Origin of the sequence: Mesorhizobium sp. M4B.F.Ca.ET.203.01.1.1, assembly GCF_004791025.1 — a bacterium.
Classification (GTDB): Bacteria; Pseudomonadota; Alphaproteobacteria; order Rhizobiales; family Rhizobiaceae; genus Mesorhizobium; species Mesorhizobium abyssinicae.
On the sequence record NZ_SRUO01000011.1, the window covers coordinates 165,424 to 206,463 of the forward strand.

Below are 41,040 nucleotides of genomic sequence, written 5' to 3' on the forward strand. Positions count from 1 at the left end.
GCCGCCTGCCGCAAGCAGCGCCGGGCACAGGAAAAACAGCACGATCCGTCCGAACATTAGCAACACCCCAATATACGGTTTATAACGCGGCAGCGCCGCAGCCGACAACCTGCGCGATGCGGCCAGGCCGCGACAGTTCGCCCCCGGTCGCGGTTTGTTAAGGTTAGCGGATCGTTAATGCTTCTGAGGCACAGTCCGCCGACGAACCGCGACGGGGGTTCGGCTGGGGGTGGCATCAGCATGGCGGACGTGGACGGGACGGGGAACGGCGGCAAACGCGACCCCCTCGAAGCAGCGGTTGCGCGCGGCGACGATGCGCTCGCCGAAGACGGCGTACAGCATCTTGCCGATCTCGAGCGCACGATGGACGCCATGCATATGGGTGTCGTGCTCCTGGATGCCCAGCTCGACACGCTGATCATCAACAAGGCCTATCGCGACCTCTCCAGAATTCCCGACGGGGCAGTGAGCGTCGGCGCTCCGTTCAGCCGCCTGATGGAACTCAATCGCCGCAACGGCATCTATGGCGATATCGGCGAAAAGGAATGGCAGCGCTACCTCGCCAGCCGCTTCGCGGAGATTCGCGGCGGCTCAGTCGCGCCGCGCGAGTTTGTCCACGCCAACGGCAGGACAATGATGTTCTCGGTCACCGCGCTGTCCGGGGGCAAGCGGTTGTTGACCTACTACGAGGTCACCGACGTCAAGCGCCGCGATGCCGAGGTCGAGAGCGCCAACGCCAGGACCGCGGAGACCTTCGCCAATCTTCGCGCCATGGTCGACCAAATGCCGATCGGCGTCCTTGTCCTCGACGCGGACATGCGCGCGCAGGTGATCAACCGCGCCTTCCACGAGTTCTGGAAAATCGAGCCCAGCCGCGCCGGGATCGGCAGCGGCTTCCGCGAGCTGATGGAAGCGAGCCGCGGGATCGACCCCTACGGAGCCGACGACGAGGCATGGCAGCGCCTCATGGCCGAGCGCGAGGCCGAAATCAGGGCTGGCGTTGCCGGATCGCGGCAGCTGCCACTCAATGACGGCCGCACGCTGATTGCCTCGCTGGCGCCACTTGCCGGCGGCAAGCGGCTGATCTCCTATGTCGACGTCACCGACATGAAGGATCGCGAGGCGGAGGCCGAGGACGCGCGCAAGAACCTCGCCACCGTGCTGGAATCGCTGCCGGCCGGCGTCATCATCTACGATCGTGACGACAGGTTCGTCTTCGCCAACCGAAAACTGCAGGAGACGCTTCCGGCGCTGAAGCCGGTGTGGCAGCCCGGCCGAAGCTTCCGCGAGGCGCTGGCGCTCGGCCATTCGGTCGGCTATTTCCGCCAGAGCGGCGATCCTGAGATCGACAGCCTCTACGAGCGCGATCGCGACGGGTGGTTCGACGCGATGCTCGCCCACTACCGGCTGCCGAACTCATCCTATGAGCGGCGCAATCCGGACGGCCGCTGGTACCAGGTCTACGACATGCGGACCGAGGACGGCACCTTCATCGGCGTGCGCGTCGACATTTCCGACATCAAGAGCCGCGAGAAGGCGCTGCATGACTCTATGCGGCAGATCGATCTGTTCCGGCACGTCATGGACGAGCTGCCGGTGGCTGCCTTCATCAAGGCCGAGGATCTCCGCATCGAATTCGTCAACAAGGCCTGGTGCGCCATCACCGGCCTCGCCAAGGAGGACGTCATCGGCCGCAGCGACCGCCAGCTGTTCGGCGCCGAGGATGCCGAAAGCTACAGCCATGACGACACCGAAGTGGTCGTCGCCGGCAAGGTCCTGGAGGTCGAGGAGCCCGTCACCCATCGCGACGGCACCGTGCGGCAGCTGATGACGCGCAAGAGCCGCCTGGTTGCGACGGACGGGTCGGTACATCTGGTCGGCTCCAGCACCGACATCACCGACGTCAAGGCGCGCGAGCGGGCGCTGGAAGAGAGCATGCGCGAGAACGAGGTGTTCCGCAGCCTCATCGACAACGTGCCAGTGTCGATCTACGCCAAGCGTTCGGACCTCAGGCAGTTCTACGTCAACAAGGGCTGGTGCGACCTCACCGGCTTCGCCAAGGAAGATGCGATCGGCAGGACCGACGTCGAAATCTTCGGGCCGGACGGCGAGGCCTTCGTCGCTGGCGATCTCGCCGTGCTGCGCACCGGCGAGACGCAGGAGATCGAGGAGAGCGTGACGCTGCCCGACGGCAGCGTGCGGCACCAGTTCGCGCGCAAGGGGGCGATGATTGCCTCCGACGGCTCGCTCTATCTGATCGGATCGACCACCGACATCACCGAGCTCAAGCAGCGCGAGGCCGAGCTCAGCGAAGCGCGGCAGCGCGCCGTGCTCGCCGACCGCGCCAAATCGGAATTCCTGGCCAATATGAGCCATGAGATCCGCACGCCGATGAACGGCGTGCTCGGCATGGCCGAATTGCTCGCCAAGTCCGACCTCGACCCCAAGCAGAAGACGTTCACCGACATCATCGTGAAGTCGGGCAACGCGCTTTTGACCATCATCAACGACATCCTCGACTTCTCCAAGATCGATGCCGGCCAGCTGGTGCTCGATCCGGCGCCCTTCAACCTTGCCGAGGCCATCGAGGATGTGGCAACTCTGGTGTCGACTCGCGCCAAGGAGAAGGATCTCGAGCTCATCGTGCGCGTGCAGCCTGGCCTCGACAGCCAGTTCGTCGGCGATGTCGGGCGCATCAGGCAGATCGTCACCAACCTGCTCGGCAATGCGGTGAAGTTCACCGACGAAGGCCATGTGCTGGTCGACGTCACCGGCGAGCGCGTGCCGACGGGAACGAAGCTCACCATCTCGGTGACCGACACCGGCATTGGCATTCCGGAAGACAAGCTGAAGGCCGTGTTCGAGAAGTTCAACCAGGTCGATACGTCGTCGACGCGGCGGCACGAGGGCACTGGGCTCGGTCTTGCCATCACCTCGCGGCTGGTCGAGCTGATGAGCGGCGAGATCGGGGTCGAGAGCGATGAGGGCAAGGGCTCGACCTTCTGGTTCACGGTGACGCTGCCGCGGGCCATGCAACAGAGTGGGCAGCGGATCATGCCGGTCGACGTCACCGGAGCCCGGGTGCTGATCGTCGACGACAATGCCGTCAACCGCTCGATCCTGAGCGAGCAGATGGCGTCGTGGACGTTCGATTCCTGCGCGGCCGAGAGCGGCGCCGAGGGGTTGAAGGTGCTGATCGCCGCCGCCGCCTATGGCGTGCCGGTCGATTGTGTCGTGCTCGACTACCAGATGCCGGGCATGAGCGGCGCCGAGATGGCGCGTATCGTGCGCAACACCGACGGCCTTGCGCACACGCCGATCATCATGCTGACGTCCGTCGACCAGTCGCTCGCCAACACCAGCTACCGCGACCTCGGCATCGATGCGCAACTGATCAAGCCGGCGCGCTCCTCGGTGCTGCTGGAGACGCTGGTCGCCACCATACAGCGTCACCGCCACAGCACGGCGGTCAGCCATCCGCCGCAGGCGGCGAGCAGCAGTGCGGGGATAGCGCAGCCGGCGCCGGCCAGGGCCGCCTCGGCGGTGTCGGAACGGGCCCTGCTGCAGCCGCCGCCGGCGCGTGCGCGCGCCCGGCCGACCGGTGGCGAACGCGGGCTCGATATCCTCGTGGCCGAGGACAATGAAGTGAACCAGATGGTGTTCACCCAGATCCTCGGCGAGACCGGCTACGGCTTCGAGATCGTCGGCAACGGCCGCAAGGCGCTCGACGCCTACGGTCGGCTCAAACCGCGCATGATCCTGATGGACGTGTCGATGCCGGAGATGAACGGACTGGAGGCGACGGCCGCCATCCGCCGGCTGGAGGAGGAGAGCGGCATGCATGTGCCGATCGTCGGCGTCACCGCGCATGCGCTGAAGGGCGATCGCGAGCGCTGCCTGGAGGCCGGCATGGACGACTATCTGCCCAAGCCCATCAGCCCCAGGGCCCTGCTCGAAAAGCTGGAGCGCTGGATCGGCGCCGACGGCCAGGCGCAAAGAAACGCCGGTTAAACCTGTCGAGGCCGCTGCTTCGGAGCGAGTGCCATCGCAGCGCCCGGTTTGCGAAGCACGGCGGAAAACCGGGGCTGCCGTGGGGATATGGTGCGATCGCACCATATCGAACCGGGCATCGAGCCGAAACAATGGCGGCATCGGATTCGCTCCCCCGGTTACGGGCGGGAGCAGCGACCGCCGGCTAGAAACAGCGTCGACTCTACCCCAACGGACCTGTTTTCGGCGATGGCTCGGCCATGATACGCTCTGGCCAGGGGCAACGCGCTCTCGTCCGGCTTTTCTTTTCTCGGCGGCCGAGGCTCGTGCCGCCGAGGGCAGGGCGGGCCTCCAGAATCGCGCAAGTCCCTGATTCCCACGGCAAACCGCCGTTGCCTCGCCGAGGGCTGGCTGCCAGCCGTTTCCGGCGAGCCGGTCAGGCGTTACCGGGCTGACACGAAACTGTCATGCGACTGTAATAATCGGAAGCTATTGGCCTCACCGGGCGCCGATGGACAGCGGTGCCAAGAGTCCATCTTTCGAAGAGACCATCTTCCGAACAGGAGCAGGCCACATGAACAAATTTCTCCTCACGGCGTCGGCCGCCGCGCTTGCGCTGGCCGCGTCGTCCGGCTTCGCCGCCGCGCGCGACCAGATCCAGGTTGCCGGGTCGTCGACCGTGCTTCCCTATGCCAAGATCGTTGCCGAGCAGTTCGGCGAGACCTTCACCAAGTTCAAGACCCCGGTGGTCGAGTCCGGCGGCAGCGGCGCCGGCATCAAGGAATTCTGCAAGGGCGTCGGCGAAGACACCATCGACATCGCCAACTCCTCGCGCCCGATCAAGAAGGACGAGATCAAGTCCTGCGCCGACGCCGGCGTGAAGGATATCCAGGAAGTCCGCATCGGCTATGACGGCATCGTCTTCGCCACCGACATCAAGGGCCCGGACTGGGCGCTGGTTCCCGCCGACATCTACAAGGCGCTGGCCGCCAAGCTCGTCGTCGACGGCAAGCTGGTCGACAATCCGAACACCAAGTGGAGCCAGGTCAACCCGAAGCTGCCCGACTGGGACATCGCCGCCTACATCCCGGGTGAGAAGCACGGCACGCGCGAAGTGTTCGAGACCAAGCTTCTCGACGCCGGCTGCGACAAGGCTGCCATCAAGGCCACCGGCATCAGCGACGACAAGGAAATCGGCAAGACCTGCATCGCCATCCGCAAGGACGGCAAGGCTGTCGACATCGACGGCGACTACACCGAGACGCTCGCCCGCATCGACTCCAACAAGACCGGCGTCGGCGTGTTCGGCCTCGCCTTCTACGAGAACAATGCCGACAAGCTGAAGGTCGCCAGCGTGGAAGACGTCGTGCCTTCGACCGAGACCATCGCCAGCGGCAAGTATCCGGTTTCGCGCCCGCTGTTCTTCTACGTCAAGAAGGCGCATCTCGGCGTCGTTCCGGGCCTGAAGGAATATGTCGAATTCTTCCTCGACGACCAGATGATCGGCCCGGAAAGCCCGCTCGCCGAATACGGCCTGGTTTCGGCTCCCGACGCCGAGCGTCAGTCGCAGCGCGACGCCTTCGCCGCCGGAAAGACCATGTAATCAAGCTTAGCACCGGGGCGCGGGGTTACCCGCGCCCCGGCCTCTTCGCCCGCCGCAGTGGCGGTGGCGACCGGAGCATGATCCCGAAGTGGGACCGGACAAGATCATGCTCGAACGGGATTTCCCTGGGGTGGGTTCATGTCGTCCATGCTCGTACTTGCCATAGTCGCCGCCATCGGCGTGGTCGCATTCTTCATTGGCCGCCAACGGGCCGTGGCGCAGGACAATGGTTCGGTGAAGCCGCATTCGCGCGCCCATTATCACGGCTGGTGGGCCTTCCTGCTCGCCGTCCTGCCGGCCCTCCTGCTGCTTGCCGTCTGGAACATCGGTTCCTCCGTCTATCTCGAGCGCCACATCCACGCCGCCTTGCCCGAGCGCACCGCCGACAGCGCGGTCGCCAGCGAGGCGCTCGATGTCAGCCTGGTGAAGAGCCTCGCCAGGGGGCTGCGCCAGCTCGATGCAAACACCCAGCTTCCCGCCAGTTTCGCCGAATTGCAGCCGCTGCTCGCCGCCAAGGGCGTGGCGCTGGCGACGGACACCCAGGACTACATGATCCCGATCGCCGTCGAGGCGAATGCGGTGCAGGACCGGCTCGGCCTGATCGGCGCCGTCGTCACGCTCGTGCTGTCGATCGCCGGCGCCTTTTACGCGCTCCGGCAAGTCGCGCCGCGAGCGCGCGCCAGGAACAATGTCGAGCGGCTGATGCTGTGGGGGCTGCTGGCGGCCTCGACCATCGCCATCCTGACCACGGTCGGCATCGTGCTTTCGATGCTGTTCCAGACCATCCAGTTCTTCGACAGCGTTTCGCCGGCGAGCTTCTTCTTCGGCACCGTCTGGGATCCGCGCTTCGCCGCGGCCGGCTCGGGCGGCAGCCAGGGCCAGTTCGGCCTGATCCCGCTCCTGTCCGGCACGCTCTACATCGCCTTCGTCGCCCTGCTGGTGGCGGTTCCGGTCGGTTTGATGTCGGCCGTCTACATGGCCGAATACGCCTCGCCCAAGGTGCGCTCGGTGGTGAAGCCCGCGCTCGAGCTGCTGGCCGGCATCCCGACCATCGTCTACGGCATTTTCGCCGTCGTCACGCTGGGGCCGTTCCTGCGCGATCTCTCGGCGGTGCTGACGGGCGGTTCGCCCTTCATCCAGGGCCAGAGCATCTTCACCGCCGGCCTGGTCATGGGCGTCATGCTGATCCCGGTCGTATCCTCCCTGTCGGACGACATCATCACCGCGGTGCCGCGCGCCATGCGCGATGGCTCGCTCGGCCTCGGCGCGACGCGCTCGGAGACGATCAAGCGGGTGATCCTGCCGGCCGCGCTGCCCGGTATCGTCGGCGCCATCCTGCTGACCGCCTCGCGCGCCATCGGCGAAACCATGATCGTGGTGCTCGCGGCCGGCGTCGCCGCCAATCTCACCGCCAATCCGTTCGAGGCGATGACCACCATCACCGTCAAGATCGTCAACCAGCTGACCGGCGACCTCGAATTCAATTCGCCGCAGACGCTGGTCGCCTTCGCGCTCGGCATCACCCTGTTCGCGCTGACGCTGGTGATGAACATCGTCGCCCTCTACATCGTGCGCAAATACCGGGAGCAGTACGAATGACCGATATCCCGCTGGATACGATGGTCCGGGCCGCGGCTCCCGCGCGCCGCGACATCGGCCTCAAGGCCCGCTACGCCGCCGAACGCCGGTTCCGCATCTATGGCGTGCTGGCGATCTCGGTCGGCCTCGCCTTCCTCGCCATCATGCTGATCACCATCGTCTCGAAGGGCTACACCGCCTTCTGGCAGACGACCGTGACGCTGCCGATCAATTTCGACGAGAAGATCATCGATCCTTCCAACAAGCGCGCCACCGATCCGGACGTGCTGATCAAGGCGAACTATCCCAAGCTGGCCGACAAGGCGCTGATGGCCAAGCTCGGCATCGATCCCTCCAACAAGCCGATGGCGCTGAAGCTGAAGGGCTTCCTGTCGGAGGGCGCGCGCGTGCAATTGCGCGACATCGTCGTCGCCGATCCGTCGGTCATCGGCACCACGCGCAACGTCGACATCCTCGCCGCGGCCAATCTCGATTCCGCCTTCAAGGGCCAGATCGACCTCAACGTCGAGGAAGCGCGCCGCAAGGTCTCTGACCAGCAGATCGCCTGGATGAACCAGCTCAAGGCCGACGGCACCATGGCCGAGCATTTCAACAAGGGCCTGTTCACCTATGGCGCCTCCAGCCGTCCGGAAACGTCGGGCATGGGCGTGGCCATCATCGGCTCCTTCTACATGATGGTGATCGTGCTGCTTCTGGCGCTGCCGATCGGCGTAGCCGCCTCCATCTATCTGGAGGAATTCGCCAAGAAGAACCGCTTCACTGACCTGATCGAAGTCAACATCAACAATCTGGCGGCGGTGCCGTCGATCGTCTTCGGCCTGCTCGGCCTTGCCGTGTTCATCAACTTCCTCGGCATGCCGCGCTCGGCCGCCTTTGTCGGCGGCCTGGTGCTGACGCTGATGACGCTGCCGACGATCATCATCGCCACCCGCGCGGCGCTTGCCGCCGTGCCGCCGTCGATCCGCTCGGCGGCGCTCGGTCTCGGCGCCTCCAAGATGCAGATGGTGTTCCAGCACATCCTGCCGCTTGCCGCCCCCGGCATCCTCACCGGCACCATCATCGGCCTGGCGCGCGCGCTCGGCGAGACCGCGCCGCTGCTCCTGATCGGCATGGTCGCCTTCGTCGCCGACTATCCGAAGACGCCATTCGATCCGGCGACAGCGCTGCCGGTGCAGATCTACATGTGGGCCAACGAGGCAGAGCGCGCCTTCGTCGAGCGCATGTCGGGCGCGATCATCATCCTGCTCGTCTTCCTCATGGCCATGAACATCACGGCGATCGTGCTCAGGCGCCGCTTCGAACGGCGCTGGTAAAAGAAGGCATCTGGTATGAACATCATGACCGAACAGTCTCTTGAAAACGCAGTGGGCGACAAAATGAACGCCAAGTCGAACGAAGTGATCAAGATGCGCGGCGACAAGGTCGGCGTGTTCTATGGCGAGAAGCAGGCGCTGTTCGACGTCAATCTCGACGTCCGCCTCAACCAGGTGACGGCGCTGATCGGTCCTTCGGGCTGCGGCAAGTCGACCTTCCTGCGCTGCCTCAACCGCATGAACGACACCATCGATTCGGCGCGGGTGACCGGCAAGATCACGCTGGACCAGGAGGACATCTACGACAAGAGCATCGACGTCGTCGAGCTCAGGGCCCGGGTCGGCATGGTGTTCCAGAAGCCGAACCCGTTCCCGAAGTCGATCTACGAGAATGTCGCCTACGGCCCGCGCATCCATGGGCTGGCCAAGCGCAAGGCCGACATGGACCAGATCGTCGAATCCAGCCTGAAGAAGGCGGCGATCTGGAACGAGGTGAAGGACCGCCTGCACGAGCCCGGCACCGGCCTGTCCGGCGGCCAGCAGCAGCGCCTGTGCATCGCCCGCGCCATCGCCGTCTCGCCGGAGGTGATCCTGATGGACGAGCCGTGTTCGGCGCTCGACCCGATCGCAACCGCCCGCGTCGAGGAGCTGATCGACGAGCTGCGCCAGAACTACACGATCGTCATCGTCACCCATTCGATGCAGCAGGCGGCGCGCGTGTCGCAGCGCACGGCGATGTTCCACCTCGGCTACCTGGTCGAGGAGGGCGCCACCGACAAGATGTTCACCAACCCCGACGACAAGCGCACCCAGGACTACATCACCGGCCGGTTCGGCTGATTTCCAAGCACGAGGACAGGATCATGGGTGAACATCATACGGTTGCGTCTTTCGACGAGGATCTCGGCGCCATCAGCAAGCTGATCTCCGACATGGGCGATCTCGCCCGCTCGATGGTCGCCGGCTCGACGCGGGCGCTGCTCAATTCCGACAACGCCCTGGCGCAGCGCGTGGTGTCCGACGACGCCATCATGGACGCGCGCCAGCGCGAACTCGACGACCGCGCCATCACACTGATCGCCAAGCGGCAGCCGATGGCCAACGATCTGCGCGCCGTGGTCGGCTCGATCCGCATGGCGGGCGACCTCGAACGCATCGGCGACCTCGCCAAGAACATCGCCAAGCGCGTCGGCACCGTCGGTCTCAGCGTCACGCCGCGCGACCTTTCGCATTCCATCGACGGCATGGCGCAGCTGGTGCTGATCCAGGTGCAGGGGGTCATCGAGGAATATGCCGCCGCTGATGCCGCGGCGCTTGCCAAGCTCCGCAACGACGACGAGCGCATCGACGTTAAATACACCTCGGTGTTCCGCGAACTTTTGACCTACATGATGGAAGATCCGCGCAACATCACCGCTTGCACGCATCTGTTGTTCTGCGCCAAGAATCTGGAGCGCATCGGCGACCATGTCACCAACATCGCCGAGAACGCCTACTACGTGCTGACCGGCCAGCAACTGCCCGCCAATCGTCCGAAGCTGGACGAGACGGCGATGTCGGCGCCGGCCTGAGAAGAAGGGTGACGGGCCGATGATCGCGCCACGCATCATGGTGGTGGAGGACGAGGAGCCGCTGGGGGTGCTGCTCCGCTACAATCTTGAATCGGAAGGCTACCAGGTCGAGGTGGTGACACGCGGCGACGAGGCCGAAATCCGGCTGCAGGAAAACGTGCCCGACCTCCTGGTGCTCGACTGGATGGTGCCGGCGGTTTCCGGCATCGAGCTCTGCCGGCGCCTCAGGATGCGGCCGGAGACCGAGCGGCTGCCGATCATCATGCTGACGGCGCGCGGCGAGGAAAGCGACCGGGTGCGCGGCCTCTCCACCGGCGCCGACGACTATCTGGTCAAGCCGTTCTCGACGCCGGAGTTCATGGCGCGCGTCAAGGCGCTGCTGCGCCGCGCCAAGCCGGAAGTCCTGTCCAGCATGCTGAAGGTCGGCGACATCGTGCTCGATCGCGAGTCGCACCGGGTGTACCGCAAGAAGAGCGAAATCCGGCTCGGACCGACCGAGTTCCGCCTGCTCGAATTCATGATGCGGCATCCCGGCCGGGTGTTCTCGCGCAGCCAGCTGCTCGACAATGTCTGGGGCGAGACGATCTACATCGACGAGCGCACGGTCGACGTGCATGTCGGCCGCCTGCGCAAGGCGGTCAACAATGGCCGCATGCCTGACGTCATCCGCACCATCCGGGGCGCGGGCTACGCGATCAGGGAAGATTGACGCTCAGGCCACGTTCTTCCCGGTGGCGCCGCCTTTCACCTGCACGCCCGGCGCGAAAATCTCCTGGTCGACGAAGGTCAGTGCGCGCATGGCGCAGCCTTCGCGGATGAGCGGCAATTCGTTCGGCTCGGTGTCGAAGGAGATCGACTTCGAATGCTGGCCGCCGGCGGTCTGGGCGATCGCCTCGCGCAGCGCCGGCTCGATCAGATCGAAGGCGGCGGCGCTGACGCCGACCATGGCGACGGGAGCTGGATCGATCAGCGCGAACAGGCTGCCGAGGCCGAAGCCGAGCGCCTCGCCGGCCTTGCGGTAGGCCTGGCGCTCCGGGCCGTCGCCGGCGCGCGCCCTGGCGGCGAGCGAGCGCATGTCGGCGTCGCTGACATCGACCGGCTCGGCGTCCTCGCCCATCTGCTTGGCATTGCGCCAGATCGCATAGTTGCCGGCATAGGCCTCGACGCAGCCGCGCCGGCCGCAGCGGCAGAGCGCGCCGCCCGGCCGGTGGATCATGTGGCCGAATTCGCCGCCGGAGGAATGGGTGCCGGTGAACAGCTCTCCCTTCAGCACCAGCCCCATGCCGATGCCGTGCGAGAGCAGGATGGCAATGAAGTCGTCGCGGTACCGCTCGGGATCGCGCCACTGCAAGGCCACCGCCATCATGTTGCAGTCATTCTCCATCGTGGCCGGAACGCCAAATTCGGCTTCCAGAATGTCGGCGAAGGCGATGTCGGTCTGCGGCGTGATCGGCGACCACAACATGGCGCGGGCATGGGTGTCGGTGATGCCCTGGATGCCCATGGCGATGCGGGCGACGCCGCGGACGTCGAGGTCGGGATCCTCGAAACGGCGCCGGACGATGGCCACGCATTCGCCGATCAGCTCGTCGCGCGGCATGATCGCCGTGTCGAGGCGGCGCTGCTCCTCGGCAATGACCTGCCCGGCATAGTCGATGACGGCGACGGAAAGGAAGTTCAGCGACAGGACCACCGTCATCACCGCCGTGGCTTCCGGATTGAGGGCAAGCCCGACCTGCGGACGGCCGCGCTTCAGCGAAACAGCCTCGTTTGGCTTGCTCTCGGTCAGGATGCCTTCCTGGATCAGGTCGGACGAGATCGCCGAGATGGTCGAATGGCTGAGGCCGGTGGTGGCGGCGATCTCGGTCCGCGACGGCTGGCCGGCGCGGCGCACGGCCGAAATAACCATCGCCCGGTTGCGTCGGCGCAGATCGTCGTGGCGGATTCCAACCGACATGCTTTGCCTTCCTCCCGGTCGTCGCGGCCGTTTTTGATTTCGAAGGCCGTCGGCGACACCGTATGAATAGTGGCAGAAGCGGGCCAGCCTGTCATTTATTTATTCCGGAGCTCGAAAAAAATTCGCCGAGGCCTCAGAATCGATCAGAATCGTTGTTGACAGCGCTCCGGCGTTGGATCATATTTTTTTCGAGGCTCGAAAAAAAGCCTCTATGCCGGCCTCAGGGCCAGTCTGGGTCGCGCCGCAATGGCGCAGGGAGGATATAATGAAGAAATTCGCAACCGCCATGCTGGCGGGTGTCGCCTTGTCGTTGACGCTCGCGTCGGTCGCCGAGGCGAAGGACAAGGTGATCGGCGTTTCCTGGTCGAACTTCCAGGAAGAGCGCTGGAAGACCGATGAAGCGGCGATGAAGAAGGCCATCGAGGCGGCCGGCGACAAGTATATTTCCGCCGACGCGCAGTCCAATCCGGGCAAGCAGCTGACCGACGTCGAAAGCCTGATCTCGCAGGGCGCCAATGCCCTGATCGTGCTGGCGCAGGACGCTTCGGCCGTCGGGCCGGCGGTGCAAAAGGCGCTGGACGAAGGCATTCCGGTCGTCGGCTACGACCGGCTGATCGAGAACAAGGACGTCTTCTACCTGACCTTCGACAACAAGGAAGTCGGCCGCATGCAGGCCCGCGAAGTGTTCAAGGTCAAGCCGGAAGGCAACTATGTCTTCATCAAGGGCTCGGGCGCCGATCCGAACGCCGATTTCCTGTTCGCCGGCTCGATGGAAGTGCTGAAGGAAGCCATCGACGGCGGCAAGATCAAGAATGTCGGCGAGGCCTATACCGACGGCTGGCTGCCCGCCAACGCGCAGAAGAACATGGAGCAGTTCCTGACCGCCAACGACAACAAGGTCGATGCGGTGGTGGCGGCCAATGACGGCACCGCCGGCGGCGTCGTCGCCGCGCTGACGGCGCAGGGCCTCGCCGGGACCGTTCCGGTGTCGGGCCAGGACGGCGACCACGCCGCGCTGAACCGCATCGCGCTCGGCACCCAGACCGTGTCGGTGTGGAAGGACGCGCGCGAACTCGGCAAGAACGCCGCCGAGATCGCCTCGGCTCTCGCCGACGGCAAGAAGATGACCGACATTGCCGGCGTAAAGGACTTCACCACGCCGGGCGGCAACACCGTCAAGTCGCTGTTCCTGACGCCGGTCGCGATCACCAAGGACAACCTCAACGTCGTCATCGACGCGGGCTGGATCAAGAAGGACGAAGTCTGCGCCGGCGTTGCCGCGGGCGCCGTCGCTGCCTGCAACTGAGGCAGTTTGAAGACCAGGCGCCGCGGCCCATGAGCCGCGGCGTCCATCAAGCTTACGTTTCGCAACGGGCTGCCGGCTTCAAGTGAGCCGGGAAAGCCAATAGAATCATGTTCCGGCAACCGCGCCAGACGGCAAACCGGTGGGAGGAAATCATGACCGATACGACCTCAAGCACGGTCGCCGCGGACCGGGCACGCGCAGCCGAACTCAGCGCCGCCGGCCGCTTCCTCAAGGCAACCGAACTCGACACGCGCATGCTCGGCATGGTCGGCGCGCTGCTGGTCATCTGGATCGGCATCCACGTCCTGTCGGGCGGGCTTTTCCTGACGCCGCGCAACCTGTGGAACCTGTCGGTGCAGACGTCCTCGGTAGCCATCATGGCGACCGGGATGGTGCTGGTCATCGTCATGCGCAATATCGATCTTTCCGTCGGCTCCGTCGAAGGCGTGGTCGGCATGATCATGGGCGTGGCGCAGGCCGAATTCCTGATCCGGGTCATCGGTCTCGAGCTCGGAAATCCCTGGCTGTGGATCATCGCGCTCGCTGCCGGCGTGGTGCTTGGCCTGGCGATCGGCGCCTTCCAGGGCTTCATCATCGCCTATATGGAGGTGCCGGCTTTCATCGTCACGCTGGGCGGCCTGCTGGTCTGGCGCGGCATGGCCTGGATGATCACCAGCGGCCGCACGGTCGCGCCGCTCGACGCCACCTTCCAGTTGATGGGTGGCGGACCGCGCGGCTCGATCGGGGCCACGGCGAGCTGGGTCGTTGGCGTCGTCGCCTGCGCGGCGGTCGCCTTCGCGCTGCTCAACGGCCGCTCGCAGCGCAAGCGGTTCAATTTCCCGCTGCGTCCGGTATGGGCGGAAGTCTTCCTCGGCGTCGTCGCCTGCGCCGCCATCCTCGGCGCGGTCTCGGTCGCCAATTCCTATCCGTGGCCGGTCGGCATCGTGCGCCAGTACGCCCAGCAGAACGGCATCACCATTCCCGAAGGCGGTCTGTTCATCGCCCACGGCATCGCCATACCGGTGCTGATGGCGGTCGCGGTCGGCATCGTCATGACCTTCATCACCCGGCGAACCCGCTTCGGCCGCTATGTGTTCGCCATCGGCGGCAATCCGGAGGCGGCCTCGCTCGCCGGCATCAACACGCGCTGGGTGACGATGAAGGTGTTCATGATCATGGGCGTGCTGGCCTCGATCAGCGCCGCCATCTCGTCGGCGCGCCTCAACGCCGCGACCAACGCGCTGGGCACGCTGGACGAGCTCCTGGTCATCGCCGCCGCCGTCATCGGCGGCACGTCGCTCGCCGGCGGCTCGGGAACCGTGCTGGGGGCCATGCTCGGCGCGCTTCTGATGCAGTCGCTGCAGTCAGGCATGGTGCTGCTCGGCATCGACTCGCCGCTGCAGAGCATTGTCGTCGGCGCGGTTCTGGTCGTCGCCGTCTGGCTCGATACCGTCTACCGCAAGCGAGTCTGAGCAAGAACTTCAGGGAGGAGACGCGACCATGGAAAAGACAGCTCCCACCGGCACGCCGCTGATCGACATGCGCAACATCTCGATCGCCTTCGGCGGCATTCGCGCCGTCGACGATGCCTCGATCGATCTCTTTCCAGGCGAGGTGGTGGCGCTGCTCGGCCACAACGGCGCCGGCAAGTCGACGCTGATCAAGATCCTGTCCGGCGCCTACAAGCGCGACGCCGGCCAGATCTTCGTCAACGGCGAGGAGGCGCACATCTCCAATCCGCGCGACGCCAAGAAATACGGCATCGAGACGATCTACCAGACGCTGGCGCTCGCCGACAATGTCGACGCCGCCGCCAATCTCTTCCTCGGCCGCGAGCTGATGACCGGCTGGGGCACGCTCGACGATGTCGCCATGGAGGCCGAGGCGCGCAAGGTGATGGGCCGGCTCAATCCGCGCTTCCAGCGTTTCAAAGAGCCGGTGATCAAGCTCTCCGGCGGCCAGCGGCAGTCGGTGGCGATCGCGCGCGCCATCCTGTTCAACGCCCGCATCCTGATCATGGACGAGCCGACGGCCGCGCTCGGGCCGCAGGAGACGGCGCAGGTCGGCGAGCTGGTCAAGCAGCTCAAGGCCGAGGGCATCGGCATCTTCCTGATCAGCCACGACATCCACGACGTGTTCGAGCTTGCCGACCGGGTCTGCGTGATGAAGAACGGGCAGGTGGTCGGCACCGCGCGCACCAGCGACGTCACCCAGGACGAGGTGCTCGGCATGATCATCCTTGGCAAATGTCCGCCCGGCGCCATTCCCGGACCGGGGGCGCTGAAGATCGCCGCCTGAGGATTGGAAGCCGGCCAGAGCGGTTCAACGTTTCACGGAAACGCAGAACCGCTCTATCTCTTTGTTTTCACTCAATTCCGGACGGAAAACCGGTTCCCGCTTTTCCTGGAATTGCTCTAATGTCCGATACGTGATGTGCCAGGCGTCATGATGATTTGGCCGTGCCATTGTGTTGCCGCGGGGACTTGCTCATAAAGGTGCCCAACCGTTCAGGGGCCACTTCCTCAGTTGAAAAAGTTCTTCCCGATCCTCGCCTTCATCGCCGTCGCGCTGATCAGCCTGACGATGGCGGGGTTCGCCTATTTCGCCACGCAGGAAGCGGCGCGGATCAAGTTCGACGCGACCGCGGACGACGCGCTCAACCGGATCGAGAGCCGCATCGATCTCCACCTTTCGCTCCTGCGCTCGACCCAGGCGCTGTTCGACGCCCGCAACGGCGACATTTCACGCAATGAATTCAAGGCGTTCTTCAACGCGCTCGATGTCGACAACAATTTCGCCGGGCTGCGCGGCATCGGCTTCCTGCGGCTGGCCAAGGCCGGCGACGAGGCGGCGGTCGAGCGCGATATCCTGCGCGACCATGGCGTCGCGCATCAGGTCTACCCCGCGACGACGCAACCCTGGCGCACGCCGATCGTGATGTTCGAACCGATAGCTCCGTCCAACCAGGCCAGCATCGGCTACGACATGTTCACCGAGCCGGCGCGGCGGGTGGCGATCGAAAAGGCGATGGCCGACGACCAGCAGCATGCAAGCGGCCTGATCCAGCTCGGCCAGGGGACGGGCGCTACCCAGACCTTCCCTGGGTTCCTGGTCTTCGTGCGGCTCAATGTCGAAACCGCGCCCGAGGTCATCAACGCCAGCCGGTCGTCGACGGCGGGATTCCTCTATGCGGCCTTCCGCGCCCGGGACCTGTTCCAGACTGCGCTCAGCCGCGCCCCGCTGCTGCCGGTCAACACCGAGATCTATGACGGCAAGGTGGACGCCGGCAATCTTCTGTTCCGGTCGGAGACGCCGCCGTCCGAGACCCTCGGCGAGAGGCTGCTGGTGAGCCGCAAGCTCGTCGTCGCCGGTCGTCCCTGGACGGTGCTGTTTCGGCCGACAAGCGCTTTCTCGCTGCCGTCCTCGCGCGCCATTCCGGTGATGCTCGGCCTGTTCGGACTGTTGCTCGCCGGCGCCATAGCGCTGGTGGCGCGCTATCAGGAGCGTGCCTATGACGCGGTATCGCTGCTGCACGAGACGACGGAAAAGAGCCTGCTCGAGAAGGAGCTGATGCTGCAGGAGATGAAGCATCGCATCAAGAACTCGATCACCAGGGTGCTGGCGATCGCGCGCCAGACGGCTTCGCACGCCACCGACGTGAAGGAGTTCTCGTCGTCCTTCGCGGCGCGGCTGCAGGCGATGGCGGCGTCGCAGGACATGCTGACCCGCTCGCGCTGGCAGAAGGCCGATCTCGGCGATCTGCTGCGCATCGAGCTCGGCCAGGTGTTCGGCAAGGAGCTTCCCGCTGGCATATTGTCCGGACCGGAGGTGCTGCTCGACGAGACGACGACCCAGGCACTCGGCCTGACTTTCCATGAGCTGGCGACGAACGCGTTGAAATATGGCGAGGCCGGCAATTCCGTGGGGGCGCTCAAGGTCGACTGGTCGCTGCAGGGGCGCGGCCGCGACAGGCTGCTGGTGCTCAACTGGCGTGAAGCCGGACAGAAGCAGCTCGAAGCCCCGGCCAAGACCGGCTTCGGCACCAAGCTCATAGATCTCAACGTGACGCGCGAATTGCGTGGCACGATCAAGCGCGAGTTTCTCGCCGAGGGGCTGAAGGTGGAGATCAGAATCCCGCTGGCGACCTGAAAGGCGCTCCCCTCACCAGGAACCTTCAAGTGCAGGCGGCACAAACAAACGGAGACCGGACGAGCCGGCCTCCGTTCCTATTGCGCCTGGTCCGAAGCGATCAGCAGCGAGCCGTGTAGAGACGGCCGCGATTGTCGCGATACTGGCAATAGCCATTGCGCAGGTTGCGAACCAGCAGACCCGAGCCCGCGCCGACGGCCGCACCGATGAGCGCGCCCTTGGTGCCGCCAATCAGGCCACCGGCGACGGCGCCGACGCCGGCGCCAACGCCAACGTCCCGCTCGGTCGTGCTGCAGCCGCTGACCGCGACAACCGCAACCATGGCAATAATCATCTTCCGCATAGAGTCACCTCTCCTTTGTCCTCACTTTAGGAGGCTACAACCGCCATTTAACATGAAACAACGGCCTTTGCCCGCTCGATTTTATTGTTGACCAAGATAGGTTTTTTCGGGCCGCGCACTGTCGTTGGAGGCCAGGACGAGGCCGGAGACCTGCAGGGACGCGTCGAGTGTGCCGTCCGGACGCACGTTCCAGACGATCTGGTCGTAGTCGTCCTCCAATGCCGGGTCGACGGCGAGGCATTTGGCAACGACGTGGGGAGCCTGGCCCCGAACGTCGGTCAAGGCGAAGGGCCGTTCGGCGGTGCATTGCTCGGCGGTCTCGAAGACGCTGACAGGCACCGACAATTCACGGCATTCGGTCATGGAGTTGGAGCAGCCGATGACCAGCAGCAAGGCAGCAATATGTTCCATGGCGAGATTCCTCTCGCACAAGAACGGAGCAAAACCGGCAAAGTTCCTGCGGCAGCGGTGTCGCCCTCGAATAATTGGCGGGCGGGAGCGAGCAGATGGCGGGACGTCAGCTGAACTGCATCGCCAGCGTCAGCGCGATGGCCGCGAGCAGGATGACGGCAGCGGCCAGGCGAAGCAGGGGATGGGAGACGCTGGATGAGGCCGAGGCCGGAGCTTCGGCATCCTGGAACCCGCTCATCGAGACGCGAGCGGCCTGCTCCAGCCTGTTCATGTCGGCAACCGTCACGGACCCACCCTCCCTGTCGCGCTGCAACCGGCGAGGGCCTCAGGCCCTGGCAAGTTGCAGCGCCATCTGGGAAGAACAGCATCGGACTTTATGGTGAACAGCCGGTTAAGGGTCTTGCCGGCGCGCCCGTGGCGCGGCGCCGAGCAAGTCAGTCCGTGGCAAAATTGCCCTTGGGGATGACGAGGCGATATTCGAGGCGATCGCCGATGATTTCGAGCGTCGCCGTGCCGTTGAGCGATGCCGGCACGACACGTTCCAGGGCGACGCTGCCGAAACGCTTCTCGCTGCTACTGACGTCGCGGGCGCCGATGGCTTCGCACCATGTCAGCGACAAGGCCGGCTCGCCGCCGGCGTCGGTCGTCAGCCTCGCGGTCAACTCGACGCGCCCGTCCGGCCGCGACAGGGCGCCATAGCTCACTGAATTGACGGCAAGCTCATGCATGGCCAGGCCGATATGCAGGGCGGCGTTGGGATTGAGATAGGGGTTCTCGCCCTCGAGGCGCAGGCTGCGCTCCGGGTCGGCGGCGTAGCGGCCAACCTGGCCGGAGACGAGCTCGTGAAGGGCTGCGCCCCGCCAATTGGAGGAGGTGACCAGATCCTGCGAGGAGGCCAGCGACTGCAGCCGGCCGCGAAAGCGCGGCAGAAAATCACCCGATGCACCGGAATAGCGGCCGGTTTGGGTGGCGATGCTCTGGATGATGGCGAGCAGGTTCTTCGAGCGGTGGCTGACCTCGCGCAGCAGCGTCTTCAGCGTTTGCTCGCGTCGCCTCTGCTCGGTGGTCTCGACCATGGTGGTGACGATGCCCTGCACTTCGCCGCCCTCGCCGTGGTCGGCGTCGATCCAGACCTGGAACCAGCGCACGCCGTCTTCGCCCGGCACGCCAAGCTCGAGCCGCTCCGGCTTGCCGGAGGCGATGACGCCGCGTTTGGCGGCGCCGATGCGCTCGGCCTGGGCGGGCGGCAGTATGCCGTTGCTGTCGGCCGTGTCGGTGGCCCACGGCGCGCGCATGTTGCGCGCCCAGACCGTCTTCATCTCGCGGTCCTGATAGAGAACGGAAATGCCGGCATTGTGCAGCGCGTGAAGCAGCGCCCGGCCAAGCTGCATTCCGCTTTCGGCCGGATGCAGGGCGATGACCTCTTCGCCCTGTCTGCTGTCGCTCATGTTTGAGGCCTTGGAACGCATCGATCGCTTGCCACCGAGCTCAAGCTGAACGGCTTACTGCAAAATGGGTTCCCGAAAATGAGGATCCAGATGCGGTCCGCCGAGCGGCATCTCGTTGGAGGATACCGCCCGGCGGTGGCTGGAAACCGTTTGAGGGGTGCGGCTTCCAGTGTTCGGTCGAGCCTCGCCGTCACGCCCGTCTGAACAGTCCGGCGACCAGCGAGATGATCAGGAACGCGAGGAAGATGAAGAATAGTATCTGCGCGATGCCGGCGGAGGTGCCGGCGATGCCGCCGAAACCAAGCGCACCGGCGATGATCGCCACGACGAGAAAAACGAGCGCCCAGTAAAGCATGATCCGTCTCCTTCCTATGCTGCGGTAAAAACGTGGGTGGTTGGCGTTTGTTCCACCCTTTGCCGAAAAAGACGATCCCTGGAAGGGGGGTGAGACGCGAATTCCCAAGCCTCTCGGCGACGCCCGTCGCAGACGCGCCGAAAGCTTCATTCTCAAGTGGAATGGCGGATGGCCCAGGCGCGCGCGGCGCTCCTGGATTACGCCGCGGCCTTGGCCTGCCGATCGAAGAACAGCGCCTGGCTGATCAGCGCCTTGACCATGTCCGGGTTGAACGGTTTGGTGACCAGGAAGGCCGGTTCCGGCCGCTCGCCGGTCAGCAGACGCTCCGGAAAAGCGGTGATGAAGATCACCGGCACCGGCGTCGAGGATAGGATCTCGTTCACGGCCTCGATGCCTGAGCTGCCGTCGGCGAGCTGGATGTCGGCCAGCACCATCTTCGGCCTGGTCTTGCCGAAAATCGTCACCGCCTCGGCATGGGTGCGCGCGGTGCCGACGACGCGATGGCCGAGGCTCTCGACCATCTCCTCGATGTCCATGGCGATGAGCGGCTCGTCCTCGATGATCAGGACGTCGGTCGCCACCTGGCGGGAAATCTCGTTGCTCGCCTGGGCGAGCAGGTCGGAGAATTCCTGTTCGTCGGCATCCAGGACCTCGGCCGCCTCGTCTTCGCTGAAGCCTTCGACCGCAACCAGCAGGAAGGCCTGGCGGGGGCGAGGGGCGATCGCGTTCAGATTGGCGGCCGCGCGCTGCTCCCATGCCGATTGCGCATGTTCCTGCGGAACGCGAATGGCAATCGAGGTGAAGAGCCGCGCGAAAACCTTGTACAGCGCGATGCGGTCGTTCGATGCCTGGGGGAAGATATCGACATCGGCGATGATGGCTTCGAGCATCGCGGCGACCAGCGCATCGCCGCTCTCCTGCGATCCGGAAACCGCGCGCGAGAAGCGGCGCAGGAACGGAAGGTGCGGCGTGATGGTGGCGGACAGGCTCATGTTGGACGTCTCCCTCAGATGACGCAATTGCATCAGGTGGCTATTGCATAGGTGGCTGGCCAAGCTGATTGCAAGCCCCGAGGAGCCAAACGCCGGCTTGCCGAAAAAGTTCCGGTTGCGATGGAACTAATATAAGGGGACGACGTTTGAGATCGGGATGGGCAACCAGATGAGGGGGCCGCTTTGCGTTGTATGTTAGGGGCGGCCAGGGTGCTGGAAATAAAGGGCGAAATGAAGGACATGACGAAAGACACTTCGGCCGGCGCCGCGGGACGGCGTCGGGTTGTTTCCGGCGACCCCTTGGGGCCAAACTCGGAAATCGGCCGCAAACTCAAGCAATATTACGATGAATTGGTCTCCGACCACGTGCCGGACCGCTTCGCCCAACTGCTCAGCGAGCTTGAGCAGGCCGAGCCCGCGCGGAAAAAGGACTGAGGCATGGCGGCCGTCTCGCAGAGCTTCAAGACCGACCTGCTCGGCTCGATCCCGAGTCTGCGCGCCTTTGCCGTGTCGCTGACGCAGAACGCCGACAAGGCCGACGACCTGGTGCAGGAAACGCTGGTCAAGGCCTGGGACAAGCATGAGAGCTTCCAGCCGGGCACCAATCTCAAGGCCTGGCTGTTCACCATCCTGCGCAACGAGTTCTACTCGCAGATGCGCAAGCGCGGCCGCGAGGTGCAGGACAGCGACGGCATCATGACGGCGAGGCTCGCCGTCCATCCGGCCCAGCACGGCCAACTCGACCTCAAGGACTTTCGCGGCGCACTCGAACAGTTGCCGGAGGATCAGCGCGAAGCCATCATCCTGATCGGTGCGTCGGGCTTTTCCTACGAGGAGGCGGCCGAAATCTGCGGCTGTGCCGTGGGCACGATCAAGAGCCGAGTCAGCCGCGCCCGCGCCAGGCTGCAGGAGATCCTGAAAATCTCGGGCGAAGACGAGTACGGCCCGGACGCGATCTCGGCGCAAGTGACGGGGTCGAACGCCGCCTGACTGTCCGGCCGCCTACCGCTCTATCCCTGTTTGACGAATTCCGGACTTAAAAACCGTGGCGTTGCTCGCTCAGGCGAGCGGTCCGCGGCCGCAGGCCGCCGCCACCGCTTCGACGAGGTCCTCGCCGGAGAAGGGTTTGCTGACCAGCCGGATCTCCGGAAAGGCCGTCTTCAATTCGTCCACCTCGGAGTGGCCGGAGGCGAAGATGAAGGGCAGGCCCGATTCGCGCAGCCGCGAGGCGAAGCCGAGGGTAGAGGTGCCGCTCAGCATCAGGTCGACGATGGCGGCATCGAATTGCGCGGCCACGTGCTCCGGCTCGATCTCCGCAAGGTCGCCGGCAACAACCACCTCGCCGGCGCCATAGTCGCGGCACAGCTGTTCGACGTCGGCGGCGATCAGGAATTCGTCCTCGAGGACGAGAATCCGCAATCCGTCAAGCAATGGCACCTAGCGAAGTCTCCTTGCGATAATGTCTTCCTGAAGAGGCAGTCATGGGCGCTATCGGGCGAGCTGTCATTTAAAAAGTTGTGTCGGAGCGCCGATGAAGTTTTGATGAGACAGGAAGGCGCGGTTCGGATAGGGCGCCGCGGCGCCGGAGCGCTTCGCCAAGTCCACTTTTTTGGCGAGGAACCTTGCCGTATGTTGGACGTTGAAAGCAAGCAAACGCAAGGAGTTAAGCTATGGCGACCGCCGCAGGAAAAAACGCGACAGACGGCCGGACGAGTCCGGACCTCGAAGCCGACATCAGGCAACTGAAGGCCGACATCGAAAAACTGACCAAGCAGTTGGCCAAGACCGGCGAGCACGGCTACGGAACGGCGCGGCGGGCGGCCACCGAGGGCGTCGAACAACTGCGCGCTCAGGGCGAGGCCGCCTTCGAAGGGTTGCGCGGGAATGCCAAGGATATCGAGGCGCAGATCGTTGCCAATGTGCGCGAAAAGCCGGTGACCTCGCTGGCGATCGCGGCGGGCGTCGGCTTCCTGTTCGCGCTTCTGGCGCGGCGCTAGTCCCACCCAATGGCAATGCTTGCATCGCTGATTTCGGCTCTCGCCTCCGGCGAGGCCTTGGCGGCCCTCGGCCGCGCGCGGACCGCGGCGGTCGTCTACATCATCGTCACGCTCGCAGCGATGTGCGGCGTCGGCTTTCTCATCGGCGCGGCCTACATCTGGATCGCCGGGCTTTATGGCCCGATGGCGGCCTCGCTGGGTTTCGGCGTCGGCTTCCTGGTGATCGCCGGATCGGTCCTCATCGTTTACCGGCTGTCGGCGGGCCTGCGCGCGCGGCGCCGGGCGCGACAGCGCAGTGCCGACATGAAGGCGCTCGGCATCACCGCCGCGCTCGCTGCCCTGCCCGTCCTGCTCAAGGGAAAGGGCGGGCTCGGCGCCGTTCTCGCCCCGGCGATCGCGCTCGCCGCCTACGCCATCTACCGCGAGAATGCCGGACCGGATCGTGACGCCGACGATGCGGACTAGAACGGAGCGCGAGCGTGAATCCGCTCCGACGCACCGTGCCCTGGGCTATTTCGGCAGGTCCTCGAGCGGTATCGATATTTCGGCAAAGACGCCTTCCGGGCGGAACTCGTGCTTCACCGCGCTGGAAATGATTTTGGCCAGGCTGCGGCGGATCAGGATCGAGCCGAAGCCGTGACGGTCCGGCGGCTCCACCTGCGGGCCGCCGGTTTCACGCCAGGTCAGCACCAGATGATGGGCACCCTTCCTGCCTTGCGTCTTCCAGCCGAGCTCGACCCTGCCGGTGGCGACCGACAGCGAGCCGTATTGCAGGGCATTGCTCGCCAGCTCATGCAGGATCAGGCCAAGTCCCACTGCCTGGTCGGGGGTCAGCAGCAGGTCTTCTCCGGTGATCGTCATGCGCGGCTGCGCGGCGCTGTCGAACGGCTTGGCTTCGATCTGCACCAGTTCGTGGATGCCGATGCCGCGCCATTCCCGGTCGGACAGGAGATTGTGGGCGGCGCCCAGCGCCTGCAGCCTGGCGCCGAAGGCTTCCAGGAATTCGCTCGGCTGGCGGGCGTGGCGAACGGTCTGCGTGGCCAGCGCCTGCACCGTGGCCAGGGTGTTCTTGACGCGGTGGTTGAGCTCGCGCAGCAACAGGCGCTGGCGCTCGTCGCCGAGCTTGCGCTCGGTAATGTCGTAGTTGACGCCGAAGATCAGCGTCGGCTTGCCGTCACTGTCACGTTCGATGACGCGGCCGCGGGTGGCGATCCAGCGCGGCGGGTAGATGCCCTTCACCCGGTATTCGCCGAAATAGTCGTCGCTGCCGGTCAGCGCGTCGCGAAAGCGCGTCTCGGTCTGATAGACGTCGCGCGGATCGATGGCCGCCAGTATGTCGCGCGCCTTCAGCCGGTTCGAGCGCGGCAGGTCGAAAAGTTCGGACAGCAGGACGTCGCATTCGATGATGTCGGTGCGGATGTCCCATGCCCAGCTGGCGAGCGAGGCGGCGTCGAGGGCGATGGCGCGACGCTTTTCCTCCTGTGCCAGGGCCTCCTTTGCGATAGCGCCGCTGCGGGTGGCGTCCTTCAGCGTGAACAGGCTGGCGGCGAGTTCGGCCAGTGCCTTCAACTGGCCGAGCTGGTCTGCGGACGGAAAGGCGTGCGGCTTGCGGTCCAGCACGCAGAGCGTGCCGATACGGGCGCCCGCCACGACCATCGGCACGCCGGCATAGAACTGGATCCGATGCTTGCCGCTGACTGCGGGACTGGCGGCGAAGCGCGGGTCCAGGGTCGCGTCGGTCACCACCATCGGCTCGTCGCCGGCGGCGATGGCATGTGCGCTGAAGGGCATTCCCGCGGTGGTTTCGGTTTCGTCGAGGCCAAGGCTCGACTTGAACCACTGGCGCTCGGCGTCGACCAGGGTGATCAGCGCGATCGGCGCCTGGAGCACAGTGGCGGCAAGAGCTGTGATGCGGTCGAAATCAGGATCGGGCGCCGTATCAAGCAGACCGTGAAGCACGGCAAGTCGATCCTGCGCCTTCACGGCGCCAAGGACGTCGGCCGGCAGTCCCGGCGTTTTGCGAACCCTGCTATCCACCAAGCCCCCAAATGCAGCGTCCCGCAGCCAGCGGCCGCCGCGCCGACAAATGCCTACGCCCCAGGCTCCGGAACCTTCGCGGCGAGGAACCGTTACCCGACCATATTCTGCCAGACGCGCCGGCCGGTGCCAAACGATACGGAGGCCGACCATGACCAAGATCATCCCCGAGGAGAAAGCCCGTCAGGGACGCTGGGGCGTCAACGTGCTCAAGATCCTCGTCGCAGGCCTGCTTCTGGCATTCGTCGCTTGGGGGGTCGCGGAGATTTACGGCGAAGTGATCAAGGCTCCGACCACCGAACAGGGGCCGAAGGGCTAGCGGTCGCGCCGATGTCGTTTCGCTATGCATCACGCCGCCTCCGCCCGTGCGATGCGAGACGGGACCAGCACCTTTAGCGCTCCGGGGTGAATTGCGATCTCGGTCTCGCGTTCGAGCTTGACCAGCTCACCATCCATGACGGCGCGGTATTTGCTGCTCGCGGCATGGATTTTCAGTCTCGCACTCTCCGCCTGATGGATTTCGACATGGGCGCTGTCGCGCCATTTGCCGCGCGCCATGTCGAAGAAGACCCTGACCAGTTCGCCGCGCCTGCGCGCCACCGAGATGTAGATGCCGAGCACGCCGCCGGCGGGATTGTCGGCATAGGGCAGGTGACCTTCGCCGAACAGGTTGTTGGTGACGCCGATGCCGGTGGCTCGGGTCACGATTTCCGCCTCGCCGATGGTAAGCGTCGCCTTCAAGGCCGGCGGGTTTTTGATCGTCGCCCAGGCGGCACGCGCCGAGGCCCGCATCTTGCCGAGGCGTGAGCCAAATTCCATGCCCTCGCGAAGTTGCACCATCTTGGCGTGCAGGCCGATGGAGAATTGGTGCACGAAAGGCCGGCCATTGGCGCTCGCCATATCGACTTCTATCACCTCGCCATCGGCAAAGGATTTCAGCGCCGCATCCAAGGTCTGCGGAACGCCGAGCCCGCGGGCGAAGAGATTCATCGTGCCCGCCGGCAGGATGGCCAGTGCCGTCTTGCGGTTCATCAGCAGGCCGGCCGCGGTCGAAATGGTGCCGTCGCCGCCGCCGGCCAGTACGACGTCGATGCCGCGCCGCTGGACCGCCTTCTGCAAGGCCGCCGCAATGTCCTTGCCGGCAACGACATCGACGTCGATGGAATGGCCGGCCGCCTCCAGCGTCTGGCGCAGCCGGTCACAGAAGCCGGAAAGATCGGTGGTCCGCAACGTGCCGCCGTCCCGGTTCAGCACCGCCGCAAATCGCATGCCCCACTCCATTTCGCTCACCGAGCCGCAGGGCTCAGCCCCAGGCTGAAACGGAATGCCCGGAGAAAGGTTCCAGGGTCCGCCGAAACACGACAGCCAGGCCAGCAATTTCATGGGCTTGTCCGGAGCGGGAAGCGCCTTTTTCGGAACAACGATCTGGTCACGACGTTGTGAATCTGTAGAAGCGCCGCGGCCGCTCTTCCAGCGACCCTGCGGTGTGCCCGAAAATCATGCACGAGGAGGAAGCATTATGATCCGCACCCTTTTTGCGACCACCGCGCTCGCCACGCTGATAGCAACCGGCGTCCAGGCGCAAACCGCAACGACGCCCGCGCCGGCCACGCAGAACGAAGCGCCGGCCGTTCCCGTGATGCGCGCCGAAGGCAGCCTCGCCACCAACATCATTGGCGAATCCGTCTATAACGGCACCGCCGACGATGCCCAGGATATCGGCAAGGTCAGCGACGTCGTCTTTGACGAGACCGGCAAGGCAAAATCCGCCATCATCGGCGTGGGCGGTTTCCTTGGCATAGGAGCAAAGGACGTCGCCTTCGACTATGACAAGCTGCAATGGGTCGAGAAGAACGGAGACCGCTGGCTTGTCGCGGAGACCACCAAGGAAGCCCTGACGGCGCTGCCGGACTTCGACAGGAAGCCCTATGATCCGGCACCGGCCGCCCAGACCGACACGACAGCGCAGGCGCCGGCGACCACGACGGAAGGCACCGGTGCGCAGAAGCCTGTCGACATGAATGCCGCTTCGGCTGAGCCGGTGAAGAAGGCAGATGGCAACCTCGCCACCAACATCATCGGCGAGTCCGTCTACAACGGCACCGCCGACGACGCGCAGAACATCGGCGACGTCAACGACATCGTGCTCACCAAGGACGGCAAGGCCGAGGCGCTCGTCATCGGTGTTGGCGGCTTCCTCGGCATAGGCGAGAAGAACGTCGCCTTCGACTTCGCCAAGGCCAAGTGGGCCGAAAAGAACGGTGATCGCTGGCTGGTCGCCGAGACCACGAAGGAAGAGCTGCAGGCGCAGCCGGACTTCAACCGCAAGGCCTATGATCCGGCGCCGGCAACCACCGCGTCGGCCGAGGTGCCAAAGGCCGCCGCTCCAACCGCAACCGCTCCGGCGCCGGCCGAAAAGACGGCCGAGGCCCCGGCAGCGCCGGCAACCCCTGAAGCCAAGACCACCGACCCGACGCAGACCGCGGCGATCGACAAGTCGACGCTGACGGAGATGCCGGTCGGCGAGATCCGGGGTGACGACCTGAAAGGGACGACCGTCTACGGCGCCAACGATGTCCAGGTCGGCGAGATCGGTGACGTCGTGCTGACGCCCGAGAACAAGCCGGACGCGGTGATCGTCGATGTCGGCGGCTTCCTCGGCATCGGCGAAAAGGAAGTCGCTGTCGGCATGGACAACCTCAAATTCATGACCGACAAGGACGGCAAGAAATATCTCTACACCACCTTCACCAAGGAACAGCTTGAAGCGCAGGCGGCCTACGACAAGGGCAGCTACGCCGAGAAGCGTGACCAGCAGAGGATGAAGGTGCAGTAGGCAATAGGAGTTGGGTGGCAGTAGGCAGTAGGCAGTAGGCAGTAGGCAGTAGGGAAATGAGCTTTCTACTGCCTACTGCCTACTCACATATCCAGCCACGCCATTCTCCGTCAGCTCCGCCAGCGCCAGCGACTGGTCGAGATGCTCCGCCCGCCAGGCCAGCAGCCTTTCGGCAAACTGCAGCCGCACCGCGAGATAGGCGGGATCGTTGGCGACGTTGGTCAGCTCCCCGGGATCCTTCTTCAGATCAAACAGCAGGGGCGACAGGCCGCCGCCGAAATGCACATATTTGAAGTCTTGCGAACGGATGACGGCGAGGTTGCACTGGCGCGAGCCGATGCCGAAGTGGCGCTCGGCCTCGCCATCGGCCACCGAGCGGAAATCGAATTCCCAATGCGCTGCGTCGCGCCAATCGCGCGGCGCAGCGCCTTCCAGGAACGGTTTCAGTGAGCGGCCGTCGAGATGCGGTGGCGGATCCTCGCCGAGGAGATCGAGCAGGGTCGGCAGGATATCGACGGCCTCGCTGAAGCAATCGACGCTGCCGCCGGCCGCATGGCCCAGGCGCGGGTCGCGGATGATCAGCGGGATGTGGTAACTGCCGTCGAAGAAGCCGCCCTTGCCGAGCATGAAATGGTCGCCCATCATCTCGGCGTGGTCGGAGGTCAGCACGATCACGGTCTCGTCCCAGGCTCCCGCCGCCTTGAGCGCCTGCCAAAGGCGTCCGAGTTGCGCGTCGACCTCGGAGATCATGCCGTAATAAATGGCGCGGATGGCGCGGATATTGTCCTCACCCCAGTCGCGCACCTTGCCTTCGGCGCCGGGGCGGAAGTTCTGCCTCATCCGGCGGTCGAGATCGTAAGCGAGGTACGGGTGGCTTTCCGCCTCGGCCTGCCAGTACCCGGCGCGACTGAAAGCGGGGCCGTCGGCCGGATCATACATGGCGTTGTAGGGCTCAGGCACGATGAAGGGCGGGTGCGGGCTGATGAAGGAGAGATGCGCGAACCAGGGCGCGCCACGCTCCTGCTCGCCCAGCCAGCGGATGAACTCGCCGGCCAGGAAAGCCGTCGGCGTCTGGTCCTGCGAGTAAATTGGTGGCGCATTGGTCACGGGGTCGCTCGGTTCGCCAACCGGGCGGTGGACGTCAGGATGGCCGGCACTGGAGTCGATGCCCTGGGCGCTCAGCCAGGACAGCCAAGGCTTCTGATGCTCGGGCAGGAATTGGCGCACGGTGAAGCCGGGCAGGACCCCCTCATAGGTTCTCAGCCTGGGGTCGCCGGGCGCAAGCAGGCGCGGGTCGAGCGAGACATCAGTATAGCCGAAGAGCGTCGGGTCGTAGCCGAGGGCCCGGGCCGAAAGCGCGATGTTGCCGTGGCGGGCATCGAGCGGCGTGCCGTTGCGGCAGACGCGGTTGTTCATCTGGTAGAGCCCGGTGTAGAGGCAGGCGCGCGCCGGCGAACAAGGGGCTGCCCCGCCAAAGTGGCGCCGAAACAGCACGCCTTCGGCGGCAAGTGCATCGGCATTCGGTGTTTTCAGCACCGGATGGCCGGCCGCCGACAGGCAATCGCCGCGCCACTGGTCGCATGTGATCAGGAGAATGTTGGGGCGTTCGCTCATGCTGGCCAAGCGTTTGTCTCCTCATCCGGCATGCCGCTTATGGAGCCGAATTCAGGCCGTCGCGCAAGGCCGCGCATCTCTGTTGATTGGTGAACAAATGATGCGATATCGTTCACTTTTACAGCACAGTCCATTCTGTGTTTGCCTCCTTTGCCGCGGCCGTGCCTATCCTCATATTGGCGTGGACAGCGGCGAGGGCCGCACCAGCAAAAGGGAAGGAGCAGAAAAATGCTCGACCAGATCAAGGGCCTGCATCACGTCACCTCGATGGCCAGCGATGCGCGCCGGAACAATGAATTCTTCACCAAAAAGCTCGGCCTGCGCCGGGTCAAGAAGACCGTCAATTTCGACGCGCCCGACGTCTATCATCTCTACTATGCGGACGAGGTCGGCACGCCGGGTTCGGTGATGACCTATTTCCCGTTCCCCAATATCGGCAAGGGCCGGCATGGGGTGGGCGAGGTCGGCACGACGGTCTATTCGGTGCCGGAAGGCACGCTCGGCTATTGGGAGAAGCGCCTTGCCGATGAAGGCGTCGCGGGCCTGTCGCGCGAAGAGACGTTCGGCGAGAAGCGGCTCGCCTTCGCCGGCCCCGACGGCGACGGCTTCGCGCTCGTCGAAGACAAGGCCGACGGCCGCGCACCCTGGGCGAAGGGCGGCGTTCCCGCCGACGAGGCGATCCGCGGCTTCCACTCGGTGCAGCTTCGCCTGAGGGATGGCGGCGCCACCGAGGAGCTGTTGAAGTTCATGGGCTATCAGGAGGTCGACAAGTCCGGCAACGTCCGCCGGCTTGCGGTCAAGAACGGCAATGGCGCCGACATAGTCGACATCGAATCGCTGCCGGGCGCGGCGTTTGCCAATCTCGGCGCCGGCTCGGTCCACCATGTCGCCTTCGCGGTCGAGAACCGCGCCAGGCAACTGGAAGTGCGCAAGGCGCTGATGGACACCGGCTACCAGGTGACGCCGGTGATCGACCGCGACTATTTCTGGGCGATCTATTTCCGCACGCCGGGCGGGGTACTGTTCGAGGTGGCCACCAACGAGCCAGGCTTCGACCGCGACGAGGACACCGCGCATCTCGGCGAGGCCCTGAAGCTGCCGACGCAGCACCAGCATTTGCGGCCCTATCTCGAACAGCACCTGCAGAAACTGGAAGACTGAGCCATGAGCAAGGGTACCTACACTCACAAGCTGCTGCCCGGTTCGCCGGGCAGTCCGCTGCTTTTCGTCTTTCATGGAACCGGGGGCGACGAGAACCAGCTGGTATCGCTGGGACGCGAGCTGGTGCCTTCGGCAAGCATCGTGTCGCCGCGCGGCGATGTGTCGGAGCAGGGTGCCGCCCGCTTCTTCCGCCGCACCGGCGAGGGGGTCTACGACATGGAAGACCTGGCGCGGGCGACCGGCAAGATGGCTGCCTTCATCAAGGCGCATGTCGAGGCGGCAAAGCCCTCGACGGTGCTTGGGCTCGGCTATTCCAACGGCGCCAACATCCTGGCGTCGGTGGCATTCGCGGAACCCGGCCTGTTCGACGCGGCGGTGCTGATGCATCCGCTGATCCCGTTCGAGCCGCAGGTGAAAGGCAGCCTCGCCGGCCGTCATGTGCTGATTACGGCCGGCAGGCGCGATCCGATCTGCCCGCCCAATTTGACTTCGCGGCTGGAGGCCTATTTGCGCGCCGACGGCGCCGCTGTCACTGTGGAATGGCACGATGGCGGGCACGAAGTGCGGCCGAATGAAATCGAGGCGGCGCGGCAGCTCTTTGCCGGCCTGCCGGTTGAAGGAGCGTAGCAATGGCTGATCAATTGCCCGAGGTCGAACTGGAGGATCGCGGCTCCAAGGGCCGCTATGTCCTGCGTGGGCCCGGCGGCGCCGAGGCCGAGATGACCTTCACCAAAATCGGCGAGCATCAGCTGATCATCGATCACACCGAGGTGCCTGACGCGTTTCGCGGCCAGGGCGCGGGGCTTCGCCTCGTCACCCGCGCCGTCGAGGACGCGCGCGCGGCCGGCAAGACGATCATCCCGCTCTGCCCGTTCGCCAACGCCCAGTTCCGCCGCCATCCGGAATGGGCCGACGTGCTGAAGCGGTAGCAAGTTCCCCCTTCTCCCACAACGGGAGAAGGAGAACACGCCTCAGCCACAAATGCGAACACGCCACTGGCATTTGCGCGATTTAGCCATCTTGCCTAAGTAGAGGTATCGTCCGCGGACGCACTCGCCGTCCGCGGCCCGCCACCTCAAGCCAATGGCCTCCTGATGACCGCAACCGACCTCATCCCCGTCTTTGACGGCCACAACGACACGCTGCTCAGGCTCTACCAGTCGAAGGAAGCGGATGTCGAAAAGCTGTTCATCGACGGCACGCCGGGCGGCCATATCGATCTGCCACGGGCGAAGAAGGGCGGCTTTGCCGGTGGCATGTTCGCGATCTTCCCGCCGCCGATCGAGAAGACCAAGCGCAGCGCCGTGCCGCCGGCGCCGAGCGACAACGAGCCGCTGCCGCCGGAGCTGCCGCGCGCCGAGGCGATCACCTCGACCATCGGCATGGCCTCGATCCTGTTTAGGCTGGAACGCGCCGGCGCACTGACCGTCTGCCGCAGCGCCGGCGACGTGCGCGAGGCGATGGCGAAGGGCTCGATCGCGGCGGTGTTCCACATCGAAGGCGTCGAGGCGATAGACCCCGAGCTTGCCATGCTCGATGTGCTGCACGCCGCCGGCCTGCGCTCGCTGGGCATCGTCTGGAGCCGGCCGAATGCCTTCGGCAACGGCGTGCCGTTCCGCTTCCCGTCATCGCCCGACACCGGGCCCGGCCTCACCGATGCCGGCAAGGCTCTGGTCAAGGCCTGCAATCAGCTCAGGATCATGATCGACCTCTCGCATCTCAATGAGAAGGGCTTTCGCGATGTCGCGGGCTTGAGCGATGCGCCGCTGGTCGCGACCCACTCCAACGTGCACGCGATCTGCGGCCATTCGCGCAACCTGACCGACTGGCAGCTCGGCGCGATCCGCGAGACCGGCGGCATGGTCGGCCTGAACTTCGCCACCGGCTTTCTGCGCGAGGACGGCAAGATGAATGCCGACACCGGCCTCGACATCATGGTCCGCCACATCGATTCGCTGCTGCAGGCGCTCGGCGAGGATGGCGTCGGGCTCGGCTCCGATTTCGACGGCGCGATGATCCCGGCCGTCATCGGCGATGTCGCCGGCCTGCCCAAGCTTATCGACGCGCTGGCCGCGCGCGGTTTTGGGCGAGCGCTGATCGAGAAGATCGCCTATCGCAACTGGTTGAGGGTGCTGGAAAAGACGATAGGGTGATGCGGGCCGACTTCACTACTTTGTAAACGCCGATGGTGCGCCATGCTTACCTATGTCTACTTCGGCACCAACGACTTGAAACGCGCCACGACGTTCTATGACGCGGCTTTGGCGCCCCTCGGCATGCAACGTTGCATCACCGGCGATCCGGACTGGGATCGCGCGTCGGCGGGTTGGGGCACGTACGAGGAAGGCGGTTTGCGGGAGCTCGCGTTCTGGGTCGGAACGCCGTTCGACAAGCAGGCAGCGACAACAGGCAACGGCAGCATGGTCGCTTTCAGAGCGCGATCATGGAAGGAAGTGGATGATTTCCATGCTGCAGCCCTTGCCAATGGCGGGAGTTGCGAAGGTGCGCCCGGCCTGCGATTGCACTACAGCCGGGACTTCTACGCAGCTTACGTGCGCGATCCGGACGGCAACAAGCTCGCGGCTGTGAGCCGTGGCGTGCAAGCGTAGCGAAGCGCATAGCGCGCCCTCTTCGAAGCCGATGCGCTTCAGCCAGTCCTTGCCGACGCTGCGGTCGCGGATGATCGGCAGCGGATTTTCCGAATCGAGCCGGGCGCAGATGCGGTAGACTTCGAGCGTCTCGGCATTCATCTCGCCGCGCTTGAAGAAGAACATCGCCGCCGCATAGCGGGTGCGGCCGGACCACGGTTCGCCGAGCGGCGTGTTGACCAGCTGCCACTGATCGGCGGCTTCCGCCTCCGCATCCAGATTCTCCGCTTCGCTTGCCATGTCAGAAATCCGCGGGCGGGCTGGCGGTGCGGCGGTCGAGCTTGATGAAGGGCCTTTGCACCACCTTCGCCTTCTTCATCAGCTTCTGGTACTGCAGCTCGCGCATGGCGTAGATCTCGACCCAGAGGTCGTCCACGATCGTATCGCCATAGGGCCGTTGCAAAGACGCAATGGCGATGTTGCGCTTGGCCATCGGCGACCACATGGCGGCGCTGACCAGCCCGACCTCCTGGCTTTTGCGATAGTAGACGATGGCATGCTCGGCCGGGATGTTGCCCTCGATCTCAAGCCCGACCAGCACGTGGCGCAGCTTCTTCTTCGTCCGCGCTTCGAAAATGGCACGTCGGCCGTTGAAGTGCCCCTTCTCGGGATCGACCAGGAAGCCGAGGCCGATCTCGTCCGGCATGCGCAGGCGGTCGGCGCGGATGGCATGCTCGGAGGTGGTGAAGTCGGCATTGGCGACGATCAGGCCGGCTTCGAGACGAGCGCGATTCAGCGCCGTGTAGCCGATGGCGCGGATGCCCCGCAGCTCGCCTGCCATCATCAGCCGGTCCCAGAGGCTGAGCGCCTTGTCCGCCGGCACGAACAGCTCGTAGCCGAGATCGCCGGTGAAGCCGGTGCGCGAGATCGTCACGGTGGCGCCGTCATGCGCGAATTCGGCGAGGTCGAAAACCTTCAGCCTTTCGACGCCGGCGAAGCCGGCGTCGCGGAGGATGGCGAAGGAGGTCGGGCCTTGCAGCGCAAGCCCGGCGACCGCTTCGGTCTCTTCTTCGATGCTCACTTCATAGCCGATCGCGCTGTCCAGCAGCCAGGGCAGATGCCGCTCCTGCGAGCAGAGGCGGAAGCGCGTCGGCGACAGCCGGAACAGGGTGCCGTCGTCGAGCACGAAGCCGTCATCGTCGCACCAGGCGGTGTAGTGGACGCGGCCGGGCTGCAGCCTGGTCACGTCGCGCAGCGTGACGCGGTCGAGATAGGCTTCGGCGCCCGGCCCCTCGATGCGGTACTTCGTCATCGGCGAGATGTCGAAGAGGGCCGCCTGGCTGCGGATGGCGAAATATTCGAGTTCCTCGTCCCACAATGAGTGCGGGGCGCGATAGCCGGCCCAGCTGTACCAGTCCTGCTTCAAGCCCAGCGCGTCGATGCGCGGCTGGAAGGGCGTGCCGAGCCGCAGCGTGCGGAAATGCGGTTGCGCCGCGAGGCGGGCTTCGAGGGCGGTGTCCACCTCGCTTGCGATGGGCTTCTTCCTGGTTGCTTGCGCCATGCTCATGCCCTCATCGCGATGATGCGGCGCGCGGCGTTGAGGCCGGGCGCGCCGGAAATGCCGCCGCCCGGGTGCGAGCCGGCGCCGGCGAGGAACAGTCCTTCGAGCGGGGTGTCGTAGCCCGACCAGCCGGAGACCGGCCTCGACATCAGCATCTGGTCGGCCTGCAATTCGCCATGGTGCCAGTGGCCGCCGGGCATGCGGTAGCGCGCCTCGATGTCGGCGGGCGTCAGAAGCTCGGCATGGCGCACTGTCGCGCCGATGCCGGGCGCGTAGGTCTCGAGCTGGGCCATGATCGCCTTGAGGAATTGCGGCCTGCCGGCGGCCCAGCCCGCTCTCAGCGCATAGGGCGCATATTGCACCACTGCCGAGAGCACGCAGGCGCCGGAGGGTGCCAGCGAAACATCGGCCAGACTGGGCAGCGTGATCTCCATCACCGGCTCGGGCGAGAACTCGCCGTATTTCGACGGGTTGAAGGCGCGCTCGACATGGTCGGGCGAGGGCGCGATGACCAACCGGCCCTTGTGGCCGGCGGCGTCGACGCCGGAAAATTGCGGCGGTCGGTCGAGCGCCAGATGCAGCTTCGCCGCGTCGCCCTTCATGCGGATGTTCTTCACCTTGCGCACGAAGCCCGTGTCGACCTCGCGCGGGCCGACGAGATCGAGGATGGTCGTCGCCGGATTGGTGGCGGAAACGACAGTCTTTGCCCGCAGCGTCTCGCCGCCTTGCGTGACGACGCCGATGGCGCGGCCCTTCTCGACGACGACCTTGGCGACCGGCGATGCCGGGCGGATCGAGACGCCAGCCTGCTCGGCCGCCGCGCGGATGGCGGTGACGACGGCGCCCATGCCGCCTTTCGGCAGCATCTGCGCGCCGGCAAGGCCGCCGATCTCGCCGGCCAGCCGGTAATAGAGACCGAGCAGCGAGGTCGGCGAGCGCGGCCCGAGATGGGAGCCGAGCGTCGCGTCGAAAGCGAGCAGGCCCTTCAGCCTGTCGTCCGAAAGCTGCTCGTCGAGCAGGTCGTAAACATTCATCAAAAGCACGCGCAGGAAGTCGCGCATGTCCTCCTTGCCGAGCCGCTTCAGCGCCAGCGCGGTCTGGCCGAGGCCGGTCATCTCGGCGATCGACATGCCGGCAAGATCCGGCGGCCGGCGCGATAGGAAGGGCTTCAGCACGCCGGCATATCGCAGCAGCTGCGCGCGCAGTTCCTTCCAGGCGGATTGCTCGGTGGGGCTGGCGCCCGTCAGCACCTCGCCATAGGCGCCGTGCAGCACCAGCGAGCCGTCCTTCGACAGCGCCACCGAAGGCATGAAATCGGCGCGCTCGACCTTGAGGCCGTGCCGCTCCAGCTCCAGCGTCTTCACCACATCGGGATGCAGGCGGTTGAGCAGGTGGGCGACCGCGGAGACACGGAAGCCGGGCGCAAATTCCTCGGTGCGGGCGGCGCCGCCGAGATCACTGCCGGCTTCGAGCAGCAGCACCTTGCGGCCCGATTTCGCCAGCGTGGCGGCGGCGACGAGGCCGTTGTGGCCGCCGCCGATGACGATGGCATCCCAATTCACTTCAGATGACGTCATGGGCCGGGCTCATATGTGAGGTTGGCTTGGCAAGATCGCGCAGGATCTCGGCGGCGGCGTTGCGTCCGGGCGCGCCCATGACGCCGCCGCCCGGATGGGTGGAGGAGCCGCACATGTAGAGCCCGCCCACAGGCGAGCGGTATTGCGCGTAGCCAGGCACCGGGCGGTTGAACAGCAATTGGTCGAAGGTCAGTTCGCCCTGGAAGATGTTGCCTTCGGTGAGGCCGACCTCGGCTTCGATCTCGCGCGGCGTGCGCACTTCCATATGAACGATGCGGTCGCGGAAGCCGGGCGAGTATGCGGCGATCTGCGCAATCACGCTTTCGGCGAAGCCGTCGCGGTCGGCATCGGTCCAGTCGCGGCCGTCAATCTTCGGCGGCGCGTATTGCACGAAGCAGCTCATGAAATGTTTTCCCGGCGGCGCCATGGTCGGGTCGAGCGTGGTCGGGATCATCATGTCGAGGAAGGGGTCGGCCGACCAGCGACCGGCCTTCCAGTCGTCATAGGCGCGCTCCATGCGCTCGATGGAATCGGTGAAGTGCATGTCGGCGCGATAGACCGGCGAATCCTTGGGCAGGGCCGGGAATTCAGGCAGCGAATCCAGCGCGATGTTGACCTTGCCGGAGGAGCCGCGGATCTTGAAGTTCCTGACCCGGCGCAGAAAGATGTCGGGCAGTTCCCTTTCCTCGACCAGCTTCAGGAAGGTGCGCTTGACGTCGGCGTTGGAGATGACGAGCTTGCCGTAGATTTCCTCGCCGCCGGCGAGCACGACGCCCTTGGCCCTGCCGTTCCTGACCAGCACATGATCGACCTCGGCGCCGGTGCGGATGGTGCCGCCGGAGGCCCTGAAGGACGCGGCCAGCGCCTTGGTGACGGCGCCCATGCCGCCGCGCGCATAGCCCCAGGCGCCGACCGAGCCGTCGACCTCGCCCATATAGTGGTGCAGCAGCACGTAGGCCGTGCCCGGCGACATCGGCCCGAGCGCGGTGCCGATGATGCCGGATAGCGCGAAGTTAGCCTTGATGACGTCGGTCTCGAAATACTCGTCGAGGAAGTCCGAGATCGACATCGTCCAGAAGCGCAAGGTCAGCGCCATCTCCTCGGCCGTTAGGCCAGCGAACTTCTTCCCCAGAAAGAGCAATTCGCCGAGGTCGCGCGGCTTGAAACTGGTCGGGTCGGGCGCGGTGCGCATCAAGAGCGGCTGGATGAAGCGGCATTGCCGCGTCACGTCGCGCGAATAGCGGTCATAGGCCTCGGCGTCGCGCCTGGAGAAGCGGGCGAACTCGCGGCGATGGGCATCGTGGTCGCGGTAGTTGGCGAGATAGTCGCCGTCGCGTGTGAACACCGCGCCGCCGTCATAGGAGATCACCTGCAGGCCGAAGCGCGGCAGCTCCAGGTCGCGCATGATCTCGGGCCGAAACAGCGAACAGACGTAGGAACAGTTCGAATAGAGGAAGCCCGGCGTCAGCTCGCGGCTGGTGGCCGCGCCCCCGACCCAGTCGTTCTTCTCGACGACCAGCACGTCGAGTCCGGCGCGCTGCAGGTAACAGGCATTGACCAGGCCGTTGTGGCCGCCGCCGATGACGATCGCATCCCACGCCTTCATGTGCGCTCAACCTCCATCCGGCTGCCCTTCTTTTTGTGTGGTCTGTTCCCCGATGCGTCGAATTTGGCACGGATCACGGATTTCTGTCCAGCTATTTTGAATGAATGTTCAACAAATGGTGTTGCGTTTTCCTGTTTATGCGCTAGGCTTTGCGGGCAATTGGAACTGGCCACTTTCGAAATCTTGGGTTGAGATCCGATGATCGAAACGGCGGACGCCGAGCCGGAGTACGACGACACCGCCATTCGCTTCCTGGAGGCGCTCTGGGGCGAGGGCTATCTGTCGCCGGGCGGACCCGAAGAGGTCGACCGGGTGGTCGAAGGCCTGTCGCTGGAGGGCAAGACGGTCCTCGACATCGGCTGCGGCGCCGGCGGGATCACGCTGCATCTGGTCAAGCGTCACGGCGCGGCACATGCGACCGGCTTCGATGTCGAAGGGCCCGTCATCGAGGCCGCGAGGCAACGGGCGGCCGCGAGAGCTGTCGGCGAGCGCGTCAGCTTCGTCCAGGCGCCGCCCGGTCCGCTTCCCTTCGCTGACGCATCCTTCGATGTCGTCTTCTCCAAGGATGCGCTGCTGCACGTGCCCGACAAGGACGCGCTGTTCGCCGAGATCTTTCGCGTGCTGAAGCCGGGTGGCGTCTTCGCCGCGTCGAACTGGATGATTGCGCACGACGGCGAGCCGTCGCCGGACATGAAGGCCTATGTCGCGGCCGAAGGCCTGTCCTTCACCATGGCCTCGCCGGCGCGCTATGCGCAGGCGATGCGCCGGGCGGGCTTTGCCGACGTCGCCGTGCGCGACCGCAATCCCTGGTATCGCGACGTGGCGCGCGAAGAGCTGGCGCGGCTCAAGGGGCCGCTATATTGGCCTGTCGCCGCCGTGGTGGGTGCCGCCTATGTCGACAAGAACATCCATACCTGGGAGGCGATGCAGAAGGTGCTTGACAGTGGTGAGCACCGTCCCACTCATCTGCGCGGTTGGAAGCCGGTTGGATAGCCGGCGATGCTGGAGGCCGTGACGCTCATGAAGACTGCAGAGGCCAGCGATGTTGTCCCCGAACCGTCACCAAAGGGCGACGCCGAAAAGCGCGGCCGCAAGGCCTCGAAGGAGGTCAGGCAGCTGCAACTGATCGAGGCGACGATCGATTCGCTCGCCAAGCGCGGCTACGCGGAGACGACGATGGCCGATGTCGCCGACGGCGCCGGCCTGTCGCGCGGCATCGTCAACTTCCATTTCGAGAGCAAGGAAAAGCTGCTGATCGCCACGCTGCAGCACATGTATGACGAGTATTCGGCGCATTGGCGCGCGGCCCTGCAGAAGGCTGGCGATGATCCTGCAAGGCAGCTGCAACTGCTGGTGTGGGCCGACTTCGACCGCTCGATCTGCAACAAGCGAAAGCTCGCGGCATGGCTGGCCTTCTGGGGCGAGGCCAAGTCGCGGCCGACCTACCAGGCGCTCAGCAGTTCGCGCGACAATTACTACCAGCAGGTCTTCATCGATCTCTGTGCGACGCTCAAGGAGAGCGGTGGCTACACTTATGATCCCCCGGTCATAGCGCTGGCGCTCAGCGCCATGCTCGAGGGACTGTGGCTGCGGCTGATGATGGGGACAGAGGACACCACCCGCGAGACCGCGCTGCAGGCGGCGAATGCGTTCCTGGCGGCGGCCTTTCCCAGACACTACCAGTGAGAAAAAAGCCGGCCGACCGAGCCGGCGGAAACGACAAGGAGGATGGAACAGCAATGAGAACCCTGAGCCGACGCCTGACGCTGACCCTGGCACTGACCGGTGTGCTCGCCGCTTCCGCGGCGGCGCTGGCGGTTGCCGCCGACAAGGACCTGATCGTCTTCGACTGGTCGGGTTACGAGGACCCGACCTTCCATTCGAAATATGTCGAGAAGAACGGCGATTCGCCGACCTTCGCCTTCTTCGGCGACGAGGACGAGGCCTTCGAAAAGGTGCGCTCCGGCTTCAAGTCCGATCTTGGCCACCCCTGTTCGCAAAGCGTGGTGAAGTGGCGCGAGGCCGGCCTGCTGCAGCCGCTCGATACGTCGAAGATCACGGGCTGGAAGGACCTCAATCCCGGCATCATGGCGATGAAGGATCTCGCCACCACCGCCGACGGCAAGGCCTGGTTCATGCCGTGGGACTGGGGCAACACCCAGCTCACCTACAATTCCGACAAGGTCGACGAGAAGGACGTGCAGTCGCTGAAGGCCTTCGCCGATCCGAAGTTCAAGGGCAAGGTCTCGATCGGCGACAATGTCGACGACGCCTATGCGCTGGCGAGCCTTGCCATCGGGCTCAAGGACTGGACCATGATGACGGACGACCAGTTCAAGCAGGCGTCCGACTTCCTGCGCCAGGTGCACAAGAATATCCGCTCCTACTGGACCGACACCACCGACATCGTGCAGCTCCTGAGCGGCGGCGAGGTCGATCTCGCCTGGGCATGGAACGATGCGACGGTGCAGTCGGTCGCGGCCGGCGCGCCGATCAAATCCAAGAAGGATACCGCCGAAGGCATCTCGACCTGGGTGTGCGGCTATGTCCTGTTCAAGGATGCGCCGGACAATGTCGACAAAGCCTATGACTATCTCAATGCGATCAACGATCCGGACGTCGCCAAAGTGCTGGTCAAGGACTGGGGCTACGGTCAGGCCAATGCCAAGGGCATGGCCGGCGTCGACCAGGCCGTCCTGAAGGAAAAGGGCTACGACGACGTGCAGAAATTCGTCGACAAGACGCTGTTCCAGTCGCCGGTGCCTTCCGCGCTCAAGCTCAAGATGATCGCCGAGTTCGAGAAGATCAAAGCCGGTTATTGAGCATTGTCTTGGCGTCTCGCTGTTTCGTTGGAAACGGAAACAGGGCCTTAGGCTTCCGAGCTCGTCCGATCGCGCTCCCGAGCGCTGGCGCCGCCCCTCACCTGCCTGCCGGCATCCTTGTAACTTGTCCCTTGCCGACTCTGCTATTGCAGCAGGTGCGGTGGCGGACGAGAGACCGGAGCATCTTTGGGCCTTGAAGCCCGT

At 65.1% G+C, this 41,040-nt stretch carries 40 protein-coding genes and 1 pseudogene (1 of these 41 only partly in view); 25 read left to right on the forward strand and 16 right to left on the reverse strand.

What is annotated here, in order from left to right:
- On the reverse strand, positions 1-57 hold the 5' portion of the coding sequence (locus tag EN846_RS22770) for a hypothetical protein (protein WP_127391067.1). It extends 291 nt beyond the left edge of the window; 57 of the gene's 348 nt are visible here — the first part of the coding sequence; its start codon is at positions 55-57; the stop codon falls past the left edge of the window.
- A 183-nt stretch (positions 58-240) separates the two neighbouring features.
- On the opposite strand from EN846_RS22770, the gene EN846_RS22775 reads away from it, so the two are divergent.
- The 7 genes from EN846_RS22775 to phoB all read left to right on the forward strand — a co-directional run bounded on the left by EN846_RS22775 (position 241) and on the right by phoB (position 10,785).
- Positions 241-4,011 (forward strand): response regulator, encoded by a 3,771-nt coding sequence (locus tag EN846_RS22775; RefSeq protein ID WP_127391066.1) that lies wholly within the window; start codon positions 241-243, stop codon positions 4,009-4,011.
- Positions 4,012-4,564: 553 nt separating this feature from the next.
- A complete protein-coding gene (locus EN846_RS22780; protein ID WP_127282793.1) occupies positions 4,565-5,593 on the forward strand; it encodes a substrate-binding domain-containing protein in 1,029 nt (342 codons plus the stop codon).
- 138 nt (positions 5,594-5,731) lie between these two features.
- Positions 5,732-7,192 carry a phosphate ABC transporter permease subunit PstC gene (pstC, locus tag EN846_RS22785; protein ID WP_127391065.1) on the forward strand — a complete coding sequence of 487 codons (1,461 nt, stop codon included), beginning with the start codon at positions 5,732-5,734 and terminating at the stop codon, positions 7,190-7,192.
- On the forward strand, positions 7,189-8,505 hold the full coding sequence (gene pstA / locus EN846_RS22790; protein WP_127391064.1) for a phosphate ABC transporter permease PstA: 1,317 nt from the start codon (positions 7,189-7,191) through the stop codon (positions 8,503-8,505). The genes pstC and pstA overlap by 4 nt, the downstream gene beginning before the upstream one ends.
- A 15-nt stretch (positions 8,506-8,520) precedes the next feature.
- A complete protein-coding gene (gene pstB / locus EN846_RS22795) occupies positions 8,521-9,345 on the forward strand; it encodes a phosphate ABC transporter ATP-binding protein PstB (RefSeq protein WP_127282796.1) in 825 nt (274 codons plus the stop codon).
- A gap of 23 nt (positions 9,346-9,368) precedes the next feature.
- Entirely contained in the window at positions 9,369-10,076 is a 708-nt protein-coding gene (gene phoU / locus EN846_RS22800; protein WP_127282797.1) for a phosphate signaling complex protein PhoU, read from the forward strand.
- 19 nt (positions 10,077-10,095) lie between these two features.
- Positions 10,096-10,785 (forward strand): phosphate regulon transcriptional regulator PhoB, encoded by a 690-nt coding sequence (gene phoB / locus EN846_RS22805; protein ID WP_006203872.1) that lies wholly within the window; start codon positions 10,096-10,098, stop codon positions 10,783-10,785.
- Positions 10,786-10,788: 3 nt separating this feature from the next.
- Here the strand turns inward: phoB and EN846_RS22810 are convergent, their stop codons facing one another.
- Entirely contained in the window at positions 10,789-12,033 is a 1,245-nt protein-coding gene (locus EN846_RS22810) for an ROK family protein (RefSeq protein WP_127282798.1), read from the reverse strand.
- Positions 12,034-12,298: 265 nt separating this feature from the next.
- On the opposite strand from EN846_RS22810, the gene xylF reads away from it, so the two are divergent.
- From xylF to EN846_RS22830, 4 genes are all read left to right on the forward strand, one after another.
- Entirely contained in the window at positions 12,299-13,339 is a 1,041-nt protein-coding gene (gene xylF, locus EN846_RS22815; RefSeq protein ID WP_127310418.1) for a D-xylose ABC transporter substrate-binding protein, read from the forward strand.
- 152 nt (positions 13,340-13,491) lie between these two features.
- Positions 13,492-14,811, forward strand: a complete 1,320-nt coding sequence (locus EN846_RS22820) for a sugar ABC transporter permease (protein WP_127391063.1) — start codon at positions 13,492-13,494, stop codon at positions 14,809-14,811.
- A 28-nt stretch (positions 14,812-14,839) separates the two neighbouring features.
- Positions 14,840-15,637, forward strand: coding sequence for an ATP-binding cassette domain-containing protein (locus tag EN846_RS22825; protein WP_127391062.1), 798 nt, complete (start codon positions 14,840-14,842; stop codon positions 15,635-15,637).
- Positions 15,638-15,865: 228 nt separating this feature from the next.
- Positions 15,866-17,488 carry a CHASE domain-containing protein gene (locus EN846_RS22830; protein ID WP_128346113.1) on the forward strand — a complete coding sequence of 541 codons (1,623 nt, stop codon included), beginning with the start codon at positions 15,866-15,868 and terminating at the stop codon, positions 17,486-17,488.
- 100 nt (positions 17,489-17,588) lie between these two features.
- Here the strand turns inward: EN846_RS22830 and EN846_RS22835 are convergent, their stop codons facing one another.
- The 6 genes from EN846_RS22835 to EN846_RS22860 form a co-directional block, all read right to left on the reverse strand.
- Positions 17,589-17,831 (reverse strand): YMGG-like glycine zipper-containing protein, encoded by a 243-nt coding sequence (locus EN846_RS22835; protein WP_127392029.1) that lies wholly within the window; start codon positions 17,829-17,831, stop codon positions 17,589-17,591.
- An 81-nt stretch (positions 17,832-17,912) separates the two neighbouring features.
- Positions 17,913-18,242, reverse strand: a complete 330-nt coding sequence (locus EN846_RS22840; protein ID WP_127392028.1) for a hypothetical protein — start codon at positions 18,240-18,242, stop codon at positions 17,913-17,915.
- Positions 18,243-18,348: 106 nt separating this feature from the next.
- Positions 18,349-18,528 carry a hypothetical protein gene (locus tag EN846_RS22845; RefSeq protein ID WP_127392027.1) on the reverse strand — a complete coding sequence of 60 codons (180 nt, stop codon included), beginning with the start codon at positions 18,526-18,528 and terminating at the stop codon, positions 18,349-18,351.
- Between the two features lie 148 nt (positions 18,529-18,676).
- On the reverse strand, positions 18,677-19,711 hold the full coding sequence (locus EN846_RS22850; RefSeq protein WP_127392026.1) for a sensor histidine kinase: 1,035 nt from the start codon (positions 19,709-19,711) through the stop codon (positions 18,677-18,679).
- Between the two features lie 169 nt (positions 19,712-19,880).
- Positions 19,881-20,045, reverse strand: coding sequence for a DUF1328 domain-containing protein (locus EN846_RS22855; RefSeq protein ID WP_127287283.1), 165 nt, complete (start codon positions 20,043-20,045; stop codon positions 19,881-19,883).
- A gap of 197 nt (positions 20,046-20,242) precedes the next feature.
- Positions 20,243-21,037 (reverse strand): response regulator, encoded by a 795-nt coding sequence (locus EN846_RS22860; protein ID WP_127310416.1) that lies wholly within the window; start codon positions 21,035-21,037, stop codon positions 20,243-20,245.
- 231 nt (positions 21,038-21,268) lie between these two features.
- On the opposite strand from EN846_RS22860, the gene EN846_RS22865 reads away from it, so the two are divergent.
- Positions 21,269-21,472, forward strand: coding sequence for a NepR family anti-sigma factor (locus tag EN846_RS22865; protein ID WP_187331438.1), 204 nt, complete (start codon positions 21,269-21,271; stop codon positions 21,470-21,472).
- Between the two features lie 3 nt (positions 21,473-21,475).
- Positions 21,476-22,027 carry an RNA polymerase sigma factor gene (locus tag EN846_RS22870; RefSeq protein ID WP_126057999.1) on the forward strand — a complete coding sequence of 184 codons (552 nt, stop codon included), beginning with the start codon at positions 21,476-21,478 and terminating at the stop codon, positions 22,025-22,027.
- Between the two features lie 69 nt (positions 22,028-22,096).
- Here EN846_RS22870 and EN846_RS22875 read toward each other — a convergent pair whose 3' ends face one another.
- Complete coding sequence (locus EN846_RS22875) at positions 22,097-22,468, reverse strand: response regulator (protein ID WP_127286212.1); 372 nt, start codon at positions 22,466-22,468, stop codon at positions 22,097-22,099.
- 239 nt (positions 22,469-22,707) lie between these two features.
- On the opposite strand from EN846_RS22875, the gene EN846_RS22880 reads away from it, so the two are divergent.
- Both EN846_RS22880 and EN846_RS22885 read left to right on the forward strand, forming a co-directional pair.
- Positions 22,708-23,034, forward strand: a complete 327-nt coding sequence (locus tag EN846_RS22880) for a DUF883 family protein (RefSeq protein ID WP_127392025.1) — start codon at positions 22,708-22,710, stop codon at positions 23,032-23,034.
- Between the two features lie 9 nt (positions 23,035-23,043).
- On the forward strand, positions 23,044-23,499 hold the full coding sequence (locus EN846_RS22885) for a hypothetical protein (RefSeq protein ID WP_127392024.1): 456 nt from the start codon (positions 23,044-23,046) through the stop codon (positions 23,497-23,499).
- Between the two features lie 45 nt (positions 23,500-23,544).
- On the opposite strand, the gene EN846_RS22890 is transcribed toward EN846_RS22885, so the two are convergent.
- Positions 23,545-25,071 carry an HWE histidine kinase domain-containing protein gene (locus EN846_RS22890; RefSeq protein WP_187331437.1) on the reverse strand — a complete coding sequence of 509 codons (1,527 nt, stop codon included), beginning with the start codon at positions 25,069-25,071 and terminating at the stop codon, positions 23,545-23,547.
- A 151-nt stretch (positions 25,072-25,222) separates the two neighbouring features.
- Between EN846_RS22890 and EN846_RS35235 the strand changes: the two genes are divergently transcribed.
- Entirely contained in the window at positions 25,223-25,390 is a 168-nt protein-coding gene (locus EN846_RS35235; RefSeq protein ID WP_187331436.1) for a hypothetical protein, read from the forward strand.
- Positions 25,391-25,419: 29 nt separating this feature from the next.
- On the opposite strand, the gene EN846_RS22895 is transcribed toward EN846_RS35235, so the two are convergent.
- Positions 25,420-26,340 carry a diacylglycerol kinase family protein gene (locus EN846_RS22895; protein ID WP_127392031.1) on the reverse strand — a complete coding sequence of 307 codons (921 nt, stop codon included), beginning with the start codon at positions 26,338-26,340 and terminating at the stop codon, positions 25,420-25,422.
- 250 nt (positions 26,341-26,590) lie between these two features.
- On the opposite strand from EN846_RS22895, the gene EN846_RS22900 reads away from it, so the two are divergent.
- Entirely contained in the window at positions 26,591-27,907 is a 1,317-nt protein-coding gene (locus EN846_RS22900) for a PRC-barrel domain-containing protein (RefSeq protein ID WP_127392022.1), read from the forward strand.
- A gap of 72 nt (positions 27,908-27,979) precedes the next feature.
- On the opposite strand, the gene EN846_RS22905 is transcribed toward EN846_RS22900, so the two are convergent.
- Positions 27,980-29,521, reverse strand: coding sequence for an alkaline phosphatase family protein (locus EN846_RS22905; RefSeq protein WP_127392030.1), 1,542 nt, complete (start codon positions 29,519-29,521; stop codon positions 27,980-27,982).
- 228 nt (positions 29,522-29,749) lie between these two features.
- On the opposite strand from EN846_RS22905, the gene EN846_RS22910 reads away from it, so the two are divergent.
- The 5 genes from EN846_RS22910 to EN846_RS22930 all read left to right on the forward strand — a co-directional run bounded on the left by EN846_RS22910 (position 29,750) and on the right by EN846_RS22930 (position 33,291).
- Complete coding sequence (locus EN846_RS22910) at positions 29,750-30,682, forward strand: VOC family protein (RefSeq protein WP_127392021.1); 933 nt, start codon at positions 29,750-29,752, stop codon at positions 30,680-30,682.
- A gap of 3 nt (positions 30,683-30,685) precedes the next feature.
- The gene (locus EN846_RS22915) at positions 30,686-31,309 is read left to right on the forward strand and encodes an alpha/beta hydrolase (protein ID WP_127392020.1); all 624 of its coding nucleotides are present in this window, start codon (positions 30,686-30,688) and stop codon (positions 31,307-31,309) included.
- A 2-nt stretch (positions 31,310-31,311) separates the two neighbouring features.
- Entirely contained in the window at positions 31,312-31,611 is a 300-nt protein-coding gene (locus EN846_RS22920; RefSeq protein ID WP_127309889.1) for a GNAT family N-acetyltransferase, read from the forward strand.
- A 165-nt stretch (positions 31,612-31,776) separates the two neighbouring features.
- Positions 31,777-32,835 (forward strand): dipeptidase, encoded by a 1,059-nt coding sequence (locus EN846_RS22925; RefSeq protein ID WP_127285285.1) that lies wholly within the window; start codon positions 31,777-31,779, stop codon positions 32,833-32,835.
- Between the two features lie 42 nt (positions 32,836-32,877).
- Entirely contained in the window at positions 32,878-33,291 is a 414-nt protein-coding gene (locus tag EN846_RS22930) for a VOC family protein (RefSeq protein ID WP_127285284.1), read from the forward strand.
- A gap of 21 nt (positions 33,292-33,312) precedes the next feature.
- On the opposite strand, the pseudogene EN846_RS22935 reads toward EN846_RS22930, so the two are convergent.
- From EN846_RS22935 to EN846_RS22950, 4 genes and pseudogenes are all read right to left on the reverse strand, one after another.
- A pseudogene (locus tag EN846_RS22935) lies at positions 33,313-33,570 on the reverse strand (hypothetical protein); the annotation flags it as partial.
- A 1-nt stretch (position 33,571) separates the two neighbouring features.
- Complete coding sequence (locus tag EN846_RS22940; protein WP_127394135.1) at positions 33,572-34,831, reverse strand: aminomethyltransferase family protein; 1,260 nt, start codon at positions 34,829-34,831, stop codon at positions 33,572-33,574.
- A 2-nt stretch (positions 34,832-34,833) separates the two neighbouring features.
- Positions 34,834-36,408, reverse strand: coding sequence for an NAD(P)/FAD-dependent oxidoreductase (locus EN846_RS22945; RefSeq protein ID WP_127285282.1), 1,575 nt, complete (start codon positions 36,406-36,408; stop codon positions 34,834-34,836).
- The gene (locus EN846_RS22950; RefSeq protein WP_127393302.1) at positions 36,395-38,014 is read right to left on the reverse strand and encodes an NAD(P)/FAD-dependent oxidoreductase; all 1,620 of its coding nucleotides are present in this window, start codon (positions 38,012-38,014) and stop codon (positions 36,395-36,397) included. The genes EN846_RS22945 and EN846_RS22950 overlap by 14 nt, the downstream gene beginning before the upstream one ends.
- Before the next feature lie 198 nt (positions 38,015-38,212).
- Between EN846_RS22950 and EN846_RS22955 the strand changes: the two genes are divergently transcribed.
- The 3 genes from EN846_RS22955 to EN846_RS22965 are packed head-to-tail and all read left to right on the forward strand — an operon-like array spanning position 38,213 to position 40,836.
- A complete protein-coding gene (locus EN846_RS22955) occupies positions 38,213-39,007 on the forward strand; it encodes a methyltransferase domain-containing protein (protein ID WP_127393301.1) in 795 nt (264 codons plus the stop codon).
- Between the two features lie 27 nt (positions 39,008-39,034).
- A complete protein-coding gene (gene betI / locus EN846_RS22960; RefSeq protein WP_245493295.1) occupies positions 39,035-39,700 on the forward strand; it encodes a transcriptional regulator BetI in 666 nt (221 codons plus the stop codon).
- 53 nt (positions 39,701-39,753) lie between these two features.
- Complete coding sequence (locus EN846_RS22965) at positions 39,754-40,836, forward strand: ABC transporter substrate-binding protein (RefSeq protein ID WP_127393300.1); 1,083 nt, start codon at positions 39,754-39,756, stop codon at positions 40,834-40,836.
- Positions 40,837-41,040: the final 204 nt, after the last annotated feature.

Bases quoted from the DNA above. Each gene is read 5' to 3' on its own strand.
- EN846_RS22825 (WP_127391062.1), top strand. From the start codon at position 14,840: ATGGAAAAGACAGCTCCCACCGGCACGCCGCTGATCGACATGCGCAAC.
- phoB (WP_006203872.1), top strand. From the start codon at position 10,096: ATGATCGCGCCACGCATCATGGTGGTGGAGGACGAGGAGCCGCTGGGG.
- EN846_RS22880 (WP_127392025.1), top strand. From the start codon at position 22,708: ATGGCGACCGCCGCAGGAAAAAACGCGACAGACGGCCGGACGAGTCCG.
- EN846_RS22950 (WP_127393302.1), bottom strand. From the start codon at position 38,014: ATGAAGGCGTGGGATGCGATCGTCATCGGCGGCGGCCACAACGGCCTG.
- EN846_RS22895 (WP_127392031.1), bottom strand. From the start codon at position 26,340: ATGCGATTTGCGGCGGTGCTGAACCGGGACGGCGGCACGTTGCGGACC.
- EN846_RS22780 (WP_127282793.1), top strand. From the start codon at position 4,565: ATGAACAAATTTCTCCTCACGGCGTCGGCCGCCGCGCTTGCGCTGGCC.
- phoU (WP_127282797.1), top strand. From the start codon at position 9,369: ATGGGTGAACATCATACGGTTGCGTCTTTCGACGAGGATCTCGGCGCC.
- pstA (WP_127391064.1), top strand. From the start codon at position 7,189: ATGACCGATATCCCGCTGGATACGATGGTCCGGGCCGCGGCTCCCGCG.
- EN846_RS22900 (WP_127392022.1), top strand. From the start codon at position 26,591: ATGATCCGCACCCTTTTTGCGACCACCGCGCTCGCCACGCTGATAGCA.
- EN846_RS22920 (WP_127309889.1), top strand. From the start codon at position 31,312: ATGGCTGATCAATTGCCCGAGGTCGAACTGGAGGATCGCGGCTCCAAG.
- xylF (WP_127310418.1), top strand. From the start codon at position 12,299: ATGAAGAAATTCGCAACCGCCATGCTGGCGGGTGTCGCCTTGTCGTTG.
- EN846_RS22860 (WP_127310416.1), bottom strand. From the start codon at position 21,037: ATGAGCCTGTCCGCCACCATCACGCCGCACCTTCCGTTCCTGCGCCGC.
- EN846_RS22855 (WP_127287283.1), bottom strand. From the start codon at position 20,045: ATGCTTTACTGGGCGCTCGTTTTTCTCGTCGTGGCGATCATCGCCGGT.
- EN846_RS22955 (WP_127393301.1), top strand. From the start codon at position 38,213: ATGATCGAAACGGCGGACGCCGAGCCGGAGTACGACGACACCGCCATT.
- EN846_RS22905 (WP_127392030.1), bottom strand. From the start codon at position 29,521: ATGAGCGAACGCCCCAACATTCTCCTGATCACATGCGACCAGTGGCGC.
- EN846_RS22910 (WP_127392021.1), top strand. From the start codon at position 29,750: ATGCTCGACCAGATCAAGGGCCTGCATCACGTCACCTCGATGGCCAGC.
- EN846_RS22775 (WP_127391066.1), top strand. From the start codon at position 241: ATGGCGGACGTGGACGGGACGGGGAACGGCGGCAAACGCGACCCCCTC.
- EN846_RS22885 (WP_127392024.1), top strand. From the start codon at position 23,044: ATGGCAATGCTTGCATCGCTGATTTCGGCTCTCGCCTCCGGCGAGGCC.
- EN846_RS22870 (WP_126057999.1), top strand. From the start codon at position 21,476: ATGGCGGCCGTCTCGCAGAGCTTCAAGACCGACCTGCTCGGCTCGATC.
- EN846_RS22840 (WP_127392028.1), bottom strand. From the start codon at position 18,242: ATGGAACATATTGCTGCCTTGCTGCTGGTCATCGGCTGCTCCAACTCC.
- EN846_RS22940 (WP_127394135.1), bottom strand. From the start codon at position 34,831: ATGGCGCAAGCAACCAGGAAGAAGCCCATCGCAAGCGAGGTGGACACC.
- EN846_RS22915 (WP_127392020.1), top strand. From the start codon at position 30,686: ATGAGCAAGGGTACCTACACTCACAAGCTGCTGCCCGGTTCGCCGGGC.
- EN846_RS22820 (WP_127391063.1), top strand. From the start codon at position 13,492: ATGACCGATACGACCTCAAGCACGGTCGCCGCGGACCGGGCACGCGCA.
- EN846_RS22850 (WP_127392026.1), bottom strand. From the start codon at position 19,711: ATGCGTTCCAAGGCCTCAAACATGAGCGACAGCAGACAGGGCGAAGAG.
- EN846_RS22965 (WP_127393300.1), top strand. From the start codon at position 39,754: ATGAGAACCCTGAGCCGACGCCTGACGCTGACCCTGGCACTGACCGGT.
- betI (WP_245493295.1), top strand. From the start codon at position 39,035: ATGAAGACTGCAGAGGCCAGCGATGTTGTCCCCGAACCGTCACCAAAG.
- EN846_RS22865 (WP_187331438.1), top strand. From the start codon at position 21,269: ATGAAGGACATGACGAAAGACACTTCGGCCGGCGCCGCGGGACGGCGT.
- EN846_RS22945 (WP_127285282.1), bottom strand. From the start codon at position 36,408: ATGACGTCATCTGAAGTGAATTGGGATGCCATCGTCATCGGCGGCGGC.
- EN846_RS35235 (WP_187331436.1), top strand. From the start codon at position 25,223: ATGACCAAGATCATCCCCGAGGAGAAAGCCCGTCAGGGACGCTGGGGC.
- EN846_RS22835 (WP_127392029.1), bottom strand. From the start codon at position 17,831: ATGCGGAAGATGATTATTGCCATGGTTGCGGTTGTCGCGGTCAGCGGC.
- pstC (WP_127391065.1), top strand. From the start codon at position 5,732: ATGTCGTCCATGCTCGTACTTGCCATAGTCGCCGCCATCGGCGTGGTC.
- pstB (WP_127282796.1), top strand. From the start codon at position 8,521: ATGAACATCATGACCGAACAGTCTCTTGAAAACGCAGTGGGCGACAAA.
- EN846_RS22810 (WP_127282798.1), bottom strand. From the start codon at position 12,033: ATGTCGGTTGGAATCCGCCACGACGATCTGCGCCGACGCAACCGGGCG.
- EN846_RS22930 (WP_127285284.1), top strand. From the start codon at position 32,878: ATGCTTACCTATGTCTACTTCGGCACCAACGACTTGAAACGCGCCACG.
- EN846_RS22925 (WP_127285285.1), top strand. From the start codon at position 31,777: ATGACCGCAACCGACCTCATCCCCGTCTTTGACGGCCACAACGACACG.